This is a genomic window from Pseudotabrizicola alkalilacus, assembly GCF_003443995.1.
Lineage (GTDB): Bacteria > Pseudomonadota > Alphaproteobacteria > Rhodobacterales > Rhodobacteraceae > Pseudotabrizicola > Pseudotabrizicola alkalilacus.
This window is the reverse complement of sequence record NZ_QWEY01000002.1, coordinates 1-56,180: the sequence shown is the minus strand read 5'-3', so window position 1 is coordinate 56,180 and position 56,180 is coordinate 1. Positions and strand designations below refer to the sequence as shown.

Annotated in this window: 54 protein-coding genes and 1 pseudogene (1 of these 55 running past the window's edge); 25 read left to right on the top strand and 30 right to left on the bottom strand. The window is 62.4% G+C overall.

What is annotated here, in order from left to right:
* Positions 1-447, bottom strand: the start of a protein-coding gene (locus D1012_RS04220) for an ABC transporter substrate-binding protein (RefSeq protein ID WP_118150114.1). 528 nt of this gene lie to the left of the window's left edge; the window shows 447 of its 975 coding nt (coding positions 1-447); the start codon lies at positions 445-447; its stop codon lies off the left edge, out of view.
* A gap of 187 nt (positions 448-634) precedes the next feature.
* On the opposite strand from D1012_RS04220, the gene D1012_RS04215 reads away from it, so the two are divergent.
* Both D1012_RS04215 and D1012_RS04210 read left to right on the top strand, forming a co-directional pair.
* The gene (locus D1012_RS04215) at positions 635-1,030 is read left to right on the top strand and encodes a c-type cytochrome (protein WP_118150545.1); all 396 of its coding nucleotides are present in this window, start codon (positions 635-637) and stop codon (positions 1,028-1,030) included.
* A gap of 209 nt (positions 1,031-1,239) precedes the next feature.
* Positions 1,240-3,006 (top strand): PQQ-dependent methanol/ethanol family dehydrogenase, encoded by a 1,767-nt coding sequence (locus D1012_RS04210; RefSeq protein ID WP_118150113.1) that lies wholly within the window; start codon positions 1,240-1,242, stop codon positions 3,004-3,006.
* Positions 3,007-3,293: 287 nt separating this feature from the next.
* On the opposite strand, the gene D1012_RS04205 is transcribed toward D1012_RS04210, so the two are convergent.
* From D1012_RS04205 to D1012_RS04185, 5 genes are all read right to left on the bottom strand, one after another.
* Entirely contained in the window at positions 3,294-4,082 is a 789-nt protein-coding gene (locus D1012_RS04205; protein ID WP_118150112.1) for an ABC transporter permease, read from the bottom strand.
* Positions 4,079-4,810: an ABC transporter ATP-binding protein gene (locus tag D1012_RS04200; protein WP_118150111.1), complete on the bottom strand. Its 732-nt coding sequence runs from the start codon at positions 4,808-4,810 to the stop codon at positions 4,079-4,081. The genes D1012_RS04205 and D1012_RS04200 overlap by 4 nt, the downstream gene beginning before the upstream one ends.
* Positions 4,807-5,235 carry a cupredoxin domain-containing protein gene (locus tag D1012_RS04195; protein ID WP_118150544.1) on the bottom strand — a complete coding sequence of 143 codons (429 nt, stop codon included), beginning with the start codon at positions 5,233-5,235 and terminating at the stop codon, positions 4,807-4,809. Before D1012_RS04195 ends, D1012_RS04200 begins: the two co-directional genes overlap by 4 nt.
* A gap of 65 nt (positions 5,236-5,300) precedes the next feature.
* The gene (locus D1012_RS04190; RefSeq protein WP_118150110.1) at positions 5,301-6,266 is read right to left on the bottom strand and encodes a YVTN family beta-propeller repeat protein; all 966 of its coding nucleotides are present in this window, start codon (positions 6,264-6,266) and stop codon (positions 5,301-5,303) included.
* A 1-nt stretch (position 6,267) separates the two neighbouring features.
* Positions 6,268-7,455: an ABC transporter substrate-binding protein gene (locus tag D1012_RS04185; protein WP_118150109.1), complete on the bottom strand. Its 1,188-nt coding sequence runs from the start codon at positions 7,453-7,455 to the stop codon at positions 6,268-6,270.
* Positions 7,456-7,666: 211 nt separating this feature from the next.
* On the opposite strand from D1012_RS04185, the gene pedF reads away from it, so the two are divergent.
* The gene (gene pedF / locus D1012_RS04180; RefSeq protein ID WP_233517030.1) at positions 7,667-8,290 is read left to right on the top strand and encodes a cytochrome c-550 PedF; all 624 of its coding nucleotides are present in this window, start codon (positions 7,667-7,669) and stop codon (positions 8,288-8,290) included.
* Between the two features lie 2 nt (positions 8,291-8,292).
* Positions 8,293-9,216: a substrate-binding periplasmic protein gene (locus tag D1012_RS04175; protein ID WP_118150107.1), complete on the top strand. Its 924-nt coding sequence runs from the start codon at positions 8,293-8,295 to the stop codon at positions 9,214-9,216.
* A 7-nt stretch (positions 9,217-9,223) separates the two neighbouring features.
* Here the strand turns inward: D1012_RS04175 and D1012_RS04170 are convergent, their stop codons facing one another.
* Positions 9,224-10,087, bottom strand: a complete 864-nt coding sequence (locus D1012_RS04170) for an FAD:protein FMN transferase (protein WP_118150106.1) — start codon at positions 10,085-10,087, stop codon at positions 9,224-9,226.
* A complete protein-coding gene (locus D1012_RS04165; RefSeq protein ID WP_118150543.1) occupies positions 10,084-12,150 on the bottom strand; it encodes a 4Fe-4S binding protein in 2,067 nt (688 codons plus the stop codon). The genes D1012_RS04170 and D1012_RS04165 overlap by 4 nt, the downstream gene beginning before the upstream one ends.
* An 87-nt stretch (positions 12,151-12,237) precedes the next feature.
* Between D1012_RS04165 and D1012_RS04160 the strand changes: the two genes are divergently transcribed.
* On the top strand, positions 12,238-13,002 hold the full coding sequence (locus D1012_RS04160; protein WP_118150105.1) for an ABC transporter permease: 765 nt from the start codon (positions 12,238-12,240) through the stop codon (positions 13,000-13,002).
* Between the two features lie 536 nt (positions 13,003-13,538).
* Here the strand turns inward: D1012_RS04160 and D1012_RS04155 are convergent.
* From D1012_RS04155 to D1012_RS04130, 6 genes are all read right to left on the bottom strand, one after another.
* Positions 13,539-14,051 (bottom strand): DUF2478 domain-containing protein, encoded by a 513-nt coding sequence (locus tag D1012_RS04155; RefSeq protein WP_118150104.1) that lies wholly within the window; start codon positions 14,049-14,051, stop codon positions 13,539-13,541.
* Between the two features lie 61 nt (positions 14,052-14,112).
* Positions 14,113-16,572, bottom strand: coding sequence for an arsenate reductase (azurin) large subunit (locus D1012_RS04150; RefSeq protein WP_118150103.1), 2,460 nt, complete (start codon positions 16,570-16,572; stop codon positions 14,113-14,115).
* 10 nt (positions 16,573-16,582) lie between these two features.
* Positions 16,583-17,110, bottom strand: a complete 528-nt coding sequence (locus tag D1012_RS04145; protein WP_118150102.1) for an arsenate reductase (azurin) small subunit — start codon at positions 17,108-17,110, stop codon at positions 16,583-16,585.
* A 150-nt stretch (positions 17,111-17,260) separates the two neighbouring features.
* On the bottom strand, positions 17,261-18,466 hold the full coding sequence (locus tag D1012_RS04140) for a sigma-54-dependent transcriptional regulator (protein ID WP_118150542.1): 1,206 nt from the start codon (positions 18,464-18,466) through the stop codon (positions 17,261-17,263).
* A complete protein-coding gene (locus tag D1012_RS04135) occupies positions 18,459-19,886 on the bottom strand; it encodes an ATP-binding protein (RefSeq protein ID WP_118150101.1) in 1,428 nt (475 codons plus the stop codon). The genes D1012_RS04140 and D1012_RS04135 overlap by 8 nt, the downstream gene beginning before the upstream one ends.
* Entirely contained in the window at positions 19,883-20,731 is an 849-nt protein-coding gene (locus tag D1012_RS04130; protein WP_118150100.1) for a PhnD/SsuA/transferrin family substrate-binding protein, read from the bottom strand. The genes D1012_RS04135 and D1012_RS04130 overlap by 4 nt, the downstream gene beginning before the upstream one ends.
* A 144-nt stretch (positions 20,732-20,875) precedes the next feature.
* Here D1012_RS04130 and D1012_RS04125 point away from each other — a divergent pair, with 144 nt between their 5' ends.
* The 3 genes from D1012_RS04125 to arsH are packed head-to-tail and all read left to right on the top strand — an operon-like array spanning position 20,876 to position 22,925.
* A complete protein-coding gene (locus D1012_RS04125) occupies positions 20,876-21,196 on the top strand; it encodes an ArsR/SmtB family transcription factor (protein WP_118150099.1) in 321 nt (106 codons plus the stop codon).
* The gene (arsB, locus tag D1012_RS04120) at positions 21,193-22,212 is read left to right on the top strand and encodes an ACR3 family arsenite efflux transporter (RefSeq protein ID WP_118150098.1); all 1,020 of its coding nucleotides are present in this window, start codon (positions 21,193-21,195) and stop codon (positions 22,210-22,212) included. The genes D1012_RS04125 and arsB overlap by 4 nt, the downstream gene beginning before the upstream one ends.
* Positions 22,209-22,925, top strand: coding sequence for an arsenical resistance protein ArsH (gene arsH / locus D1012_RS04115; RefSeq protein ID WP_118150097.1), 717 nt, complete (start codon positions 22,209-22,211; stop codon positions 22,923-22,925). The genes arsB and arsH overlap by 4 nt, the downstream gene beginning before the upstream one ends.
* A 57-nt stretch (positions 22,926-22,982) precedes the next feature.
* On the opposite strand, the pseudogene D1012_RS04110 reads toward arsH, so the two are convergent.
* Together D1012_RS04110 and D1012_RS04105 are read right to left on the bottom strand one after the other, a co-directional pair.
* Positions 22,983-23,226, bottom strand: a pseudogene (locus D1012_RS04110) (transposase); the annotation flags it as partial.
* Positions 23,227-23,451: 225 nt separating this feature from the next.
* The gene (locus D1012_RS04105) at positions 23,452-24,825 is read right to left on the bottom strand and encodes an aminotransferase-like domain-containing protein (RefSeq protein WP_118150541.1); all 1,374 of its coding nucleotides are present in this window, start codon (positions 24,823-24,825) and stop codon (positions 23,452-23,454) included.
* A 259-nt stretch (positions 24,826-25,084) separates the two neighbouring features.
* On the opposite strand from D1012_RS04105, the gene D1012_RS04100 reads away from it, so the two are divergent.
* The 9 genes from D1012_RS04100 to D1012_RS22915 all read left to right on the top strand — a co-directional run bounded on the left by D1012_RS04100 (position 25,085) and on the right by D1012_RS22915 (position 31,890).
* Complete coding sequence (locus D1012_RS04100; protein WP_118150096.1) at positions 25,085-25,567, top strand: MSMEG_0572/Sll0783 family nitrogen starvation response protein; 483 nt, start codon at positions 25,085-25,087, stop codon at positions 25,565-25,567.
* Between the two features lie 54 nt (positions 25,568-25,621).
* Positions 25,622-26,593 carry a Nit6803 family nitrilase gene (locus D1012_RS04095; RefSeq protein ID WP_118150540.1) on the top strand — a complete coding sequence of 324 codons (972 nt, stop codon included), beginning with the start codon at positions 25,622-25,624 and terminating at the stop codon, positions 26,591-26,593.
* Complete coding sequence (locus tag D1012_RS04090; RefSeq protein WP_118150095.1) at positions 26,586-27,689, top strand: MSMEG_0568 family radical SAM protein; 1,104 nt, start codon at positions 26,586-26,588, stop codon at positions 27,687-27,689. The genes D1012_RS04095 and D1012_RS04090 overlap by 8 nt, the downstream gene beginning before the upstream one ends.
* A complete protein-coding gene (locus D1012_RS04085; protein WP_118150094.1) occupies positions 27,686-28,240 on the top strand; it encodes an MSMEG_0567/Sll0786 family nitrogen starvation N-acetyltransferase in 555 nt (184 codons plus the stop codon). The genes D1012_RS04090 and D1012_RS04085 overlap by 4 nt, the downstream gene beginning before the upstream one ends.
* Entirely contained in the window at positions 28,237-29,223 is a 987-nt protein-coding gene (locus D1012_RS04080; RefSeq protein ID WP_118150093.1) for a sll0787 family AIR synthase-like protein, read from the top strand. The genes D1012_RS04085 and D1012_RS04080 overlap by 4 nt, the downstream gene beginning before the upstream one ends.
* The gene (locus D1012_RS04075; RefSeq protein ID WP_118150092.1) at positions 29,216-29,497 is read left to right on the top strand and encodes an MSMEG_0570 family nitrogen starvation response protein; all 282 of its coding nucleotides are present in this window, start codon (positions 29,216-29,218) and stop codon (positions 29,495-29,497) included. Before D1012_RS04080 ends, D1012_RS04075 begins: the two co-directional genes overlap by 8 nt.
* Before the next feature lie 11 nt (positions 29,498-29,508).
* Positions 29,509-30,777, top strand: a complete 1,269-nt coding sequence (locus tag D1012_RS04070; protein WP_233517015.1) for an MSMEG_0569 family flavin-dependent oxidoreductase — start codon at positions 29,509-29,511, stop codon at positions 30,775-30,777.
* Entirely contained in the window at positions 30,774-31,580 is an 807-nt protein-coding gene (locus tag D1012_RS04065; RefSeq protein ID WP_118150090.1) for a Pnap_2097 family protein, read from the top strand. The genes D1012_RS04070 and D1012_RS04065 overlap by 4 nt, the downstream gene beginning before the upstream one ends.
* A gap of 151 nt (positions 31,581-31,731) precedes the next feature.
* Positions 31,732-31,890 carry a DUF983 domain-containing protein gene (locus D1012_RS22915; protein WP_233517014.1) on the top strand — a complete coding sequence of 53 codons (159 nt, stop codon included), beginning with the start codon at positions 31,732-31,734 and terminating at the stop codon, positions 31,888-31,890.
* A gap of 176 nt (positions 31,891-32,066) precedes the next feature.
* Here the strand turns inward: D1012_RS22915 and D1012_RS04055 are convergent, their stop codons facing one another.
* Positions 32,067-33,062, bottom strand: coding sequence for a tripartite tricarboxylate transporter substrate binding protein (locus D1012_RS04055; RefSeq protein WP_118150089.1), 996 nt, complete (start codon positions 33,060-33,062; stop codon positions 32,067-32,069).
* Between the two features lie 233 nt (positions 33,063-33,295).
* Here D1012_RS04055 and D1012_RS04050 point away from each other — a divergent pair, with 233 nt between their 5' ends.
* From D1012_RS04050 to D1012_RS04035, 4 genes are all read left to right on the top strand, one after another.
* Positions 33,296-34,018: an alpha/beta fold hydrolase gene (locus tag D1012_RS04050; protein ID WP_118150088.1), complete on the top strand. Its 723-nt coding sequence runs from the start codon at positions 33,296-33,298 to the stop codon at positions 34,016-34,018.
* The gene (locus tag D1012_RS04045) at positions 34,018-34,719 is read left to right on the top strand and encodes a substrate-binding domain-containing protein (protein WP_118150087.1); all 702 of its coding nucleotides are present in this window, start codon (positions 34,018-34,020) and stop codon (positions 34,717-34,719) included. Before D1012_RS04050 ends, D1012_RS04045 begins: the two co-directional genes overlap by 1 nt.
* 40 nt (positions 34,720-34,759) lie before the next feature.
* Positions 34,760-35,962, top strand: a complete 1,203-nt coding sequence (gene pcaF, locus D1012_RS04040; RefSeq protein ID WP_118150086.1) for a 3-oxoadipyl-CoA thiolase — start codon at positions 34,760-34,762, stop codon at positions 35,960-35,962.
* Between the two features lie 83 nt (positions 35,963-36,045).
* Positions 36,046-36,939, top strand: coding sequence for a LysR substrate-binding domain-containing protein (locus D1012_RS04035; RefSeq protein WP_118150085.1), 894 nt, complete (start codon positions 36,046-36,048; stop codon positions 36,937-36,939).
* Between the two features lie 30 nt (positions 36,940-36,969).
* On the opposite strand, the gene D1012_RS04030 is transcribed toward D1012_RS04035, so the two are convergent.
* From D1012_RS04030 to D1012_RS04000, 7 genes are all read right to left on the bottom strand, one after another.
* Complete coding sequence (locus D1012_RS04030) at positions 36,970-39,036, bottom strand: acetate--CoA ligase family protein (RefSeq protein WP_118150084.1); 2,067 nt, start codon at positions 39,034-39,036, stop codon at positions 36,970-36,972.
* 7 nt (positions 39,037-39,043) lie between these two features.
* Entirely contained in the window at positions 39,044-39,844 is an 801-nt protein-coding gene (locus D1012_RS04025; RefSeq protein ID WP_118150083.1) for an enoyl-CoA hydratase/isomerase family protein, read from the bottom strand.
* Positions 39,845-39,896: 52 nt separating this feature from the next.
* Positions 39,897-41,258: an MmgE/PrpD family protein gene (locus tag D1012_RS04020; protein WP_118150082.1), complete on the bottom strand. Its 1,362-nt coding sequence runs from the start codon at positions 41,256-41,258 to the stop codon at positions 39,897-39,899.
* Positions 41,255-42,481: a CaiB/BaiF CoA transferase family protein gene (locus D1012_RS04015; protein WP_118150081.1), complete on the bottom strand. Its 1,227-nt coding sequence runs from the start codon at positions 42,479-42,481 to the stop codon at positions 41,255-41,257. Before D1012_RS04015 ends, D1012_RS04020 begins: the two co-directional genes overlap by 4 nt.
* 63 nt (positions 42,482-42,544) lie before the next feature.
* Complete coding sequence (locus D1012_RS04010) at positions 42,545-43,540, bottom strand: Bug family tripartite tricarboxylate transporter substrate binding protein (RefSeq protein WP_118150080.1); 996 nt, start codon at positions 43,538-43,540, stop codon at positions 42,545-42,547.
* 119 nt (positions 43,541-43,659) lie between these two features.
* On the bottom strand, positions 43,660-45,156 hold the full coding sequence (locus D1012_RS04005) for a tripartite tricarboxylate transporter permease (RefSeq protein WP_118150079.1): 1,497 nt from the start codon (positions 45,154-45,156) through the stop codon (positions 43,660-43,662).
* 10 nt (positions 45,157-45,166) lie between these two features.
* On the bottom strand, positions 45,167-45,670 hold the full coding sequence (locus D1012_RS04000; RefSeq protein ID WP_118150078.1) for a tripartite tricarboxylate transporter TctB family protein: 504 nt from the start codon (positions 45,668-45,670) through the stop codon (positions 45,167-45,169).
* Positions 45,671-45,927: 257 nt separating this feature from the next.
* On the opposite strand from D1012_RS04000, the gene D1012_RS03995 reads away from it, so the two are divergent.
* From D1012_RS03995 to D1012_RS03985, 3 genes are read left to right on the top strand one after another with little or no spacing between them, the layout of a single operon-like run.
* A complete protein-coding gene (locus D1012_RS03995; RefSeq protein WP_118150077.1) occupies positions 45,928-47,079 on the top strand; it encodes an acyl-CoA dehydrogenase family protein in 1,152 nt (383 codons plus the stop codon).
* Positions 47,079-47,867 carry an alpha/beta fold hydrolase gene (locus D1012_RS03990; RefSeq protein ID WP_158569193.1) on the top strand — a complete coding sequence of 263 codons (789 nt, stop codon included), beginning with the start codon at positions 47,079-47,081 and terminating at the stop codon, positions 47,865-47,867. The genes D1012_RS03995 and D1012_RS03990 overlap by 1 nt, the downstream gene beginning before the upstream one ends.
* Positions 47,864-48,919, top strand: coding sequence for an AbrB family transcriptional regulator (locus D1012_RS03985; protein ID WP_118150075.1), 1,056 nt, complete (start codon positions 47,864-47,866; stop codon positions 48,917-48,919). The genes D1012_RS03990 and D1012_RS03985 overlap by 4 nt, the downstream gene beginning before the upstream one ends.
* Positions 48,920-49,056: 137 nt before the next feature.
* Here D1012_RS03985 and D1012_RS03980 read toward each other — a convergent pair whose 3' ends face one another.
* From D1012_RS03980 to D1012_RS03965, 4 genes are all read right to left on the bottom strand, one after another.
* Positions 49,057-50,142: an ABC transporter ATP-binding protein gene (locus tag D1012_RS03980; protein ID WP_118150074.1), complete on the bottom strand. Its 1,086-nt coding sequence runs from the start codon at positions 50,140-50,142 to the stop codon at positions 49,057-49,059.
* A 5-nt stretch (positions 50,143-50,147) separates the two neighbouring features.
* Positions 50,148-51,074 carry a carbohydrate ABC transporter permease gene (locus tag D1012_RS03975; RefSeq protein ID WP_118150073.1) on the bottom strand — a complete coding sequence of 309 codons (927 nt, stop codon included), beginning with the start codon at positions 51,072-51,074 and terminating at the stop codon, positions 50,148-50,150.
* A complete protein-coding gene (locus tag D1012_RS03970; RefSeq protein ID WP_118150072.1) occupies positions 51,067-51,960 on the bottom strand; it encodes a carbohydrate ABC transporter permease in 894 nt (297 codons plus the stop codon). The genes D1012_RS03975 and D1012_RS03970 overlap by 8 nt, the downstream gene beginning before the upstream one ends.
* A gap of 72 nt (positions 51,961-52,032) precedes the next feature.
* Complete coding sequence (locus tag D1012_RS03965) at positions 52,033-53,268, bottom strand: ABC transporter substrate-binding protein (RefSeq protein ID WP_233517013.1); 1,236 nt, start codon at positions 53,266-53,268, stop codon at positions 52,033-52,035.
* A gap of 325 nt (positions 53,269-53,593) precedes the next feature.
* Here D1012_RS03965 and D1012_RS03960 point away from each other — a divergent pair, with 325 nt between their 5' ends.
* Positions 53,594-55,240 (top strand): glycoside hydrolase family 3 protein, encoded by a 1,647-nt coding sequence (locus tag D1012_RS03960; RefSeq protein WP_118150070.1) that lies wholly within the window; start codon positions 53,594-53,596, stop codon positions 55,238-55,240.
* A gap of 58 nt (positions 55,241-55,298) precedes the next feature.
* On the opposite strand, the gene D1012_RS03955 is transcribed toward D1012_RS03960, so the two are convergent.
* Positions 55,299-56,003, bottom strand: a complete 705-nt coding sequence (locus tag D1012_RS03955; RefSeq protein WP_118150069.1) for an alpha/beta fold hydrolase — start codon at positions 56,001-56,003, stop codon at positions 55,299-55,301.
* Positions 56,000-56,180, bottom strand: a 181-nt coding sequence (locus D1012_RS03950) for a hypothetical protein (RefSeq protein ID WP_147335625.1), incomplete at its 5' end; no start/stop codon positions are given. The genes D1012_RS03950 and D1012_RS03955, both read right to left, overlap by 4 nt.

The window sequence follows — 56,180 nt, the reverse complement described above, 5'->3', positions numbered from 1 at the left end:
TTGCTGCGCATAGGCGCGCAGGATCAGCCAGCTTTTGTCGATCGGTCCGCCTGCGATCCCGATCTTGGCACCCTTGAGACCGGCCAGTCCGGTCACCGGGCTGTCTTTGGGCACATGCAAGGCACCGACGGCACGGGAATAGGGGATAAAGACAAAGTCGTCGCCCGCAGCCCGCTGCCGTGCCACCCAAAGCCAGTCGGACACGATCACATCGGCCTCACCGGCCTGAAACGCCAGCTGAGCTGCAGGGCCAGCGGCCACATCCTGCACCACCATGGTAAAACCATGGGCCTTGTCCAGACCATGGCGTTGAATGGTGGTCAGTTCCCAGTTCACCGTGCCGCTGACCTGCGTGGCGATGCTCAACTGCGCGTCGTCTGCAAGGGCCATGGATGCCGCAAGGGCAAAGCCTGCAATCGACAGGCCAAGCGTAGATACGATGGACATGATGACTCCTCCCGAGTTGAAACAACCCTAGCAGCGACGGACGAATGCGACATTCGACCAAAGGCGCAGTCGGGCCGAAACCGGCTACGACCAAAGCACACCCAGGGTCTTGATGCAGGTCAAAGCAGGCGAAGTGGCCCAGGCGCATGCCAAGACGGTCAGCCCCAAGTTCCCTCAGGAGACACTCATGACCTTTCGCACATTGCTGCCTTTCCTTGCCCTGCTTGGCACTGCCCAGATCGGCCTTGCAGAAACCCCGGCCTTTCAGCGCGTCAAGCTGGAGGCGGGCGAAAAGCTATTCGCGGCAGATTGCCGCCGCTGTCACAGCACGGATGCCGATCGCGACAGCTATGGTCCTGTTCTGGAGGGCATAATCGGACGCAAAGCCGGATCGGTGACGGGCTATGACTATTCCGACGCCCTGATGGCTGCCGGAATCACCTGGACCGAACCGGCGCTGATTGCCTGGATGACCGACAATCAGGGCTTGATCCCCGGCACCAAGATGCGTCACGTCGGCATCACCGATCCCATCGAGGCCGAGTTCATCCTGAGCTATCTGCGGTCTGTCCAACCCAAGTAATCCGTTGGTTTATCCTGCAACAGGGCGGCGCTGGAGGGAGCGCCGCCCTTTGTCATGCGCCGCACATCAGGCTCTGGCCACGAGGCCTACGACCAATGTTCAATTTTCACGCGGTCGTGAAACAGCCCAAGATATCCCATGACCAGGGCTTCCCGCAGGAGGGGGCGAGTCGCTGCGGTCTTGTCGGACTCACCTTTGGGAGGAAACAGATGAACCGCTTTATAGTGGCAATTACGGCCGCGCTGGTCGCCGCAGCGCCCGCAAGCGCGCAGGTGACGGAAGCGCAGCTTGCGAATGATGCCGCCACCACGAATGATGTGCTTACCAACGGCATGGGGCGCGACCTGCAACGCTTCAGCCCGCTTGCCACACTGAACAAAGACAATGTGAAAAACCTGGTTCCGGCCTGGGCCTTCAGTCTGGGCGGCGAAAAGCAGCGCGGGCAGGAAACCCAGCCGCTGGTGCATGACGGGATCATGTTTATCACCGGCTCTTATTCCCGGATGTATGCCATCGACGTCAAGACCGGCCGCGAGCTCTGGCAATACGACGCCCGCCTGCCCGAAGGCATCCTGCCCTGCTGCGACGTGGTCAACCGCGGGGCGGCGATCTATGGCGACAACGTCTACTTCGGCACGCTCGACGCGCGGATCGTGGCGCTGAATGCCAAGACCGGCGACGTGGTCTGGAACAAGAAGATCGCCGAATACAAGGAAGGCTATTCCTATACGGCCGCCCCGCTGATTGTGAACGGGCTGGTGATTACCGGCAATTCGGGCGGCGAGTTCGGGGTGGTGGGCGAGGTTCAGGCGCGTGACGCGCTGACCGGCGAAACCGTCTGGACCCGCCCGGTGATCGAAGGTCACATGGGCACGCTGAACGGCAAGGAAAGCACCATGACCGGCACGCTGAACGCGACCTGGCCGGGTGACATGTGGAAAACCGGGGGCGGTGCGACCTGGCTGGGTGGCAGCTATGACATCGACACCAACACCCTCGTGTTCGGGGCCGGAAACCCTGCGCCGTGGAACAGCCATCTGCGCAATGCAGGCACCCCGGTCGAGGGCAACGCGGGCGACAACCTCTACGCCGCCAGCCGCATCGGGATCGACCCCGCCACGGGTGACATCAAGTGGCACTTCCAGACCACGCCGCGCGAAGGCTGGGACTTTGATGGCGTGAACGAGGTGGTTTCGTTCGTTGACAAGGACGGCAACAAGAAGTTCGCCACCGCCGACCGCAACGGGTTCTTCTATGTGCTGAACCGCGAAGATGGCGCGTTCGTCAACGCCTGGCCCTTTGTGAAAGACATCACCTGGGCCTCCGGCATTGATGAAACCGGTCGCCCGATCTTTATCGAAGAGGGCCGACCCGGCGATCCGTCAAAGGCGGCGGATGGGGCAAAGGGGGAAATGGTGTTCTCTTCGCCGTCCTTCCTGGGGGGCAAGAACTGGATGCCGATGGCCTTCAGCCAGAACACCGGGCTGTTCTATGTGCCGTCCAACGAATGGGGCATGGATATCTGGAACGAGCCGGTGACCTACAAGAAAGGCGCGGCCTATCTTGGGTCGGGCTTCACCATCAAGCCGAACTATGATGACCACATTGGTTCACTGAAGGCCATTGATCCGGTCACCGGCGAATGGAAATGGGAATACAAGAACGACGCCCCGCTCTGGGCCGGGGTCATGACCACCGCGGGCGGGTTGGTGTTTACCGGCACACCGGAAGGCGAGTTCCTGGCGCTGGACGATGAGACGGGTGAAGTGTTGTGGTCGTTCCAGACCGGTTCGGGCATCGTCGGCCAGCCGATCACCTGGGAACAGGATGGCGAGCAATTTGTCTCGGTCATTTCCGGCTGGGGCGGCGCGGTGCCGCTCTGGGGCGGCGAGGTGGCCAAAAAGGTCAACTACCTCAATCAGGGCGGCATGCTCTGGACCTTCCGTCTGCCCAAACAGCTTGCCGCTGCAAACTGACCCCCTCCGGTCAGGGCAACAGCAAGGCGCGTCACCCGAAAGGGTGGCGCGTTTTGCGTTTCCCCCTGTGTTACAGGATACATAATATCATTATATCAATAACTTAACATATCATAATTAACCTTTGGTTAGGGTTTGCGATTGCCTCCCACCCCTGCCCCATGTGTCTTTTGCCCCCGGAAGAAGACAGTAGGAGCTGTTTCAGGATGTCAAAATGCCCGCCGCGACTGCCCCTCATCTTGGAAAGAATACTCAGATCCCGCAGCTGGCCCAAGGTGACCGGCGGGTTATCCCTTGCGGTTCTGCACGCCCCGCGCCGGGTCATAGCCCCGGAGCGCGGCCGCAGAGAACACAGCCAGAGCGACGGTAACCCAGAGGGCCGCCATCAGGTTGGCCTGACCATACAGTGCGAAGCGGATCAGCTCGACCGCGTGGGTAAACGGATTGAGGGTGCACAGATCGCGCAGCCGGGGGCTTGCTTCGGCCATTCTCCAGAGCGGATAGAGGGCGGAGGACAGAAAGAACATCGGGAAGATCACGAAATTCATCACGCCCGCAAAGTTCTCAAGCTGCCGGATGAAGGAAGACAACATCAACCCAAGTGCCCCCAGCATGAGACCCGACAGCAAAAGCGCCGGGATCACCACGAGGTAGCCGACCAGCGGCAACCGTATCCCCCAGACAGCGGCCACCGCCAGAAATGCCGCACATTGCAGGATACTGACCAGAGTGCCCGCCAGCAGTTTGGAGAACAACAGCCACCAGCGCGGCAGCGGCGCGGTCAGCAACAGGCGCATCGACCCCATCTCGCGGTCATAGACCAGCGACAGCGAGGATTGCATGCCGTTGAACAACAGGATCATGCCGCACAGGCCGGGGATGATGTAGATCTCGTAGGTGATATAGGTCTGATAGGGTGGGGTGATCGACAGGCCCAGAGCGGCGCGGAAGCCTGCGGCAAACACAAACAGCCAGACCAGCGGCCTGACCAGTGCGGCCACGAAACGGCTGCGCTGGCCGACAAAGCGCAGCGCCTCGCGGTGCAGGATGGCGCTTAGGGCGACAAGCCAGGTCACTCTGCCCCCTCCCCCGTCTGGCCGCTGGTCAGGCGCAGGAAGGTGTCACGCAGGCTGGCCGGTCCGCGGAGCCCGGCGGCGGTGCCGCTGGCGATGAGCGCGCCCTGATGCAGCAGAATGACATGGTCGGTGTCGCGCACTTCATCTGTCAGGTGCGTCGCCCAGAGGATGCTCAGGCCCTGTTCGGCAAGCGCATGGACATGATCGGTGATGGCATGCCGCGACGCCGCGTCGAGGCCGACGGTGGGTTCGTCCAGCAACAGGCAATCGGGACGATGGATCAGGGCGCGGGCAATTTCCATTCTGCGGCGATGGCCGCCGTTCAGACTGCGCACCAGCTCGCCCGACCGCTCGGCCATGCCAAGCTGGGCCAGCGCCGTATCGGCGCGGCGGCTGGCTTCGGCCCCGGCAATCCCGTGCAGCGCCGCAAAATACAGAAGGTTGCGCCGCACGGTCAGGTCAAGATCGAGCGTGGGTTGCTGGAACACCACACCCATACGGGCAAGGGCCTGGCGTGGGTGGCGGGCAAAGTCGATGCCCGCCACGGTGATTTGCCCCCGGCGCGTGGAAAACAGACCTGTCAGCAGGTTGAACAAGGTGGATTTTCCCGCCCCGTTGGGCCCAAGAAGCGCGCAGAACTGACCTTTCGGCACCGAGAATGACACATCGCGCAGCGCGACCTTGGCGCCATAGCTGTAGGACAGACCGGATACCGAAAGCCCGGTCACTCGATGGTGATCTCGACGCGCTGGCTGTCGCCGGTCGAGCCGGGGATAGACAGCGCGTAAGTGCCGGGTTTGATGGCGATGAAGGACAGCTCGATGGTGCCTTCGTCGTCGAATTCAAAGGAATCGATCCCGATCGGGCGGATTTCGATGTCGTTGATCACGACCTCATTGATCCAGACTGCGCGAAAGAACGCAGCGCCTTCCAATGCCAGTTCGGCACTGCCGTCGGATTCGATCTCCAATATGTAGTAGGTGCCGGATTTCAGGCTCAGGGGGGCTTCGGATACCGGCTCGCCCGACATCAGCTTCAGGGAAGGCAGGGTGACGCGGTTGCTTCGTTCCAGCAGCCCGGCGGTCTGGGCGTGCAGGGCAACGGGCGCGGCGACGGAAAACGCCAGCAGGGCGGCAAGAAACACAGGTTTCATGGACTGTCCTTTCATTGCGATTTGGCCTTTCATTGCGATTTGGCCTTTCATTGCGATTTGGCCTTTCATTGTGATTTGGTGGGACGCATGGCGGCGCCCCAGGGGAAGCGGCCGACCTTGATGGATTTGACCGGCGTCTCAGACGCGACGTCAATCACCGTCACATCGCCGGAGACGCCGTTGGTGGTGAAAAGCTGGCTGTTGTCGGGAGAAAAGGCCATGTGCCAGACACGGCGGCCGACGAGGATGTAGGTTTCAACCTCATAGGTCGTCATGTTGACCACGGCGACGTGGTTGGAAGGCCCAAGCGCGACAAAGGCCTTGGTGCCTTCGGGGTTGAATTTGAAGCCGACGGGCTGGACAAGATCTGAACTGACGCCGGTGATCTCAAAGCGGACTTTGCCGACCTCGGTCTGGTCGGCCACGTTGAAGACGGTGATCGTGCCGCCGATCTCGGACGAGACCCAGAGTTTTGCACCATCTGCCGTGAACTCGGCGTGGCGGGGGCGGCTGTCGACCAGCGTATTGGCGAACAGGGTGTAGGTTGCGGTGTCGATCCAATGCGCCATGTTGGTGGTTTCCGAGGTGGTGATGGCGATCTTGCCATCGGGGGAAACCGCCATGCCTTCGGGTTCTATGCCGACGTTGATCTGCGCCACCACCTGCCGGGTCTGGGTATCGACCACGGTGGTCACCGCATCATCTTCGTTGGCGATGAACAGGTGCCGGTCGTCGGGGTGCAGAGCAAATTGCTCCGGGTCTTCGCCCGAGGGCAGGTCGTGCAGGATTTTCCCCGTCTCCGGGTCCATCACCTGCACGGTGTTGCTGTCCGAGGCGCATATATACAGGCGGCTGAAATCCTTTGAAAAGATCACGCCGCGCGGGCGTTCGCCGGTCGGATAGGTCCGCACCACCTCGAGCGTATCCACGTCGATCACCGAAACCGTGTCGTCCTTTTCATTGGTGATCCAGATCTCGCCGGCGTGAGCTGGCAGCGCAAGGATCATCAGCAGTATGGCAAGTCTTGTCATGTCATCTCCCGAATGCGGTGCATTTGCTCTCGGGCTGGTCGAGCCCGAGGCTGTCGGTTTCGTTGCGCTGGTGCAGGAAGCCTTCGACCGGGGCCATTGTCACCAGCGCACGGTCGTTGACCACGGCGACCGGCTGGCGCATCTGGCCGTTCCAGTTGCGAAAGGTCAGGGCGCGACCCTTGAAGCCATCCTGCTGAAAGTCCGCCGACAGGATGAAGCCGCGCAGGCTGGCCGGATCGGCGGTGTTCCGCCGCGTCACCGCCTCGCCCACCGCGCGGATCGCCAGCCATGCGGCGTAGTCGCGGGCGCGCATGTCGCGCTTTGCATGCGCCTCGAACCGGTTCTGCAGCTGGACCGCGCCCCAGGCCTCGATCACGCTGGCCCAGCCTTCGGCATGCAGGCCATGCGTGCCCGCGACCGGGCGGGGCAGCCAGGTGTTGTGCTGCACATAGCGGCCGAAATCGTCAGTCGGATCAGCAACCAGCAGCACATCGTGATCCGGGAGATCCTGAGTAAACCGCGGCAGCTCGGCCATGGTAGACTCGCGCAGGTCGGTGTCAAAGGTCCACGGCTTTTCGCCCGTGATGGTCAGGCCGAACTTGGCAGCGGAACGGCGCAGCGCATCGGCAAAGGCCTGATCGGCGGGCTTTGGTCCTGTGATCAGCGCAAGCTTGCGCCATTGCTTGGCCTGCAGCACCTGCATCAGCGCATCGGTGCGGGCCGCGTCTTCTGGAATGGTGTGCAGCACATTGGCGCGGCAGTCCTCTGACCGCAGGCGGGCATCACCGGCGCTGACGTTGAAGATCAGCTTGCCCGCCGCTTCGGGCAGATCGGCCACGGTCAGCACATCGGCAGCGGTCCCGTCCACCAGCACAAAGGGCGCAGCTGCGAAGGCGTCACGCGCGGCAGCGGCCAGATCGCCGCCGGGTGCGACCGAGACGACGGTCAGGGCATAGTCGTGGCCGAGAAAGCTGCCCGTGGTCTGGTTGTCCTTCAGCGCCACCTCGGCCCCCGCAAGACCAAGGTCTTCGGGCTGCGGGTCAAGGTTGGACAGCACCGGCGGCAGGTCCACCTCTTGCCGCAGATACAGCATTGGCACGTCGATCCTGGCCTGCTGGGCCAGCGCCATCGCAGAGGTGCCAAGCCAGAGGGCAGCACAAATTGCGGCCGGTATGGATGGTGCGGTCATGGTCAGTCTCTCCCTGAGCTGACCTTCGTGGGTAAGTCGGGGATCACCAATGAGACGATGGTCGCAAATGCCGCCTGCTTGCCACGAAAGTCCAATAGCCGCCGTTGGCGGGCATGGGTTAGCACCATCTCAGGACCGAGGGAGGACCACCGTTGTGACCAGAAAAATTCGCGGCATCACCGCTTTTGCATTGGCTTTTGGCGCAGCCACGATGGCCTTTGGGCATGGCGACGTGGCCCCTCAGCCCGTGAACACCGAAGCCCTGCCCGATGTGGGCGAAGAGTGGCTGATCGAAAACCCGTATCGTGCTGAAACTGCCGGGGATGAGGTGTGGTGGACCGCCGTCACCATCGGCGACAGCGCCTATAACCAGAACTGTGCGCGGTGCCACGGGCTGGGTGTGGTGTCGGGCGGGCTCGCCCCTGACCTGCGCTACCTTGAGGCTGCGGAATATGGCGACGAATGGTATGTCGAGCGGTTCATTCATGGCTACACGCAGGATGGCACCACCAAGATGCCCGGCTTTGGTGATGTGCTGGGACAGAAAGCGGCCTGGGCGATCCGGACCTATATCGAGACCCGGCCCGAAGATGGGGCGCTGGATGCACATGCCACCCGTCTGGGCGCCATCCGCAACGATCTGGCAGCGGGCGGCGGCGATCAAACCAAGCTGAAAGAGGAGCTGACGGCGATTGCGCTGGAGGTCAAGACCGCCTCGGGTGCGCCAGTTGCCGACTCTGCTGCCAAGCGCGCGGCTCTGGTGCTGGACGGAACGCCCGTGGGCGCCAAACATGCTGCCGATGCCCTTACCATCGGGCTTTCGGCCACACATTGACCATGCGATCCGTTGCCATTGCATTGGGTCTGGGGGTTGTGGTTCTGGCCGCAGCCCCCGCTTTCGCGCGCTGCGAAAACGTGACGCCGGGGCAGCGCCCGCAAAACACCCCACGCCAGTTTGTTGGCCAGACGCTTGATGATATCATCGCGCGCGGCACGCTGAACATTGCGGTCTATGAAGATTTCGCCCCCTACAGCTGGCTAGAGGGTGCCACGCCCAAAGGTGTGGATATCGAAGTGGGCCGCATTCTGGCCGAAGGGCTGGGCGTGGAGCCGGTGTTCCGCTTTGTGCAGGCAGGTGAGAACCTGCAGGCCGACCTGATGAATCAGGTCTGGCGCGGCACGGTGCAGCAGGAGCCGGTGTCGAATGTCATGCTGCGCGTGCCCTATAACAGCGAATTCACCTGTCTGGTCGAGCAGGTGGTGTTCACCGGCCAATATGCGAAAGAACAGATCGCGATTGCCTATTCCCAAGCGACCTATCCTGATGCCGTTGCATCAGATACCGACCGGCATGACGGCGGGCCGGTGCCTGCGTTTTTCCGCTTTGACACCGTGGCCGTCGAAAACGACTCGATTGCCGATTTTTATCTGACCGCGTTTCCGGGCGGGCAGATCGGCCCGAACATGCGCCGCTTCAGGGCTATGGCGCAGGGAATGGACGCGCTGGCGGCAGGCGAGGTGATGGCCGCGATGGGACCGCTTGCGCAGCTTGAATTCGGCGCAAGCGAAGGGATTGCCGTGCATCGCCCGCCGCTGATCAACTTTGGCCTGTCAAGCTGGACGGTCGGGATTGCAGTGCATCACAGCCACCGCGATCTGGCTTATGCGCTGGATGATGCGGTGGTGGCAGCCCTTGACGATGGCCGGATGGCAGCGGCCTTTGCCAAATACGGGCTGACGTTCACGCCCCCCGACCGGTAAGGGCGGGTTACAGCGTTTCCAGATTTCCCGCAGCATCCACAAGCGCCACGCGCCTGATGTCGGGACGTGCGGCCGTGACGCTCGCAATCTGTGACCGGCTCAGGAACACCAGCGCGGTTGAGAGGCCATCGGCCACGGCGGCACTGTCAGCCTGAACGGCGACTGTGGCCCAAAGCGGCGGCAAGCCGCGCGGGTGCTGGATATGCGGCCGGCCCGCGATCAGCGTGGCCATGGGCGACGAGACGGCAAGCGCGCCTCCAGTCAGGTGCCAGTCGGCCAGCAGACCCGCCTGTGGGTCACTGATGCCCAGCCGGAACGGGCCGCCGAGCGCGGCGTATTCGCCGATATTGATCAGGGCGTGATCGAACCCGTGCCGGGCGAGATGGGCGCGGACGAGATCGGTGGCAAAGCCTTGTGCGATGCCGTTGAACGTCAAAGCCTGACCGGGCATCAGGGTGATCCGGCTGCCGGTCTGAACCTTGTCCCAGCCCAGAAGGGCAGGATCGGCGAGTTGGCCGCTCTGCCACCCCTGCCAAAGCGGTTGCACGCTGGGATCAAAGGCGCCGCCCGTCTGGCGGTGCAGCGTGCCGGACAGGTCTACCACCTGGCGGAACCAGTCCGACGGGGTGATGGCGCCCGTCCGGTTCAGCCGCGTGAGTTCGGAGGGGCGATACAGGCTGAAGGTGGCCTCGACCCGCCCCAGCAGGGAGCGCAGGCCATCAAGCGCCGCTTGCGCATGGTCGGTGCGGCCCGACAGGCGCAGAGAGGCATCGGCCCCAAGGGCCCCGCCTTGCCAGAGGGTTTCTGCCGGTGCCATCTGCGGCACTGCCATGGCGGCGGCGGTGATCGACAGAAAGCGGCGGCGGTTCATGCGGCTTTCTCCTTGTGCAGCGGGCGGCCCTTGGCGGCAAGGATCAGCGGCACGCAGCGGGTGGTGTCATTGTGGATCGCCACGCAATCAAGGCACTGGAAACATTCGGAGTAATCGACTGCTCCGGACGGTTTGATCGCACCATAGCTGCACCGGACGCGACACAACTGGCACGGGGTGCCACAGTCAGTCCGGCGGGCGATCCAGTTCCGGCCCCGCAGCATCCCGCCGACGGCCATGAGCGCGCCCAGCGGGCAGACATAGCGGCAAAAGCCCTTGAAGGTGAACAAGCCCAGCACCAGCCAGAAACCGGCATAGGCGACGAACACCGGCTCGCGAACAAAAAAGGTGGTGATGGCGGTCTTGAAGGGTTCGATTTCTGCCGCGGTGTCGATCTGGTCGGGCGCGATGAAGACGGTGGCGACCAATCCGGCAAGCAGCCCATATTTCACCAGTTTCAGGCGGGCGTCCCAGAGCGCGCCGGGCTCGACCTTTGGCAGGCGCAAAAACCGGCCAAGGTGGTGGGAAAATTCCTGCAGCGCGCCAAAGGGGCAGAGCCAGCCGCAGAACAGCCCCCGCCCCCACAGAACAAAGCCGGCAATCGCAAAGGCCCAGACCAGCAGCGACACCGGATCATAGAGCAGATAGGCAAAGCTGCCGCCGTCAATCACCGTCCGCAGAATGGCCAAAGGCGTGACAATCGACAGTTGCGCCTGTGCCCACCAGCCGATGAAGACAGTCACCAAGGCCAGAATACTCAGCCGGATCACGGTGAAGCGCCGGTGACCGGCCAGCCGGTTCATCCCCGGCCCCAACGCCAGCAGCAGTGCCGGAAGGGCGATGGCCAGCAGGATCAGGTCTGTTGCGCGGTTGCGCACTGCCTCGGCCCAGGGGGGCAGCGGGGTGGCGACGGCTGCCCGGGCAAAGAAGCGTTCGGGCGTGCTGTGGGTCAGGGTGAATGCGACAATGCCGATTTCGGGTTGAAACATGCCATGCGCCCGCGTCGCCTTGACCTCGAAAACCCAGTCACGCGCCGGATCAAAGCCAAGCCTGCGGTCGGTGCGCAGGATCATCGCTGTGCCTTCCGGCACGCCAGAAAGGGTGGAAAACACCAGATCAGCATCGCGCAGGGCAAGGGGCAGGCCGTCCTGACTGGCCCCCAGCAGATCCGGCGCGGTGTTGCGCACGAAACCGTCGCTGACCAGACCATGCCGCCCGGCGTCGATGACCAGCAAGGGTTCGTCAAAACCCGAAACCGACAGGAAGCGCTGAAGATCGGCAAAGGCATCATCGGGCAGGACCGCGCGGGCAATGGATGCAGGCCCGACATCCACCAGCCACAGATCGAGGTAGATGCCCTCCGGATCGGCCTTTGCCTCAGGGTCGTCCTCCGCCCAGAGGGTGCCGGAAAAGGCGGCGTCAACTTCGGCATTGGTGACGCGCAGGTTGCGGGCAATGCCCTGATCGACAAGATCTGTCCAAGTCAGGGGCTCGTCGTGGTCGGGGTCCGGGTGTGCCGGGGGCGTGGATTTGATCCCCTGCATCTTCTCGCGCGCCACCTGCAGCGTGGCGGCCAGGATCGACTCATGCGCAATGCGCACCGATGCCGTCGCCTTGACCACGCCATCGAGGTAAACCAGCCCTCCCCCGCCACCTTCGGTGCCGTAACTGGTGCCCACCACCATCGGCGTGTGGATCGAATGGCCACGATACTGTTCCATGAACTTGCGGAACGGCGCTTCGCCCAGACCGGAAACAAAGATCGGTTCATTGTGCGCGATCAGACGCACGTCAATGAACCTGCCCTCAAGATCCAGCATCACCAGCATGTTGATCGGCGCGCCGGAAAAGCCGGGCAACGGGGCCATGAGGGCGGTTTCGAACACATAGCCTGCCTCGGCCCCACCCGAGTTGCGCAGGCTCCACACGCCCTTGTCGCCGACGGACTCCCCCAGAGCGTAGGGCGGGATGATGAACGGCTCCACCTGGTCACGGGTCAGCGGCCCGGCCATCACACCAAGGCTTTGGACAAGCCAGAACAAAAGGGCGAAGATGACACGCATGGCCAAACCTATGCCCGCCGGGCCGGACGATGCCATTGGACCAAGGTCGCAGCGTTTCGGGGCAAAAGCTGGCGTAAACTGCCCCCTATGACCGATCGCAACGCCGTGCCCGACCAAGTGATCTATGCCCTGTCGTTGACAGGGTTTGTGCTGTTCTGGTGGGCCTTGTCCTGGGCAAAGGCAGACCCCCGCATTCTGCCCGCCCCGTCAGAGGTGCTGACGGTGATGTGGGCCGAAGCGCAATCGGGGCGACTGTGGCAGCACATGTCGGCCACGCTGGTCCGGGTCGGGCTGGCCTTTGGTCTGGCGATGCTGTTCGGCACGGTTCTGGGGGTGATGCTTGGGCGGATGCCACGCGCCGACCGTTGGCTTGACCCTTGGGTGACGATTTTCCTGAACCTGCCGGCGCTGGTCGTCATCGTGCTGTGCTATCTGTGGATCGGGTTGAACGAGGTTGCGGCCATCGCGGCGGTCACGATCAACAAGACAGCGATGGTTCTGGTGACGATGCGCGAGGGCGCGCGCACCCTGCGCCCGGATATGGCCGAAATGGCATTGGTCTTCCGGATGTCTCCGCTAGCGCAGCTGCGTCATATCGTGGCCCCGCAACTGGCGCCGTTCCTTGCCACCAGCGCGCGATTGGGGTTGGCGATTATCTGGAAAATCGTGTTGGTGGTGGAATTTCTGGGCCGGTCATCGGGTGTCGGGTTTCAGATACATCTGAAGTTTCAGATGTTCGAGATTCCGGCGGTGCTGGCCTATGCCTTGAGCTTTGTAGCCGTCATGCTCGCAATAGATGCGCTGTTCATCCACCCATTGGAGCAGCGCGCAAACCGCTGGCGACAGCGTTGAAAGGCCGCTGAACTGGTTGCAGAGCCGGAACAAATTGCCTTCGTTTCAGGCTTCGCTGGCCGGCCTTGCGCTTTCGTGTCCAGAAGGACTCTGTTGCTCAAATACGGTGAGAGATTCATCTCATGAATCCAGCGTGTCAGCTTGACTGCATGATCAGACCAACACCCCCCGCCTTGGCGCGCCCAGCACCAACCGAGGACCAGATCCTGCCCGCGTCATGCCTTGAGCGCGTCGGGTCTGAACAATCAGGGACAATGCGGGCATGTCAAGATTTCCCGTTATTTCAAAAGACTATTTACAAAGAATTATTGACAGCCTGACAGAAAGCACAGGCGGCATTCGCACCCTTCGGACGGTTACCATGACGTGACGTTCTCGGCCCACGGGGGCCGTCACGATCTGCCATTTTCCGCGCAGAGGAAACCTCAAAGCGGCTCTTTGGCTTGAGTGCGGCACCGGCTTTTCGCGATTTGGGGCGGGTGTTGCCCAGCCGGTCGGCCGCGACGTGAAAGGCCGGCACGTACTCTTGGCACAAATCAAACAATTTCCTGAGAGAACGCTGCCTTGCACCAATCGGCGACGATCACGGGTTCTGCCGATAGGGGAGCTACATATTCCCCCGCGAAAGCAAGAAAGGCGGCCAGGTTTAACCCGTTCACGCCTATCAGCACGGGCAGGCCCATTTCCAACGCCTCGGCGATGACCGGCACAAGGCCGCGGCCTTCAGCTTCGCGCTTGCCAAATTTGTTGACGATCAGGACGTCCGCCCCGGCCAGGCGTTGCTGGACGGCAACCACAGTCTGTTCCAGCGCGCCGGAATCCAGTATGCAGCCCCGCGCCAGAGCGCCGCGATCTTCGCTGATGCGGACCGTGGGGCCATCGGGCAGCACCACAAGGTCCATGTCGCATTTGCGCCGGTCCGGGCGTTCAATGTTGGACTGCACGGTTCCGGCCAGCCTGACACCATCCGCAGCAAGCAGCGCGGCGACTTCGGCGATCAGGGCGTCGGTGCGGCCACGTCCCTGAAGGGTCACATAGGCAAGTTTCATGCGCAGCACCTGTTTGGCAAAAGGTGCCGCCCGGAACAGATCCGGGCGGCGCGGTGTCAGATCAAAGCTCGACTTCCCACGATTTGTAGGACACTGCCGCCGATGCCGGAGTCGCATCCGAAATCTTGCGGATGTTTGCCCATGTGTGTTTGTAGTTCGGCAGGATCAGCTCGTTCACGCCCGCGTTCACGATATTGCCCTGCGCCCCGTTCGGTGCGCCGAAGATCATGAAGGTCTCGTTGGGTCTGGCTGACGGTTCAGGATAGACCAGGGCCTGCGTGGCCCCAACGTCGTTGTGCACCTCGACCATATCGCCCGCTTTAAGGCCAAGTTCGGCCATGTCGTCGGGGTTGATCTGGATGAAGGGCACGGGGAAGCGGTCCATCACGAACTCATTGCCCTGATCCAGGAACCAGTTCTGCCAGTTCATGTTGGCGCGCCCGTTGTTGATCAGGAAGCGGTGGCTCGCCTGCTGCTGGGCCTTGCCCGCCGCCTGCCAGCCGCGCCATTCACCCATGCAGAACAAGGCTTTGCCATCCTCGCGTCCGTGACGGGTGAATACGCCATCCTCATACAGGCGGTTGGTGCCTGTCAGCTTGCCATCCGCAAAGCCGGTGACCGGCTCCAGCACGCCATTGTTGCCCATCGCGCGCAGGCGGTCATAGGTGACTTCGGGGTTGCCCTTGTTGTAGCCATCCATGAAGGCGTCTTCTTCAGTGGCCCAGTCATAGCCCTTGAACTGATCGGCGTATTCGGTGCGGCCTTCTTCGCGCAGCACCCGTTCCAGCGCCTGCGCCAAACCGGCGGCAATCATGCAGTCGGGTTTGGCCGATCCGGGGGCGTCCATGTATTTTTCGGTCAGCCGCAGCCGGCGTTCGCCGTTCATCGAGGTCAGGTTCATTTCACCCGACTCGACCGCTGGCAGGATCACATGCGCGGCCTGCCCGATCTGGCTGTGAATGATATCCACATCCACCACGAACAGCCCGCCTGCATTGATGGCACCGACGATGGCATCAATCATTTCTTCACGCGTTGCCCCGGCGCGGGCGTCCATGGCTTCTTTCACCATGTTGGACCGGCGGTTGTAGACGCGCTTGAACTCGCTGGCGTTCAGCGTGGTCTTGAAGTGGTCGTTGGCCCAGATGTGATGCACCTTGCCACCGCCCGCGATGATCATCTGGTCGATGTAAGGCGCGGGGCGCCCCACATGGGCGTCGGACGGGCGGTAGTAGCCTTCCTGATGCCCGCCCAGTCGGCAGACGCCACCGCCCTCACGCCCGACGTTGCCGGTCGCAAGGCCAATGTTCAGCAGGCTGCCAATCGCACGATAGTTGTCATTGCCCCAGATGATGCCTTTTTCGTAGCCCGTCACGCATTTGCGGCGGCTGCCATCGTCTTTGGGCTTGGCGATCCATTCGGCGGCCTGAATGATCTGCGCCTCAGTCAGGCCGGTGGCTGCGGCGCCTTCGGCGAGGCTCATTTTACAGGCGGCACGCGCAGCCTCATATGACCCGAGTGCTGCGGGATAGGCGCTGTCTGCTGCCACGGCCACATCGCCCTGAAAGGTTGACGCAGCGATAAAGTCGGCATCCGCCCAGCCTTGGTCAGCGATATAAGTGAACAACGTGTTGTGCAGCGCCACGTCTGATCCGGTGGTGATCGGCAGGTGCAGCACGTTTTCCGCCCCCGCCACTTGCTCGCAAGAGTCCACCGTCACGGTACGGCGTGGGTCGGAGATCACCACGCGCGCCCCGTTCTGCATACCCTTGACCATGTGGTTCAGGAACAGGTTGGTCTGGCATTCCATCGGGTTGGTGCCAACCAGAAAGATCGTGTCGGTCACCTCATAATCGGCGTAGTTATAGTTCAGCTCGTCCACGCCCATGTCGCGGCTGGAATGCACTTCAGACATGTAAGCGGGCCGGTTGTGGATGCGGCAGTGCTTCACCTTCATCGATTCAAAGTACAGCTTGCCGGTGCCCCAGGTGTTTTCATACCCCCCCGCCGAACCGCCATGGTCAAACATCGAGACGTAAAGATCGTTTTCGTTATCCTTGTCGATCACCTTTGCGGTGACGCGCGCCACCAGATCCAGCGCGTCATCCCAGGACGTCGGCTGCCAGGTGCCATAGCGCCAGACCAGCGGTTCAGTCAGCCGTTGCCGTTGCGTGCCAGTCACATCAGACCGACGGTTTTCCGCCATCCGCGCGCCCCGGATCGAACCGAGCCCGGAGTTCACATCGCAATTCACATCGGGCTTGATGACCAGATGCACATCCTTGCCGTCCTGCTTGACGACATTGTACATCGACGGCGCATACCACGCCTCGGTGTCGGTGGCCTGCTGCTTGGACAGGTCTTCGCCGATCCAGTTTCTGTCGGTCGTGCCTTGGGTTTTGAGCGGCCAAGTGTAGGCTGTATAGCCACAGCCGACGATGCAGTAATGGCAAGTGACGTTGTGTTCTTTCGCGCCTGCGGGAATGATCGGCAGACGGTCGATGTTGCGCTTGTAAGCCATGATCGCCCCCTTACCCTTCCAACACGTTGGACAGACGGCCATAAATCAGCTCGTCCGCGCCCATCGCATAGATGTCGCCCTTGTCGTCCACGCGCAGCGTGAATTGCGGCAGGTTCTGCGTGGCGTGTCCCCAGACCTGCTGGCCGCCTTTTTCACAGTCAAACCTGCTGAAATGGCCGGGGCAGTTCAGGGTTTTGTCTGCGGCATGGTAGGACATGTAATAGCCCTTGTGCGGGCACAGCACCGAATAGGCGACGATATCGCCATCCGGGCCAGCCCCGCCTTCGACCGGGCTGCCGATTTTCAGCAAGATGCCGGGGCTGTCGGCATCGGGGTAGCCGATATCCATCGGCTCGTTCACCACCAGATCCGCGATATTGCCCAGCCGGTTCGACGGATAATCCACCATCGCCCGCGCCTGCTGCGCCTGTGCCTGCCCCGCAGGCAACACTGTCGCTGCCGCCGCCCCTGCCACGCCGAGAACACCCCCGCGCAGGAACTGACGGCGGCCGACATCGACCAACCGATTGCATTTCATGGTAGCTGAACCTCCCGTGGCTGCCTTTCCGCAAGGATAGAGGAGAGGCGGAGGCCAAAGCCACGGCGCAACGGGCGGCGCTGCGCTGCGGCAAGCCGTTCTGATTGCGCACAAATTTCAGGCGTTCGGATTTCCGAACATGCAAAGGGGTCAGAGCTCCAGCTTTTGCATCTTTTCCCACAGGGTCGTGCGCGACACCCGCAGCAGCTTTGCCGCCTCGCCGACCTGCCCCCCGGTGCGGTCCAGTGCAGCCACAATCTGCGCCCGTTCCGCCGCATCGCGCACCTCGGCCAGCGAGCGCATTGCCTCTTCGACAGCGCGTTCGGGGAACAGGTCCGAGGTCAGCACCATATCCCCCGTCGCCGCTTCTGTCGCGCGGATCAGACGCGCGCGCACCTCTCGTCCGTTGCCCGGCCAGTCATGCGCCCGGATCGCTTCTTCTGCAGTGGCCGCAATACTGGTCAGCGGCTCTGCCCGTCGCGCGTTGAATGCGGGGAACAGCTGCGCCGCCAGCCAGACCGCATCATCCGGGCGGTCCGCCAGCGGTGGCACCACGATTTCGTGGGCGCGCAGCAGTGATAACAGATCCGACCGCAGGCTTTGCCCATCCCCGGCCCCGTGCGGCCCGAGGGTGGCGACCAGTCGGAATCGGGGGGCCGCCAGTGCCGCCATCAGCGCATCCTGTGCTTCCGCGTCCAGCCGGTCGATCCCGATGATGACCAGCGAGCCTTCGTCAGCCTTGTCCACTGCAGTATGCACGGCATCTTCCCCGACCGTATCGCGCAGGGCGTTGCAGACCACCATCGGCGCCGCCTTGCGATCCGACAGATCATGCACCCGCCGTGCCAGCCGCAGTTTGCCAAGGCCCGGAGCACCCCGGATCAGCAAAGCCGTCTCGCGGATTGCCGCGTCTGCAACCTGCCGGTCCACGGTCTGCGCGGCGGTGCTGATGCCGGTTTCGGGCGGCATCTCCTGATCCGCGCGCGGCCGCATGACCGTGGCAAGGCGCTGCAGGAACTTCGTGATCTCAAACGGTTTGGTGATGTAATCCGCCGCCCCCGACCGGATCAGGCGCACGGCCTGATTGATCCCGCCCTCACCGGTGATGAACAGAAATGGCGGCGGGTGGCCGGTGCGGGTCAGGGTGTCGTACAGCTCTTCTCCCGACCCGTCGGGCAGACGGATATCGCAGATCACGGCATCCAGCACTTTGCGCGGGGTGCGGATGGCGGGCAAGGCGCGGGCGATGCCACGGTGCCATTGCACCTCGGCCCCCTCCAGCGTCAGGCGCTGGACCAGAGACGCGCCCATGATCTCGTCATCTTCGACCAGCACAATGCGGCGGCCTTCAAGCATGGTTGCCACCATGGACCGGCAGATCGACCCGGATCACCGTCTGTTCCCCCATCCGGTCATGATGCACTGTGCCGCCCAGACCGGCCACAATGTCATGCACCAGCCGCAGCCCCACGCCGCCGCCCGGTGGCAATGGCCCTGAGGCCAGAAGTCGTGCCAGATCAGCGTCAGTCATCGCGGCACCGGTGTTGGTGACCGTGATCGACAGGCCATCGCCGCCGTTGGCGACGGTCAGGCCAACCCGCCCGTTCAGCCCCGCCGCCGCCCCGGCGTTCAGCAGAAGGTTAAGGGCCACCTGCCGGACCGGAGCCGCAGGTTGCCAGGCGAGTGCTGTCGCACCCGCATGCACCTGCCAGTCCAGCGTCTGAGAGTGGCTGAGCGCCTCAGGCTCGAACAAGAGTCGCAGATCGTCAAAATCCTCGGGCCGCAGCGGTTGGCCTGCCCGGTTCAACCGGTTCTGGTCCAGAATGGCGCGCGTCACATCGCGCAGATGGCCAAGGCCGCGCTGCATCAACTCGGCCGACTGGCGCACAACATCGGGCCGGTCCGCATAGGTGTGGATGGTGTCAGCGGCATTCAACAGGCCGCCCAGCGGGTTGTTCACCTCATGCGCCAACGACGACGACAATCGCCCAAGGCTGACAAAGCGTTCACGATCCGCCAGCCTGCGTTCAGCTTCGGCGCGTTCCCCGACGGCGGTGGTCATGTGGTTATAAGTTGCGATCAATTGCGCCAACCCAGGATCACCGTGCGGGATCTCTGTTTCAGGGATCGGGCGCGGCGCGCCGCCCGACGCATCCATCGCCTGCACCAGTGCGCCCACCGGCCGCAGGATGCGGGCGACGGCCAGCCAGCCCCCGAAAGCCAGAACCGTCGTCGCCAAAGCGTTGCCGACCAACAGCCAAAGTGCCACACGACGGCGTTCGGCCAGAAGGTCGGTCACATCCAGCTCGGTCACGATGCCACCGATGGTACGGCCCTGATACAGCAACGGCGCCGCGACCCGCAGAACCGGATCGCCGGTCATCCGGACCGCTTGCGGCGCGACTGCATCCCGTTCGAAATCCGTGGCATCGGCCCCCACCGGCACACGGCGCGGATCGGTCGCCGCCAGAACATGGCCCCGCTCATCCGCCACCAGGGTCAACAACAGCCGCTGGCCTTCGCTGCCCGCCCTTGCACGGTCGAGGATGTCATAGACCTCCCAGACATCCTGCCGCAGAACCGACGGCCCAAGGGCCACCGACAGGCCTTCGACATGCAGCCTTGCCGTCTCGGACAAGCGCGCATCCTGCACCCTGCCAAGGGTCGAAAGCACACTCTGACTGGCCATCACCCCCATAAGGATCATCAGCGCTGCCGTGATCAGCGGCACGCGCACCGTAACAGGAAGGTTCCGGAACCGTGGCAGCGATGTCATCCGCCCCCCAGAACCGCCATGCGCAAGGCGATGCCATCAAACAGCGATGGCCCGGCCGCCTGGACACTGTCAAGATACAAGAGCCGCAGCACCGCTTGCCCCTGACTGGTCTGGTCAAGACCCTGAAGCGCTGCGGCGCAGGCGGCGACCCCGGCCTCTTCCATACGGTCGCGGCGCGCGACAAAGGGGGGAAATCCCAGCATCTCGGACCGCGAGATCACGCGTGTCCGGGCGGTCAGATCAGGTTCAACACTGTTCAGAACCTCCCACACATAGCCGTCAACACTGCCCGACCGGGTCAGCCCGCCGGCAACGGCCCGGACGACATTGCGGTGGCCATAGGTGAAAATCGCCCGCGAGAAGAACCGGTCCGGTGTCTCCCCCATCCGCGCCAGGTCCGACGCGGTGACAAGATAGCCAGAGTTGCTATCGGGATCGGAAAAGGCATGCGCGCCGCCGCGCAGGTTGCCAAGGCTTGTGGCCGGATCATCTGCCGCTGCAATCAGGTAAGACTGATACAGCGGCTCGCCCCGCCACACCGGCACCCCGATCAGCGATAAATCTGCCCGGTGCTGCAAAAACGGATAGCCGCAGGTCCAGGCCGCATCGACCGACCCGTCCAGCAATGCCCCACTGATTTCCTGATAGGTGCGCCGCTGAACCAGTTCGATATCCTGACCCATTGCGGCCATCAGTGCGGCCCGAAGCGATGAGATCACGGCGGCATCATTGTCCAGAAACACCGGGGTCAGCGCAAAGCGAAAGGGTGCGGCGGTCTGCGCGCGCACCATCGGTGCGGCGCAAGCAGCAACCCCCGTCAACATCGCCTCCCGTCGCGTCAGCATGTCATTCCCCCTGCTTTCGGAAAGTGCAGACCTCCCCTTGGTCAATACCCTGGCCCCTGGTGCAGATTGGCGCTTGCAGAGGCTGGCGTCAAATCGTAAATCGACGATAGTCGAACAAATCTTCTTTCATGATACGGGGCCACGATGTCTGCTGATGAAGCTCTTGCCACCCTCGCCAAGGCTTTGGCCCATCCGGCACGGATCCGCATTCTGCGTCTTCTGCTGGCCACGCCCGGCTGCATCGGCGGTGACATCGTCGGCGCAGTCGGCCTTGCGCAATCCACCGTGTCCGAGCATTTGCGCATTCTGAAAACCGCAGGTGTGATCACTGGCGAAATTGACGGCCCGCGCGTGTGCTATGCCTTGAACCCGGAGGCGCTGTCGCTGTTGGCCGATTTTGTCGCATCTCTGAAATCCCCAGAGACTGATGCCTGCTGCATCCCAAAGCCGAAAGCCCCATCATGAGCCTGTTTGAGCGTTACCTCACCCTCTGGGTCGCCCTGTGCATCATCGCCGGGCTGGTGCTTGGCAGCCTGATGCCGGGTGTCTTTGCCACTTTGGCAAGTCTGGAATACGCCTCGGTCAACCTGATCGTCGCGGTGCTGATCTGGGCCATGGTCTATCCGATGATGGTGGCCGTCGATCTGGGCTCACTCAAATCGGTCGGCCAGCGGCCAAAGGGGCTGATCATCACCGTTGTCATCAACTGGCTGATCAAGCCCTTCACCATGGCTGCTTTGGGCGTGCTGTTCTTCCAGCATGTCTTTGCCGGGCTGATCGACGGCACCAGGGCCCCGGAATACATCGCCGGGCTGATCCTGCTGGGCGCCGCCCCCTGCACCGCCATGGTCTTTGTCTGGTCACAGATGACAAAGGGCGATCCGAATTACACGCTGGTACAGGTCAGCCTGAACGATCTGATCATGGTTGTGGCCTTTGCCCCGATTGTCGCCTTCCTGCTTGGTGTCACCGATATTGCAGTGCCGTGGGAAACGTTGATCCTGTCCACCGTGCTGTATGTCGTGATCCCGCTGCTGGCGGGGCTGGTCACCCGCGCCGCCCTGCTGCGTCAGGGGGGCGAGGTCGCCGTAACCGCCTTTACCGCCCGGATCAAACCCGCATCCATGCTGGGCCTGCTGCTGACCGTCGTGCTGCTGTTCGGTTTTCAGGGGCCGGTCATTCTGGCGCAACCCGGCCTGATCGCGCTTCTGGCGGTGCCGATCATCATCCAGTCCTATGGCATCTTTGCCCTCGGCTACGGGGCCGCCTATCTGTGGAAGCTGCCGCATAAAATCGCCGCCCCCTGCGCGCTGATCGGCACCTCCAATTTCTTCGAACTCGCGGTCGCGGTCGCCATCGGCCTGTTCGGCCTCAACTCCGGGGCAGCGCTTGTCACCGTCGTCGGCGTTCTGGTCGAAGTGCCGGTGATGCTGTCGCTCGTCGCCTTCGCCAACCGCACCCGCCACAGGTTCCCCTCATGACCGACACGCCCAATATCCCCGATGCGCTGCTGCCCGGCATCGACCACGCCGCCCTGCGCGCGCCCGCGCGAAAGACCCACGCGCCGCGCATCCTGATCCTGTATGGCTCGCTGCGCCCGCGCAGCTTCAGCAGGTTGTCGGGCGAAGAGGCCGGGCGCATCCTCACCCGTCTGGGGGCCGAGGTGCGGTTCTTTGACCCCTCCGGCCTGCCGCTGGTGGATGACGGCGTGGACGCCACGCACCCCAAGGTGCGCGAATTGCGCGAGTCGGTGACGTGGTCCGAGGGCATGGTCTGGTCCTCGCCCGAACGTCACGGCGCAATGACCGGCCTGATGAAAACGCAAGTGGACTGGATTCCGCTGTCCGATGGCGCGGTTCGCCCGACGCAGGGCAAGACGCTGGCGGTGATGCAGGTTTCGGGCGGATCGCAAAGCTTCAACGCGGTGAATCAGATGCGGATTCTGGGGCGCTGGATGCGGATGATCACCATCCCTAACCAATCCTCGATTCCCAAGGCGTTTCAGGAATTTGACGAGGCAGGCAGCATGCGCCCCTCACCGCTCTACGACCGGATCGTGGATGTGATGGAAGAACTGATGAAATTCACCCTGCTGACCCGCGACACATCTGCCTATCTGACCGACCGATATTCAGAACGCAAGGAAACCGCAGAGGCGCTGATGAAACGGGTGAATCTGTCAGCGGCAACCTGACAGGTCGGGACGAGGAAAATTGTTAAAAATCCCTTAGGGTCAGGACACGTTCTCGCGTCATAGCCAGAACATGACGGTTGCGGCGAGGGCGACGGCCGAAAGGAAGACCTTGGGGCACCTGACGTAGCGGGTGGCGACCCTGCGCCAGTCTTTCAAGACCGAACATGATCTCGATCCTGTTGCGGCGCTTGTCGTGCTTGATGGGTTTCCCGCGCGACTTCCGACCTGGGATGCATGGTTTTATCCCCTTGTCTTTCAACGCTTCCCTGAACCAGTCGGCGTCATAACCCCGGTCGGCCATCTGAGCGTCGGTCAGCCAGAAAAGGTTGCTCATGATCCAGTCTCCTTGCGGAGCTTGAAGCAGGCCGCGTCCGCAAGATCAATGGGTCCTGACCCTAGCTGCCTCGATGAGCGCTTATCCACCTTAGCAGGATGGTGCAAAGGCGATGTTACAGCATTTTGTCCAGAACGACCGTTGCGATAGCGACGCCTTGCCGAGCAACTCCGGACAAACCACCCGCTTTCGTCAGCCGAGCCAGGTTTCGCCATTCAAACCGTTGGCGAGGAGTGACAGACCGTTGCGCAGCCCTTCGCGGGTGATTGATCCGCCAAGGCAGATGCGCACGTGCTCATTAGGCGCGCCAAGAACGGTAAAGGCGTCCGAGGGCATCAGACCGATCCCATGCCCGTTCATCCGCCCCATCAACTCGGCACGGCTGACGCCGGCGGGCAACTTGAGCCAGATATTAAAGGCGTGCCTGTCAGCATCAAACTGAAAGCCATGCAGCACCTTCTCTGCCATATCCTGCCGGGCCGCGCTCTCGGCACGGATAAAGCGGCAGATGCGGTCGGCGGTGCCATCCTCGATCCAACGTGTCACAAGGGCCATCGACAAAGGCGAGGCCATGACATTGGCGACCCGCAACGACTGTGCCAACTGGTAAGAGGAACGACTGTCAGGCGCGATGGTAAAGGCAAGGCGCAAGCCGGCCCCGATGCATTTTGCAAGCCCGCCAATATGCCATGTCAAGGCAGGGACCAGCGTTGCAAACGGCGCGGGGGCATTTGGCTGCACAAATCCATAGGCATCATCCTCGATCAGAGGCAGGCGGTGGCGCTGAAGTATGTCGGCAATTTCCATGCGCCGCGCGGCTGGTATCGTTAGCGTAGTCGGGTTGTGTAGCGTGGGATTCAGATAGAGCGCCTTTGGCTGGTGCTTGAGAATTGCAGCCGACAGCGCATCGGGCAAAATGCCGGAGGCATCAACGGGCAGACCAATCAAGGTCAGACCCGCCCGCGCCGCGATGGACCGCAAACCGGGATAGGTGATCGCCTCGCACAGAATGGTATCGCCGGGCGAGGCGAGAATGGTGAGTACGGCCACCATGGTCGCATGCGCGCCGGGGGTAACCACAATGCGGTCCAGATTGGGAACCATGCCCCGCATCGACAGCCACGACAGCGCCGCTGCACGGTCCATTTCGGATCCTATGGTCGATTGATACCGCAAGAGCGGCACCAGATTGACAGCTACGGTTTCCAGGCCTGCGCGCATCGCGGCCAGCAGCGCCGGATCGTTCGGTTCCGGAGGCAGGTTCATCGACAGATCCTGCTCACGCGCACGCCGCGGATCAGCGGTCGGGCCAGTGGCAACGGGCCGGGCGCGGACAAACGTGCCGCGACCAACATGGCTTTCGACCAGACCACGCGCCTGGGCTTCGGTATAGGCGCGGCTGATCGTGGTGAAATCCAGCCCAAGAACTTCGGCAAGACGTCTCTGCGGCGGCAGCCTGTCGCCGGATGACAAAACACCGCTGTTCGCGTCGCGCTCAATCGCGTCGGCGATTTCCAGATAACGCGGCTTGCCATTGGTGCCGAGGGTGGGGACCCAGGTTTTCATGCTGTGCTCCGGCAGTTTCACATTGTCTGTCTTTGTATGCATCATCGCCGGAGTGTCAAATAGCAAGGCGATTCTGCCAGCCTGCGCCACTTCCGATCATCAACTGCCAGTTCCCTATCCAGAAGCGATCAATTTCAGCCCATGAATTCAGCGATTTTCGCAATCCCAATCTTTATTGTATGTATAATTGATTCAGATATTGATCGCATAAATGATCCCTGCACCCTGTTCTTATCCCAACGGAGAACAGGAGAGGCAGATGCCCACAGTCACCAAAGCAGCCCACAAGCCCGGCGATTACTTCGTCGATTATGAAAGCAAAGTATTCGAGGATGTGAAGGCCGAGCCGGGAGAAAAGGCGCTTGTGACCTTTCACACCATGGCATTTGAGGGCTCGATCGGGCTGGTCAACATCCTGAACGCCATCCGCCTGAACAAAAAGGGGTATGAAACCTCGATCCTGCTCTATGGCCCCGGCGTCTTGCTGGGGGTGCAGCGCGGTTTCCCCAAGATTGGCGACGAGGCGTTTCCGGGACACCAGAACTTCAACAAGAATCTCGAACGATTCATGGCCGAGGGTGGCAAGGTCTATGCCTGCCGGTTCGCGCTGCAGGCGCTGTACGGCGCGGGCGAGCCGTCGCTGATCCCCGGAATCACCCCGATCATGCCGCAGGACGTGCTGGACTGTGTGTTGCTGCACAAGAAAGCCAATGCCGTGATCATCGACACCTGGACGGTGTGAGCCCGTGCGGCCCGCCCCGCTGGGCGGGCCAATCTTTGCCAAATGGAGAACACCATGCCCCCCAAGCCCGTCATCCGCGCCGCTGCGGTGCAGATCGCACCCGACCTGACCTCGCGCGCGGGCACCATGGAAAAGGTGCTGAACACGATTGCCGATGCGGCAGGCAAGGGCGCGGAATTTATCGTCTTTCCCGAAACCTTTGTGCCCTATTACCCCTATTTCAGTTTCGTGCTGCCCCCGGTGCAGCAGGGGCCGGAGCATCTGCGGCTGTATGAGGAGGCGGTGGCGGTGCCATCGGCCGAGACCCGCGCGGTGGCCGAAGCGGCGCGCAAGCGGGGCGTGGTGGTGGTGCTGGGGGTTAACGAGCGCGACCATGGCTCGCTCTACAACACCCAGCTGATTTTCGATGCCGACGGGTCGCTGGCACTGAAACGGCGCAAGATCACCCCGACCTATCACGAGCGGATGGTCTGGGGTCAGGGCGATGGTGCCGGGCTGAAGGTGGTGGACACGGCGGTGGGACGCGTGGGGGCGCTGGCCTGTTGGGAGCATTACAACCCCCTCGCCCGTTATGCGCTGATGGCACAGCATGAGGAAATCCATGCGGCGCATTTTCCGGGCAGCCTTGTCGGGCCAATCTTTGGCGAACAGATCGAAGTGACAATGCGGCATCACGCGCTGGAGGCGGGGTGTTTCGTGGTCAACGCGACCGGCTGGCTGTCGGAAGAGCAGATCGCCAGCATCCACCCGGACCCCAAGCTGCAAAAGGGTCTGCGCGATGGCTGCATGACCTGCATCATCACGCCCGAGGGGCGGCATGCAGTGCCGCCGCTGACCAGCGGTGAGGGTATTCTGATCGCCGATCTGGACATGAAGCTGATCACCAAGCGCAAGCGGATGATGGACAGCGTGGGGCATTATGCGCGGCCCGAGTTGTTGCGGCTGCTGCACGATACACGCCCTGCCCTGCCGCGGGAGGACTGGGCCAATGAACCGATGGACATTGAGGAGCCGACAGATGCTTGACGCGGATCTGATCAACGAATTGCAGACCAAGGGCGCGCGGCTGGTGGACCCTTCGGCCGGGCACGAAAGCCGCAGAGGCGGTGCCGGACCATCGGACCACAAGGCGGTGACGCTGGCGGGGCAGACGGTGATGGTGCCGGTGCATACTGCGCCGGCGTTTCAAAGCCCCTATGTGATTGATGCGCCGGAGGGCACCCAGGGCGAGGCGCGCGTCTTGCGCAATGGGGCCGAAGTCGGGCGCATCCGCTTTCCCGGCCGACCCCGGTTCTATGATCTGAGCACGGCGGAGGGCATTCCCTATTCCAAGATCGCGGTGCTGCATGGCCGCGATGTGCTGGCGACCACGGTGCTGCAGACCTGCATCCGCTACGAGTCCCGCAAGAAAACCTGTCAGTTCTGTTCCATCGGGCAAAGCCTTGCTGCCGGGCGGACCATTGCCCACAAGACCCCGGCGCAACTGGCCGAGGTGGCAAAGGCGGCGGTGGAGTTGGACGGGATCAGGCATATGGTGCTGACCACCGGCACGCCAAAAGGCAGCGACCGGGGCGCACAGGTGCTGGCCGACTCTGCCCGCGCGATCAAGGCAGCGGTGGATCTGCCGATACAGGCGCAATGCGAACCACCCGAGGATGACATCTGGCATCAGCGCATGTTCGATGCAGGGGTAGATACGCTGGGAATGCATCTGGAGGCGGTGACGCCAGAGGTGCGGGCGCGGATCATGCCGGGCAAAGCATCGGTGCCACTGGAGAAATATTTCAGCAGCTTTGAGGCGGCGGTAAAGGTGTTCGGGCGCGGGCAGGTTTCCACCTATATCCTTGCGGGTCTGGGCGACACGGCAGAGGCCATTCTGGCGATGTCAGAAAAGCTGGTGACGATGGGGGTTTACCCGTTTGTCGTGCCCTTTGTGCCAATTTCGGGCACGCCACTGGAAAGCCACCCGGCGCCGACCTCAGCCTTTATGGCCTCGATCCTGCAACCCCTGTCGCAGATGACGGTGACAGGCGGGATGCAGGCCAGCGATATCAAGGCCGGGTGCGGCAAATGCGGGGCCTGCTCGGCGCTGTCCACCTATGAAAAGCTGAGGGTGGCATGACACATCTGACGCCTCAGGCCGACTTTCTGCAAAGCTACCTGATCTGCGCGGCAGGGGAGCCGCGGATGCAGGCGGGGGCGGCCGCCTTGCGCGAACGGGTGTTCGTGCAGGAACAAGCCGTGTTTGCGGGCCATGACCGTGACGCGATTGACGAGATCGCCCTGCCACTGGTCGCCATTGCCGAAGACGCGGCAGGCGGGCCACGGGTGGTGGGGACGGTTCGGATACATGAGGCGGCCCCCGGCATCTGGTGGGGCTCACGGCTGGCGGTTGCGCCGGAATGGCGGCGGGTTGGCAAGCTGGGGTCAGAGCTGATCCGGCTGGCGGTCGGCACGGCGCGGGCGCGCGGGGCGGTGGAATTTCACGCCCATGTGCAGCGGCAGAATGTAGTGCTGTTCCGCCGTCTGCATTGGGCGGTGGAGGCAGAGGTTGACCTGCATGGCCGCCCGCATGCGCATATGCTGGCAAGTCTTGCGCATTACACCCCCATCGAAGACCCCGCCGCCGGGTGGCGGATCACTGCCCCCGGCCCGGTGGAGGGCGGCGCATGACCGTCGATGCGATTGCTGCTGAACTGGCGGCGCATCCCTCGATTCTGGGCAAGCTGGATATTGCCGGGGCGACCCGCGCGCTGGGGCTGAGCGGGAACAGCACCGGCCGGCCCGGCGATGATGCCGCAGCCTTGCCCCGGCCCGAAGGTGGCTGGGATCTGTTTGCCGCCGAGGCGTTCATTCCGGCCTTTGTTGCCGATGATCCGTGGTTTGCAGGCTGGTGCGGCGTGATGGTGAACCTGTCGGATATTGCCGCAATGGGCGGGCAGGCCACTGCGATCACCGATATGATCTGGGCCCCCGATGCGGCCAGTGCGGCGCCGGTGCTGGAGGGGTTGTTCGCCGCGTCAAAGGCCTACGGGGTGCCAATTGTCGGCGGGCACACCAACTTGCGCGCGCCATCACTGAACCTGTCGGTCGCGGTGACCGGGCGGGCGCGGGCGCTGATCTCCAGCTTTGCCGCGCGGCCGGATGACATGCTGATTGCGGTGGTTGATCTGCGTGGCGCGTGGCGGCCCCGGTTTGACAACTGGTTCGCCGCTACTGATGCGCCGGCAAGCCGATTACGCGGTGATCTGGCCTTGCTGCCGGAACTGGCCGAGTCGGGGTTGGTACGGGCGGGCAAGGATATCAGTCAGGGCGGAATTGCCGGGACCAGTCTGATGCTGGGCGAATGCTCTGGCTGCGGGTTCGAAATTGATCTGGACCGGCTGCCGATGCCGCCCGGTGTGGATATGGCGCGCTGGATGCGGGCCTTTCCCAGCTTTGGCTTTTTGCTGTCGGTACATCTGTCGGATGCGAAAGAGGTCTGCGCCCGCTTTGCCGACCGTGCGCTGGAAGCGGCGGTGATCGGTCGCGCGACGGCGGGATCTGCGATTGATCTGGTGCAGGGCGACGCGCGGGCGACGTTCTGGGACTGGCAGCAGCGGCCCTATCTGGCGCTGGGACCGGGCCAGCCGGTGCGGGAGGTGCATCATGCCTGAGGTGATTTTTCACATCCGCTGGCCGGACGGGGTGGAAGAGCAGTACTATTCGCCCTCGACCATCATCCGCCAGCATCTGATCGCAGGGGAAAGCTACCCGCTCGATGAGTTTGTCGCGCGTGCCCGTGCCGGACTGATCGAAGCCTCGGACCGGGTGGCGCTCAAATACGGGTTCGCCTGCTCCAGTGCGATGGATCAGCTGGCCCGGATCGAGGCCACGGCCCGCCGCTATCATCAGGATGACGCACCCGTCACCTGCCTGTCCCTTCAATGAAAGTCCTGCCCATGTCTGTTCATGACACAGCCGTTCCGCATATTCCTGTCGTCATCATCGGTGGCGGTCAGGCCGGTCTATCCGTCAGCTGGTATCTGAGCCGGGACGGGATGGATCACATCATCTTTGAACGGCACAAGCGGTTTCAGTCGTGGCGGGAGAACCGCTGGGACAGCTTCTGTCTGGTGACGCCGAACTGGCAATGCCGCCTGCCGGGCTATCCGTATGAGGGCGGTGACCCGGACGGGTTCATGCTGCGTGATGAGATTGTGGAGTATCTCGACGGGTTCAACGCCAGCTTTGATCCGCCTGTGCGCGAGGGTGTTTCAGTGACGCGAGTGGCCCCGCTGGCGGATGGCTGCTACCGGGTGGAAACAACGGCGGGTGTCTGGACCTGCGGGCAGGTGGTGGTGGCGACGGGGGGCTATGACCAGCCGATTGTGCCGCCCTATGCGAGCGCCATCGCGCCGGAGGTGGTACAGATGCATTCGGTCGATTACCGCCGCCCGGCGCAACTGCCCGAGGGTGGCACGCTGATCGTCGGCACCGGGCAATCGGGCGTGCAGATCATGGAGGATTTTCACCGGGCCGGGCGCGATGTGCATCTGGCGGTGGGGCCAGCGCCGCGCAGCCCGCGCAAGTACCGGGGCCGCGATGCGACGGACTGGCTGCATGACATGGGGCATTACGCGATCACGATTGACCGCCACCCCGATCCGGTCAAGGCGCTGACACAGACCAACCACTATATGTCGGGCCGGGATGGCGGCAAGGAGATCGACCTGCGGCGCTTTGCGGTGGAGGGGGTGCGGCTCTATGGCTCGATGGCCGGGGCAGAGGGCACCCAGTTGCGGTTCCTGCCCGATCTGGAAAAGAACCTCGATGACGCTGATCGCAGCTATTGCGGCATCCGCGATCAGATTGACAGCTGGATCACCGCGCAGGGGATTGAGGCTCCGGTTGAGCCACCGTTTCAGAAAGTGTGGCGACCCGAGGTTGAGGTGACGCAGATCGACTGTGCGGCGCTTGGGATCACCTCGATCATCTGGGCCATCGGGTTCCGGCCCGACTATGGCTGGCTGGAGGTGGATTGCTTTGACCCCGATGGCCGCCCGCTGTACCGGCGCGGGGTGACGCAGGTGCCGGGTGTGTATTTCATCGGCTTGGGCTGGCTGAACACCTGGGGCTCGGGGCGGTTTCTGGGGATTGACGAGGATGCGCGCTATCTCGCGGAACAGATCGCGGCACAGGCCCTGATCGGAGCGCAGGCGGCGGAATGAAGCACGAAACCTTTGCGCGCGGCGACACATTGGAGCAGCGCCGTCTGGGAATGGCGGAATGCGGCTGGCGCGGGCTGTCCGAGGGCTGGTTGCTGCGTCACCTGGGCGATGTGCATTGGCGGCAGATCGCAGATGCGATGGGGCAGCAGGCCGCGGTATTTCACGACACAAGCGGCGCGCCGGTCTATGCGGCGTTCTGCGCGATCTCGGAACGGATTGTACGGCCCGAACGGGCGCGGCCGGGTGCGGTCCTGACCATTGCCTCGCGCTTGCGGCGGTTGTCGCCGACGCGGCTGATCTCGTTTCACAGCCTTGATATCGACGGCGGATCCTTTGCCGATGTCACCCTGATCACCGCGTTCATACGCCATGGGGAAACGGGCGGGAATGCCCAGATCCGCCGGGCGCAGCCGCTGGGTCAACTCGATCTGCCGATGATGGAGGCCGGGGCGGATGACGGTTTTGTCGAAGTGGCGGCGCGGCTGTATCGCGAAAAGGTGGTAGATACCCCTGCCCCGATGGTAGATGTGACCCCCTGCCCGATAACCGAATTCAACGCCGCGGGGCTGCTCTATTGCGCGAATTATCCGGCATTGGCAGATCGGGCGGAATGGGCGCTGTGGCCTGCGCAGGCACAAGGGCTGCTGACCATGCGCAAGATTGTCTATCTGGGCAATGTTGATGCGGGGGCGCCGGTCACGGCACGGCTGTGGCGCGACCCGCAAAGGCCGACCCGGCACAACGTGTCGCTTGCCTCGCAGGGGCGGGTGATTGCCCGGATCATCACCGAGAAGTTGTGTTGATTGGTCGCATCTCCTCCGATTGACTGGATTCATCGATTGAATACATTCCGATCAATCACAGAAGACCGCTGATGCAGAACGATCAGCGCCAGTGAAAGCCGCCATGCTGAATGGCCTGCGGCACCGGTGCCCGAATTGCGGTGAGGGCAGGTTGTTCACATCTTACCTGAAGGTCGCCCCCGCCTGCGAGGTGTGCGGCCTGAGTTTTGCCGCGCAAAAGCCGGATAACGGTCCGGCCTATTTCACCATTCTGCTGATGTGCCACATCGCCGGTTTTCTGCTGCATTTCATGATTGTCTACAGCGATTAAGGGCCAATGGCGACGGCGCTTTTGATCACTGCCGTAGTTCTGACCGCCAGCCTGCTGCTATTGCCCCGGATCAAGGGGCTCATGATTGGCTGGCAATGGGCCGACCGGCTGCACGGGTTCTGAAACGCAAAACGCCCGCGCAGACCGCGCGGGCGCCCATCGCTTGTTCCGGTCTCTTACTGCGAAATGCCGACGGCTTGCAGCCCGACGCGCGCCACCTCGACAACGTTTTCGACAAAGGCCGCATATTCCGCCGGGCCGACCGTCAGGCCCTTGATACCTGCAGCGTTCTGAAATGTCTGAAACTCCGGTTTCTGCATCGCCTCGAACAGACCCTCTGCGATCTTTTGCTGGATGTCCGCAGGAATGTCCTTGGGGCCAAAGATGCCGCGCACATTGGCCCAGCTTGTATTCGCATCATAACCCAGTTCAGCAAAGGTCGGCACATCGGGCAGCGACGCCGACCGCTCTGCCGACAGGATGCCAAGCACGCGCAAACGCCCCGCTGCCACAAATTCCAGCACCGCATTCGGGTTCCCTGCGCCGATCTCGACATGCCCGCCCAGCACGTTTGTCACCGTCTCGGACGAGGCGTCAAAGCTGATCCAGTTCTGCTGGATGCCGGCCGATTCAAACACCAGATGCGAGGCAATGTTGGCAGCGGACCCAATCGGGCCAAAGCCGCCGATGGCAATCTGAGTGTCCTTGCCCCCGTAGGCGTCAACCACATCAGCAAAGGTCTTGAAGGGCGAGTCCTCTGACACATAAAGCAGGTAGGAATCTTCCTGCAGCAGCGCGATCCATGAGAAATCTTCGGGCGCAAAGGTTCCCGCGAGGTTGGTCTGCATTGCGGTGAAATGCGTCATGACGGAAACGCCGATTGTATGGCCATCCGGGGCGGCAGCGCGGATGGCCGCCATTTGGGTCGCGCCACCGCCACCGGGTTTGTTGACCACCACCACCGGTTGGCTGAACACCCCATGCGCCGCTGCTGCAAGGGTGCGGGCGAATACATCGGATGCCCCGCCAGGCGCGTTCAGCACCAGAAGTTCAATCGGCTTTGTCGGCCAGTCAGCGGCCGTCTGCGCCTGTGCGATGCCCGCACCGGCCAGGGTCATGCAGGCGATGCCAAGCGCGATTGCCAGCCTGCGGCCTGAAGTGAATAGTGTCATGTTGATCTCTCCCCGTTTTGAAATGGTGCTGAAGCCGGTACGCGGTATTGGTTCCGCCTGATCCAGACATTACGCTACCATTGTGCGATCACCACATGCAGATCACTTGGCCAATGACTGATCATTTGTTGGGCACGCCCGGCTATTCAAGACCAAGCTGCTGCCTTACCCTTCTGGTCATCACGCGCGCGGTGCGATCCCGGCACGCGGCCCCATTTTTCAGGAGATCACATATGTCCGACAGCGCAAACGTCCGCCCATTCGTTCTTGTCCATGGCGCCGGTCATGGTGGCTGGCTATGGGCCCGCGTCCGTGACCGGTTGACGGCCCAAGGGCACCGCGTCTTTACCCCGACACTGACGGGTCTTGGCGAGCGCTCGCATCTGCTGGACGCCTCGGTGACGCTGGAGACGCATATCACCGATGTGGTGAATGTCTTCGAATGGGAGGATCTGACCAACGCGGTTCTGGTCGGCCATTCCTACGCCGGCTGGGTGGTATCAGGCGCGATGGAGCAGCTGGAAAAGCGCGTCTCGGCACTGGTCTACCTCGATGCCTTCCTGCCCGATGACGGTCAGCGCGGCGTCGACTTCCTGAACGAAGCACAGACCGAAGCCTTTAACGCCGCCCGCGAAAAGGGCGAAATCTCGCGCCCCGGCCCGAACAGCACTGCCTTGCGCATTCAGCGCCCGGAAGATGCGGCATGGGTGGACAGCAAGATCACGCCGCAGCCCATCGGTGTGTCGCTGGACCCGGTAAAGTTGACCGGTGCGCGCGACCGCGTGGCGACCAAGCTGTATGTCCGCACACCGCTGTTCCCGCAGCCCCGGTTCGATGCGGCGCTGGCGCGGTGTCAGGCTGACCCCAGCTGGAAAACTGCGATCATGGAAAACTGCGGCCATGATCCGATGGTGGATGATCCGGACGCCGTGGTCGCCTTGCTGGAAGCGCTGTGATGGCCTTGCGTGTTCTGGGGCCAGAGGCATTCCGCCCGGCGCTGACTGCGCTGGCCGCCAGCTTTGCGCAACGGTCTGGGCACTCGGTTGACACAACCCTTGGCCCGGCCACCGGCCCCGCACCCGCGACAATCACCAGCCGTTTGGCGGCGGGAGAGGATCACGATGTGGTTCTGTTGCCTGCGGCCCTGACCGATCAGCAGATTGTCGCCGGGCGGCTCAGCCCCGAAGCGCGCGTCGACGTGATGCGCTCGATGGTGGCGCTGTGCGTGCGCGCCGGGGCACCCGTGCCCGATATCTCGACGCTCGGCTCCCTGCGTTCCGCCCTGCGAGCAGCCGGATCAATCGGCCTGTCGCAGGCAGGCAGCGGCAACTTTGTGCGCGATGTCTTGCTGGCGCGGCTGGACCTGTCCGGGCTTGCCTCCCGCTGCCAGACCATTACCGGCCAACCGGTCGGAGCTGCCGTGGCCGCGGGGGCGGTGGAGGTCGGCCTGCAACAATGGAGCGAGTTGTTGCAGGAAGACGGGATCACAGTGGCTGGCCCCCTGCCCGATGCCGCGCAGGGCAACACTGTGATTGCCGCCGCCACATTGGCTGGGCGCGAGGTGACCGACCTGCAACGTGCGTTTCTGACCTTTCTGCAATCAGACGCCGCCGCAGCCATTCTGCGGACCGCCGGGCTCCAGCCGGTGTCCGCCTGACCCTCCCCATTTCTGCTTGTGACACCCGAAAGGACCGCCCATGACCGAGGTTTTCATCTGTGACTATATCCGCACGCCGATTGGTCGCTTTGGCGGTGCGCTCTCTAGCGTGCGAGCCGATGATCTGGGGGCGGTGCCGTTGCGCGCAGTGATGGCACGGCACGATCTGGACTGGGCGGCGGTGGATGAGGTGATCTATGGCTGCGCCAATCAGGCGGGCGAAGACAACCGCAATGTCGCGCGCATGTCGCTGCTGCTGGCCGGGTTGCCCGAGACTGTGCCCGGCACCACGATGAACCGGCTCTGCGGCTCGGGCATGGATGCGGTGATCGCCGGGGCCCGTGCAATCAAGGCGGGCGAGGCCGGTCTGATCATCGCCGGCGGGGTGGAAAGCATGAGCCGCGCGCCATTTGTGATGCCAAAGGCGGAGTCGGCCTTTTCCCGCAGCATGGAGGTGCATGACACCACCATCGGCTGGCGGTTCATCAACCCGGCGATGACGGCGCAATATGGCGTCGATTCGATGCCAGAGACGGCGGAGAACGTGGCCGAAGATTTCAACATCTCCCGTGCCGATCAGGATAGCTTTGCGCTGCGGTCGCAGCAAAAGGCCGGGGCCGCAATCGCGAATGGTCGCCTCGGGCGCGAGATCACGCCGGTATCCATTCCGCAGCGCAAGGGCGACCCCCGGCTGGTCAGCACTGATGAACACCCCCGCCCCGACACCACGCTGGAGACGCTGCAAAAACTGCCCGCGCCGTTCCGCAAGGGCGGATCAGTTACCGCTGGCAATGCATCCGGCGTCAACGACGGGGCTGCCGCGCTGATCCTTGCCTCTGCCGCAGCGGCAGCACGGCATGGGCTGACCCCGATTGCGCGCATTCTGGGCGGCGCCACCGCCGGGGTTGCCCCGCGCATCATGGGCTTTGGCCCCGCGCCTGCATCGAAAAGGCTGATGGCGCGGCTTGGGCTGACACAGGCCGATTTCGACGTGATCGAACTGAACGAGGCTTTTGCCAGTCAGGACCTGGCCACATTGCGCGATCTGGGCATCGCAGATGACGACGCGCGGGTGAACCCGAACGGAGGGGCGATTGCACTGGGTCATCCGCTGGGCATGTCTGGCGCGCGCATCACCGGGTCGGCGGCGCTGCAACTGCAACTGACCGGCGGCAAACGCGCGCTTGCCTGCATGTGCATCGGCGTAGGTCAGGGTATCGCCATCGCGCTGGAGCGGATGTGACACTGGCCTGATTTTTATCCTTTTCCTCTGGAGGAGAGGGGAATAGGGTTTTCTTGCCGGATCGGAGGAGACATCGGCCCCCCATGCAGACAGCATTTCCGCCCCTGAACCCCTTGCGTACGTTTGAGGTGGCTGCACGCCTGTGCAGCCTGACACTTGCTGCCGAAGAGCTAAACGTTTCACAGGTGGCTGTAAGCCGTCAGGTCAAGGTGCTGGAAGAATATCTGGGCGTGATCCTGTTCCGCCGCCTGCATCGCGGGATCGAGCTGACAGATGAGGGGCGGCTTTTGTACGAGGGCGTCAGCCGGGCCTTCAACGATATTGCAAACGCCACTCGGCTGGTGTCGCGGCGAGGGCGGCGGGATATTCTGGCGATTCAGTCCTATACCACCTTTTCGCAACGCTGGCTGATCCCGCGGCTCACGCATTTTCACGATGCGCACCCGAGGATCGAGATCCGGCTCAGTTCCTCGATCATGCCGGTCGATTTCGAGACCCAGAACCTTGATGCCGCCATCCGCGCGGGAAAAGGCGATTGGGATGGGCTGCATTGTGAAAAGCTGGTCGATATCGAGCTGATCCCGATCTGCTCGCCCGCGTTTCAGCGCCAACATAACCTGCGCCACCCTGACGACCTGCGCCGGGTGCGGTTGTTGCATTCTATGGCGCGGCCGACCGATTGGCAGGCCTGGATCAAGCGGGCGGGGGCCAATGTCGACCCGACGCCGGGCATCCGGTTTGAAAGCTCTGCGCTGGCATATGAAGCTGCTGCGATGGACAGCGGGGTAGCACTGGCTGTCAAGGTCTTTGTGAAACGCCAGTTGCAGACGGAAAGCCTGATCGCGCCGTTTGATACGGTCTGCTTCAGCGGTGAAGGCTACTTCCTGACATGGCCAAAGACGGTGCCACCTTCACCGCCGCTGACCAAGTTCCTTGACTGGATGCGCGAAACGATGCGCAGCGAGGCAGAAGTTTAGGCCGCCCGTATCGTCGGGCGGCCCTGACTTTTAGCGCAGGACGATCAGGCTGTCCCCCGCGCGCGCGCCCTGACCTTGCGGCAGCACGAACACCGGGTTGATCTCGGCCTCTTCCAGCCGGTCGCCCAAAGTTTCCACCATATCGGCAAAAGACAGAACGGTATCCACCAGCGCGTCGATATCGGCGACCGGCTTGCCCCGGAAGCCCTTGAGCAACGCGCCTGCCTTGACCTCGTCGATCATGCTGCGCGCCTCGGCGCGGCTGATGGGCAAGAGCCGGATGGCCACGTCCTGATACAGCTCGGTCGTCACGCCCCCTGCTCCCAGCAGCAGGTAGTTGCCCAATTGCGGGTCGCGGTTGAAGCCCAGGATCATCTCGACCCCGCCTTTGACCATTTCCTGCACCAGAAACCCATCAACCTTGGCCGTGGTCGCCGCGCGCACCTTTTCCAGCATCTGCGCGCAGGTGGTGCCGACATCGGCAGGGGCCACGTTCAGCGCGACGCCGCCAACTTCGGATTTGTGCAGGATCTCGTTGGACAGGATCTTGATCACCACCGGACCGTCAAAGCCCTGTGCCGCTGTTGCTGCCTCTTCCGCAGTGGCGGCCACGACCTCACGGGTGACCGGCACACCGAACCGGGCAAACAGCGCCTTGGCATCTGCCTCGTTCAGCGATCCGGCGGGAATGTCGGAACAGTCGACGGCCTTTGCGCTGCGGGCCTCCGACACCTGCAGCGGTGCCACCGGCACCAATGCGGCCAGCGCCGAGGCACAGCTTTCGGGGGCGGCAAAGGCCGGGATGCCGCTGGAATTCAGATGGCGCACAATATGAGGCGCATCGGGGCTGACATAGGCCAGTATGGGTTTGTCGGTCAGGCTGAGAGACTCAAGCACCGGCTGAGCCACCAGATCAGGCTGAGCGATGGAGGACGATCCGACGACCACCGCAATGGCATCATAGGACGGGCTTTCCGCAAGAATTCGCAGGATCGACCGGAACAGATCGGGGCGCAGGCCCGCCAGCGTCACGTCAATCGGGTTGCGGTCCAGCGCGGCCTCTTTCAGCTCCAGCCCCAGAAGTTTGGCCGAGGTTTCCACATCGGGTGGCGGCATGTCGAGGCCCATCAGGCCCACATTGTCGGCCACCACAGTTGCGGCGCCCCCGGTCGAGGTAACAATCGCCACCCGCTTGCCCGCCATCACCCGGCCTTGCGCCAAAGCTGCGGGAATGTCGATCAGATCGGCAAAGGTCTGGGCGCGGATCACACCAAGCTGGGCGAACAGCGCGTCATAAACCTCATCCGCCCCCGCCAAGGCGCCAGTGTGCGACACCGCTGAGCGCGCCCCGGATTCCGACCGGCCCACCTTGTAGGCCACGATGCTCTTGCCTGCCGCAATCACCTTGACGGCAGCCTTGCGGAACGCGGCCACGTTGCGGATGGTTTCCAGATAGAGTGCGACCACCTGCGTCGCGTCATCCTCCGCCAGCGCGTCAAGGAAATCCGACACTTCCAGATCGGCCTCGTTCCCGGTCGCCACCAGCTTGGAAAACCCGATGCCCCGCGCCACGGCGCGCGACAAAAGCGAGCCAAGGATGCCACCGCTTTGCGACAGCAGCGCCACTTTCCCCACGGGGAAATCTGTCATCTCCATCGCGCCGCTGGCGGTCAGCGGGATGCGGTCTGTCAAGTTGACCAGCCCGATGGTATTGGGGCCAAGGATGCGCATATCGCCCGCCGCCTCGTGCAGCGCCGCTTGCAACGCGCGGCCCTCGTCCCCGGACTCGCCAAAGCCCGAGGCAAGAACCACCGCCGCCTTTGTGCCTTTGGCGGACAGATCGCGGACCGCTTCGATCACCCGGTTGGCACCGATCAGCACCAGTGCCAGATCCGGCACGTCGGGCAGATCAGCGGCAGAGGCATAGCTTTTCAGCCCGGCAATCTCATTATAGCGCGGGTTGATCGGGTAGATCGCGCCCTTATAGCCCTGCCCTTGCAGAAAGGCGATCGGTCGGCCGGTCAACTTTGCCGGGTCATTCGAAGCCCCGACGACAGCCACGCTTTTCGGGTTCAGGATGGCGGAAATCACACTCATATCAGGCTCACTTCGATGTCTTGTTCAGGAAATCTTCGACCGATGTGCGATGCTCGGCAGTGGTGTAGCAGACCGCTTGTGCCTGACGGCCCATGGCAAAGATCTCTTCGTCGCTGCGCTCGAAGGTCTTGTCGAGAATCTCTTTCGACAAGGCAATCGCAGTGGGTGATCCAAAGCTGAGTTCCTCGGCCCAGGTCTGCGCCGTGGCCTGCAATTCGTCAGCGCTGACGACGCGATCCACCAGACCAATCGTCAGGGCCTCGGTGGTTTCGACCACACGGGCCGAGAAGATCAGCTCTTTGGCGCGGGTCAAGCCGACGCGGCGCGGCAGAAAGTACATGCCGCCCCCATCCGAGACGAGGCCGCGTTTGATAAAGCTCATCGACAGTTTGGCCCCCTCGGCGGCGATGATGAAATCGCAGGCCAGCGCCATATCAAGGCCCAGGCCAAAGGCGGCGCCGTTGACCGCCGCGATCACCGGTTTGGTCACACCATGGATCGCGGCCACACCCCTGTGTGTGCTGCGCTGACGTTTCCAGCCGTTGAACGCGACCTCACCCGCCGGGGCATCCAACCGCCCGCGCATGCCGCCGATATCCCCGCCCGAGCAAAAGCCCTTGCCGGCACCGGTCAGGATGATGGCGCGCACTTCGGGATCGCGGTCGGCCTCAGAGAACGCCTCGATCAGCTCGGCACGCATCTTGTCATTGATTGCGTTGCGCACATCGGGGCGGTTGAGTGTGATGGTGGCGATGCCGTTGGTGTAGGCGATGGTGATGAATTCGGGAAGGTTAGCGGCGGTGTTCATCTGATGGGTTCCGATCGTGTCTGGTGCTGTTGGCACGGTGGTTCTTTGGGGGTCACGCGGCAGCCGGGGCTGCGATAAGGGCATCTGGCAGGGTGTCGCCGTCGAGAATGATGCGGGCGAGCCGGTCGGCTTCGCCCGTGGCCAGCACCGGGCCGGCCAGTTCGTGGAATTTGACGATCAGCTCATCGGTGCTGGCCGGATCGTCGGGGTCGCCGTGGCGGGTGGGCTGGAAATGGTCGATCTGCCGTCCGTCTTTCAGGCGCAGTTGCAGCCGCGCCATGCGACGGCGCGGATACTCGGCGGCAAGATCTTCGGCGCGGGAAATCGTGATCATCGGCATGAGCGCGCGGATGCGCGGGTCGGCGAGTGCCTGCGGCTCGGTTGCCGCCAGCCGCACGGAGCCAAGGATCATCTGGGCGGCAAGACAATATTGCAGGCTGAACCGCGCCTCTTGCGCCGATTGCGGGTCGGGGCGGTCGCAGATGGTCTTGGTGGGGCCATAACCTTCGACATGGATCGCGGCGATCTGGTCGGGGGTCAGCGCGTGTTGCGCCATCATCGCGGCCAGACCGTCCAGTGCCGGGAAGATATGGCCGCAGCAGCCGTGCAGCTTGACCGTCATCCGAGTGATCGGTGTCCAGTCACCCGCGCCGTAAAAGGCGGCATCCCAATTCCCCGCTCCCGCCCCGGTCGCCAGCGCATAGCCCAGCGGGCCGTGGAGGCTGTCCAGCGCGCCGGTGGCCCCTGCGGCGGCGGTATAGGCGGCCAGCAGGCCCGCATCGGCGGCATGGCCGGGGTGCATGGTCTTGACCATGCTCTGGCCTTGCAGGTTTTGCTGATGGCCACCGGCAAAACTGGTGGAGATTGCGATGGCATGTGCGATCCGGTCACGGTCCAGCCCCAGCAGCATCGCCCCCGCGACGGCAGCCCCGATGGTGCCGACCGTGGCAGTGATGTGCCAGAACTCGTAATGCCCCGGTTGCAGTGCAGAGGCCAGACGGCACCCCGCCTCGTACCCGCCGATCACAGCCCGGTCAAAGGCTTCGCGGGACAGCCCCCTGTCGTGCGCGACGGCCAAAGCGGCAGCGATGGTGGGCGATCCGGGGTGATAGCCGCCGTCGCGATAGATGTCGTCGAATTCAACCGTGTGGCTGGCGGTGCCGTTCAGGAACGCTGCGCGCCGGGGGCTGGTGCGGTCGCCGCCCACATAACAAATCGCCTGCCCGCCGCCTGGTCCGGTGCCCAGATCGGCAGCCGCCATCAGTGTGGCAGGCGCGCGCACCGTGCCGGGCAAGGTGGTGGCGAACCAGTCCAGCGCGGCCTTGCGCACGGCAGTATCCACAGCCTGATCAATCGGCTTGGTGTACCAGTCGGCGGCCAGCCCGGCGAGACGGATGAGCGGGTTGTCGGTCACTCTGCCGCCTCCGTCCGAGCGGCCCGAGCTTGACGTGCGACACCCGATTGCAGCATTGCCTCGATCTCGGCCTCGGTCATCCCGATCTCACGCAACAGTTCTGTGGTCTGCGCCCCCACGGCTTGCGGGGCAAATGCGGTGCCGGTGTCAGAGTCCGACATGCGGAAGGCGGAAGACAGGATTTGCAGCCCGTCCACATGCCCTGCCGGATCGCTGACCCGCTGAATCTGGCCGCGTGCTGCGGTTTGCTGGTCCGACAGCGCCTCTTCCATCCGGCGCACGCGGGCGGCGGGAATACGGCGTTCATTCAGGAACTGTTCCCAGTAATCTGCCGTCATGGTCGCAAAAATCTCGGTCAGCGCTTCGCGTTCCTCGGCGGCCATATCGATACGGTCGAAATTGTTGGTCTTGACCAGGTCTTCGCGGCCCAGAGCAATCCACAACCGGCGCTGCTGGCGCAAGTTGGATGCCGCAACCATCAGCGGCGCATCTGATGCCTGATACATGCCTATGGTGGCAAAGGCATAGCTGTTCCCCCTGGCCTTCGGGTGTTTGCCCGAGTGCAGGAAATCGGTCACATGCGAGGTCTGCAGCGTCAGCGCCACCTCCAGCATCGAAACGTCAATATGTTGGCCCTTGCCGCCATTCTGGCTGCGCTGAAACAGAGCGGTGGCAATGGCAAAGGCGGCGGTCATGCCGGTGGAATAGTCGATCACCGGCGCGCCGCATTTCAGCGGATTGCCATCTCCGGTGCCGGTCACATCCATGATACCGGAATAGGACTGGATGACATTGTCATAGCCGGTGGCGCTGCGTTTCGGCCCGGTGCCACCAAAGGCGGAGATCGAGCAATAGATCAGTCCCGGATTGATCGCGGCCAGATCGGCATAGCCCAGACCCAGCGCCTCGAACGCGCCGGAGCGGTAGTTTTCGACAAAGACATCGGCAGTGGCTGCCAGCCGTTTCAGCGCCTCGCGTCCCGACGGAGTTTTCAGGTCCAGCGCCAGGGCCTTTTTGCCTGCCGATTGCGACAAGAAAGCAGCGCCCATTTCCTGACGCACCAGATCCCGGTCAGCGCCCTGAAACCGGGCCTGATCCGGATCGTTCGGGCTTTCGATCTTGATCACCTCGGCCCCGAGCAGAGCCAACTGATAACTTGCGAAAGGACCCGCCAGGACATGGGTGGTGTCGATCACTCTGAGGCCGGAGAATGCAGATGTCATGGCGGAGTCCTGGTGCTTTCGAAGGGTGTTACCCGCCGCAGACCATGCGGCGGGATCGGTGGGTTACTGAGACAGCAGATTGGCGGCTTTCAACTGCGCCTCTGCAATCGTCAGGATGCGCTCCACAAAGGCGGTGTATTCGGCCGGCCCATGGGTGCCATCCTCAACGCCCGCGCTACGGGCATAGGTCTGGTAGGTGTCAGCTTCCATCGCGGTGAAAATCGCATCGGCAATCTGCTGTTGCAGCGCCGGGTCAATATCTTTGGGCCCAAAGACACCGCGAACCTGAAGCCAGCTGGTATCCACATTATAGCCCTGCTCGCCAAAGGTCTGCATATCCGGCACGCTGGACAGGCGGTCATCGCCCAGAACGCCAATGCCCTTGAGGCGATCCGCCTCGAAGAATTCGATCACCGGGCCAAGGTTGGCAACGCCGGCATCGACATGCCCCCCCATGACGGCCGCGATGATGTCAGGGGTCGATTCAAAGGCAACCCAGTTGAAGACAACGCCTGCCTCTTGCTCCAGCATGGTCATGCCCAGATGCTGCATCGACCCGACCGGACCAAAGCCTCCGATATTCACCTGACCCGGCTTGCTCCGCGCAAGTTCGACCAGATCGGTGATGCTGGTGACTGCAGAGTCTTTTTCTGAAAAGACCAGAATCGGATCGACCTGCATCAGGGCGATCCATGCAAAATCATCTGCGCTAAACACCCCATCGAGGTTGGTCAGAAACGCGGTAAAATGGCTGACCGTATTGACCCCCAGCGTCAAACCATCCGGCTTTGCCGCGCGGACTTTGGCCATCTGTGTCGCCCCGCCGCCGCCGGGAGCGTTTTCAACCACCAGCGTCTGGCCGATCATCGGCTCGAGCGAATGTGCAAGGGCTCGCACCATCACATCGGTGCCGCCGCCCGGCTTGGTATGCATCACAAAGCTGACCGGACCAGTCGGTTTCCAGCCGTCATCCGCCGCTACCGGCCCCGCAAATCCGAGACCCAGCGCAGCCACGCAGGCTGCCGCTGAAACTGTCGTCCTGAAGTTCCAGACTGTCATGTATCGTTCCTCCCTTTTGGATGCGACCAGACCGGCCACTCTCACCTTGTTCAGTGTCGGGTTTTGGAATGGCGGCGTGAACTGAGTGTTGATCAGGTCACGCCGCACGTTTCGTTTGGTCAGGCCGCGCGCCGCTTGCGGACAAAGCCTTGCAGCGCTCCGAATGCGGGCAGCAGAAAGGCCAACGCGGCCATTGCCAGCAGGATCCCGGTCAGCGGTGACGAGTAGAACACCGCCCAGTCGCCCTGTGTGGTGATCAATGCGCGGCGGAAGTTGATCTCCATCATCTCGCCCAGCACCAGAGCCAGAATGACCGGCGCCAGCGGAAAATCGAGCTTGCGCAGCACATAGCCAACCAGACCCGCCGCAACCATGACATAGACGGGGAACATCGAATTGCTGGAGGCATAGGCTCCGACAAAGCAGATGCCCGCCACAATGGCGGCAATCGCCGGGCGTGGAATGTCGGCCACCTTGGCCCAGACCCGCGCGCCGGCCAAACCCAGGAACATCATCACCGGCACCCCGACCCAGAGCGAGGCAAAGATGGTATACGGAATCTCGGGCGATTTGGTGAACAACAGCGGGCCGGGCTGAATGCCCTGCACCATCAGCGCCCCGATCATCACCGCCGCCGTGGCCGAGCCGGGGATGCCAAGCGCCAGCAACGGGGCCAGCGAGCCGGGCACCGCAGCGTTGTTCGCCGCCTCCGACGATGACAAGCCTTCCAGCGAGCCCTTGCCGAATTGTTCGGGGGTTTTCGACATCTTCTTGCTGATGGCATAGGATAGGAATGCTGCAATTGACGGTCCCGCCCCCGGAATGACGCCGATGACATAACCAATGAGCGAGCTGCGAGCGATCACCGTCTTGAGGCCGAACAGCGTCGACATGGGCACCGCCAACAGTTTCTTGATCGGTGCGCTTTTGGTTTTGGCCGCCGCGCCATCCTCGATCATCACCAGCACTTCGGTCAGCGCGTAAAGGCCGAGCAGGATCGGCACCAAGGGCAGACCCTCAAAGAAATCGGGGTTGCCGCCGGTGAAACGGGGCACGCCGGTCTGCACATCCAGCCCGACCGTCGCCAGCGCAAGGCCAATGAACATGGCAATCGCGCCCTTGACCGGCGAGCCGGTGGACAGACCCGATACAAGGCTGAGACCGACCAGCGCCAGCGCGAAATACTCGCCCGGACCGAACTTCAGCGCGAATTCTGACAATGGCACGGCGGTCGCTACCAGAAACAGCGTCGAGACAACGATGCCCATACCCGACGAGACGATCGAAACGGTCAGCGCCTCCCCTGCCCTGCCCGATTTGGTCAGCGGATAGCCGTCCCATGCGGTGGCGACCGCCGCAGCCGTGCCGGGGGAATTGATCAGGATGGCAGAAATCGCCCCGCCATATTCAGCAGCCACATAAAGCGCCACCAAACCGACGATGGAAACCACCGGGTCCATTCCATACGTAAAGGGGATCAACAGCGCGATGCCGAGGCTGGGGCCAAGACCGGGAATGGCCCCGATCAGATATCCGGCAAAGGCACCGAAAAACACCGCCGCCCAGACCATCGGATCGGCAAAGGAGGCAAAACCGAGCGCAAGATTCTCAAACATTCTGACCTCCTCAGGGCAGTTTGACGCCAAGCGCCAGGACAAAGACTGCGTAAATGAAGGCGGTGAGGGCGACAGGAACACCGACAAGGTGCATTGGTCGCCGTTCGCCACAGGCCAGCAGGATTGCCAATGAGAAGCCGCCAACGCAGACAATGGCCCCAATCCTGTCAAACAGGATCGCTTGACCCACCAGCAGCGCCATTGTCATCACCACAAACAGCGGACGCTGAATGACCAGACTGGCCCGCCTGCGGGTCACGACATGGCGGAAAATGATGATGCCCAGCAGCAGCAGCAGCGCCGCAATCGCGATCAACGCCAGCAGACCGGGAAACCCGCCTGCCCCGATGTCGGCCGCATTCAGCGGACGGCGCAAGGCATTGGCGTGTTGCAGATAGATCCAGAACACCCATAGCAAGATTCCGCTTCCCGCCAGATCGCAAAGCCACATCGCCAAGCGCAGTTCATTCAGTTCGAGCCGCGATGTGCGACCCCGCTCTTTACTTTCAGCCATGAAGTCCTCCTCCCACGTCTGGCCTACGAAAAGCCCCAGACGGTCCGGTGGCAGTTTCGGTGTTGCATGTCTTTCATTGAACTAACGAATAGTTGGGCAAGACCTGCACTCCTATCCGTCACGCCGTTTCCCGCAGTGTCTGGACGGTCTTGCTGCTCTGCGCCAACCGATACTCAGCCGCTGCCAAACTATCGGTCAGTTCATCCTGCACGGTCGACTGCCTAGGGTTGGGCATCCGCTGTTGAAAGGTTTGCCCCATGGATTTTGCGCTAACCGATGAACAGACCATGTTCCGCGACACGGTGCGCCGCTTCGCCCAGACCGAGTTGGCCCCGCACGCCGCGCGCCGCGCGGGTGAACAAGGATACCCCTGGGATGTGGCGGCACGGATGGCGGAACTGGGCCTATTGGGGATTACGCTGCCCGAGACAGATGGTGGGCTTGGCGGCACGCTGGTTGATGCGATCATCGCGATTCAGGAAGTGGCCGAAGCCTGCCCGCGCAGCGGCGATGTGATGCAGGCGGGCAACTTCGGGGCCGTGCGCACCTTTGCCGAATATGCCACCCCAGAGCAAAAGACCCGTTATCTGGGTCCGATCCTCGCCGGGCGCGCGGTGATCTCGCTCGGCATGACCGAACCCGAGGCCGGATCGGCGGTTACCGAACTTTCGACCAGTGCAACGGCGGATGGCGAGGACTTCATCATCAACGGCACCAAGATCTTTGGCACCCATAGCGCCGAAGCCGGGGTGTTTCTGGTTTATGTCCGTTTCGGACCGGGACTGGACGGCATCGGCTCGGTGCTGATCGAAAAGAGCACGCCAGGCTTAATCGTGGGCCAGCCCACCGCTTTCATGAATGGCGAGGACTGGGCGCAGCTTTACTTTGACAATCTGCGCATCCCGAAGGCAAACGTGCTGCTGGGACCCGGCGGATTTCGCAGGCAGATCATGGGATTCAATGTAGAACGACTTGGCAATGCCGCGCGAGCGGTCGCGGTGGGGCGCCATGCCTTCACCCTTGCCCGCGAACATGCGCTGATACGCAAGCAATTTGGGCGGGCACTATGCGAATTTCAGGGACTGCAATGGAAGTTCGCCGATATGACGCTGCGGCTGGAGAGTGCCCAATTGCTGCTGATGCGGGCGGCGGTGAACGCGGGTGGCGGCCTGCCCTCGGCACAGGAGACGGCAATTGCGAAACTCGCCTGCAACGAAGCCGGGTTTCATGCCGCCAATGAGGCGCTTCAGATCATGGGCGCACTCGGGTTCTCCGAGGACAGCACCGCACAATACTGCCTGCGCCGGACGCGTGGCTGGATGATCGCAGGCGGGTCGGTCGAGATACTAAAAAACCGCATCGCCGAAGGCATCTTTGGCCGCAGCTTTTCGCAGCGGACCGGAGCATGATGACAGCGCCGCCTCTTTCAGCGATGGTCGATCCCGACAACGGCCTGCCCGCCCTGTTGCTGATTCATGGCATGCTATCTAGCAGCCTGCACTGGCAGCCCAACACTGCGTTGTCACAGCATTTCCGGCTGGTCCGCGTTGATCTGCCGGGTCATGGCGCATCAGCGCCACCCCGGACGCCGGAGGAGGCGCAACCCGGGGCCATCGTGGCCCAATTTGAAAGCTTGCGCGAAACATTGGGCATTGCGGCCTGGCATGTATGCGGCGCAAGTTTCGGGGCCGGGCTTGCCTTGCGCTATGCGATCGACCATCCCGCCGCCTGCCAGCGCATCAGCTTTACCAACGGCAGTGCCGCCCTGCGGGACAGCTGGAGCGATGATGAGTTGCAGGCGCAGATCCGCCTTGCCGCCCACATCCGTGACAAGGGGGACGCCGCTGTGCTTGCCATGCCTTATCACCCCGCCCATGCCCGCCGCTTTCCGCCGGAATTTCGCGCAGCACTTGTCGCAGAAGCAGCACGGATCACTCCGGAAACCGTCGCGCTGTTTCAACAAGTGGCGCTGCCGTGCCTGACCCAGCGCCATCGGCTTGGTGCATTGCGCCGCCCCTGCCTGCTGATCAACGGCCTCTATGAACACCGGTTTCAGCCGTTGCGGAACTGGCTGTCAGAGGCGCATCCGGCGATTGGCATTGTGGACTTACCCGGCGGGCATTCGGTCAACATCGAATGCCCTGCAGCTTTTGATGCAGCCCTGACCGACTTTCTGCACGGGCTGAAACCTGAATGATCGGGTTCGCACAAAAGGCCGCCTACTTTGCAGCGCTTTATGCTGCATCGGCAGCGGCTGGTTGGGGGTTCATGGCCTTGGGCCTGCCTCTGCCCTGGATGCTCGGGCCTCTGCTGCTGGCTGCGGCCGTCTATATCAGCGGTCTGGGGCGGCTCAAAGTGCCGCTGCGCACGCGGCCCTTTGGCCAGATGACCGTCGCGGCACAGGTGGGCCTGACCTTTACACCCGCAGCTTTTGCGTCGTTGCTGGACCTCGCGCCGATGATCGTGGGGCTGGCGCTGGTCAGTGGGGTGCTCGCCAGTCTGGTGGCAGTCGCACTGGCACGATGCACCGATATGCGTCTGGCGCAGGCATTTGTCAGCACCTTTCCTACCAGCCCAGTCGAGGCTGCAGTCATTGCCGAACGCTTTGGGATAGCCACCGCCCCGGTTGTTCTGGCGCAGACCCTGCGGATTGCGATGATCGTCTTTCTGATACCGATCTCAATCTATCTGATCGACGGCATACCCGACCGCAGCGCCACCGGGATGCCCCAGGGCTTCAGCCTCGGCCATCTGACATTGGGGGCGCTTGCCATCGGGGGCGCGCTGCTGTTTCGCCTGCTTCGGCTGGCCAATCCCTTTTTCCTTGGCCCGTTGGCGGCGTCGGCAGCGGTCGCGGCCTTTGGCGTGACTTTGCCTTCTCTTCCGCCCCTGGTCATGGCTTTGGCCCAGATTGCGCTTGGCACATGGCTGGGCAGCACCTTTCGGCGCGAGTTGTTCACCTCTGGCAACGGGCACATTCTGGCCACGTCACTCGCCGCTCTGACACTTCTGATGCTCATTTCCGGTGCCGCCCTCACCATGGCTTATCTGGGAGGCTACGACTGGGAGGCGCTGGTGCTGGGCTCTGCCCCCGGTGGGGTGACAGAGATGGCATTGACCGCCAAGTTTCTCGGAACCGAGGTTGCGCTTGTCACCGCAATTCAACTGGTTCGCATCTTTCTGTTCATTCCGAACCTTCCATGGATCGTGCACCTGATCGCCCGGTCAGAGGCGCGCCGGAATGCCTGACAGTGCCAAAGGAACGCCCGACCATTTCACCTTCGTCGCGTTGGACGCCGCGGGCAAACCTGTTCCGGTAAAACCGGCGGAGCAGGACCGACCAAGATCACGGTCAGGTGCGGCGACACTGCATCGCCGCGCCCTTATTATACCCGAAGCTCATCGGACTTGTCGAAGATCGAGGCCAACTTGGGGTCAAGACCGACCCGCACAACATCGCCTGCCTCGATCCGGGCCTGCCCGTCCATCCGCAGCTTGAATGGCGTGCCGAAAAGCGTGCTCCAGACCAGGGTTTCTGCCCCCATCGGTTCGACAAGTTCGGCAATCAGATCGACCTGAACCGGGGCGCTGTTTGCGGCATCGCCGGTCGCGAGGTTTTCCGGGCGGATGCCGAACCAGACCGGGCCGGTGTGACCGTGGCGTTCAAAATCATAATGTTCCAGCGGGATCGCCAGATCGCCTGCCCGCGCAATTAGCGGCTCACGCGGATCAATCACCGCGTCAAGGAAGTTCATCGCGGGCGATCCGATGAAATCGGCGACATATTTATGGGCGGGGCGGTTGTAGATTTCCTTTGGCGCGGCCAGTTGCAGCACCACACCGCCCCGCATGATCGCAATGCGATCGGCCAGAGTCATCGCTTCCACCTGATCATGTGTCACATAGATCATGGTATTGCCAAGACGCTGGTGCAGACGCTTGATTTCGACCCGGAGTTCGGCGCGCAGTTTGGCATCAAGGTTGGACAGGGGCTCATCAAACAGGAACACATCGACATCGCGCACCAGAGCGCGGCCGATAGCGACCCGCTGACGCTGGCCTCCCGAAAGCGCAGCCGGTTTGCGGGACAAGAGCGGCTGGATCTGAAGCATATCGGACGCCTTGGCGACGCGGCGCTTGATTTCATCCTTTGGCACCTTGGCATTGCGCAGGCCAAAGGTCAGGTTCCCCTCCACCGTCATCTGCGGATAAAGCGCGTAAGACTGGAACACCATGCCGATGCCACGCTCGGACGGTTCGGCCCATGTCACGTTCTGACCATTGATGAAGATACTGCCATCGGTCGGTTCCAGCAGTCCGGCGATACAGTTCAGCAAGGTGGACTTACCGCAGCCGGACGAACCGAGCAGCACCAGGAATTCGCCCTTGCCGATGTCGAGATCCAGATCCTTGAGTACGGCAACAGGGCCATACTCAAGCCGGAGGTTCTTGATGGAGACGTTGGATTGCATGTTTATCAACCTTTCACCGCGCCAGCGGCGATCCCGCGCACGAAGAGCTTGCCAGAGATGAGATAGATGGTCAGAGGCACCAGCGCCGAAAGCAGGGTGGCCGCCATGTTGACGTTGTATTCCTTGACCCCCTGCACCGAGTTGACGATGTTGTTCAGCTGCACTGTCATGGGGTAGTTGGTGGGCCGGCTGAAGATCACCCCGAACAGGAAATCGTTCCAGATCGCGGTGGTTTGCAGGATGACAGCAACCACCAGAATGGGCAGCGCCATCGGCAGCATGATGCGGAAATAGATTGCCCAGAACCCTGCGCCATCGACGCGCGCAGCCTTGAACAACTCCTCGGGCACCGAGGAAAAGTAGTTGCGGAACAGCAGGGTCAGGATCGGCATGCCAAAGATGGTATGCACCAGCACCAGCCCGGACAGATCGCCGTAAATGCCGATTTCCCGCAGCAGGATCACCATCGGGTAGATCATCACCTGATAGGGGATAAAGGCCCCGATGATCAGGATGGTGAAGAACACATTGGCCCCCTTGAAGCGCCAGAGCGACAGGGCGTAGCCATTGACCGAGGCGATGGCGATGGAAAAGAACACCGACGGCACGGTGATCTTCACCGAGTTCCAGAAGCCGCGCGACAGGCCGTCACAGTTCAGCCCGGTGCAGACGGTGGACCATGCCTTGACCCATGGCTCAAACGTGATCTCGGTTGGCGGGGCAAAGATGTTGCCCAATGCGATTTCGGGCATCCCCTTGAGAGAGGTCACCATCATCACATAGAGCGGCAGCAGATAATACAGCGCCAGCACGGCCAGCAGGCTGTAGATGATAATATTGCGTTGCGAAAACCGCTTGCGGGGTCGGGGACCAGCCGCGTCGGCGGGCCAGATTCGGCGAGGTGTGGTGTGGGTGAAGGTTGCGTCAGCCATTTTTCTTGCCCCCGAATTCCAGATAGGCCCATGGGATGATCACAAAGATCACGGCGACCAGCATCATGGTCGAGGCGGCAAAGCCCTGCGCCAGATTTTGTGAGACGAACATGGCGTCGAATACGAACTTGGCAGGTACTTCGGACGCGATGCCGGGGCCGCCGCCGGTCTGGGCGATGATCAGATCATACAGCTTGATGATGCCTGCGGTGACCAACACAAGGGTTGTGACCAGAACCGGGCGCATCATCGGGATGACGATGAAGAGATAGGTTTTCCATGCGGGGATGCCATCAACCCGGCTGGCCTTCCACACGTCTTCGTCGATGCCGCGCAGACCGGCGAGCATCAGGCACATGACCAGCCCGCTGCCATGCCAGAGTCCGGCGATCAGCACGCCGTAGATGACAAGGTTGGGATCATAAAGCGGATCGAGGGTAAAGCTGGTGAAGCCAAGGCTGCGCACCGCCTTTTGCAGCCCGTATTCCGGGTCCAGAAGCCACTGCCAGACCAGTCCGGTGACGATGAAGCTGACCGCGTAGGGATAAAGAAAGATCGTGCGGAAGCCGTCTTCGAACCGGATACGCTGATCGAGGAGGGCGGCAAGCAGAAATCCCAGCACAAGGGAAAGCACCAGCATCAGGAAGCCGTAGATCGCCAGATTCTCGATGGAAACCAGCCAGCGGCGCGTGGACCAGAGCCGTTCGTACTGCTCAAAGCCCACCCATTCCGACCGGGGCAACATGCGGGAATTGGTGAAGGAAAAGATCACTGTCCAGAGCGTGAAGCCAAAGAAGACAACCACGGCTGTCAGCATCATTGGCACGGCGGCGATCTTGGCATTCAGGTTCTTCAATAGCCGTGACGGCCTTACGGTGTGGGCCATGGAATGTTTCCCTGTTCAAAAGGCTGGGAGAACGGGGCTGCAATATGCGGCCCCGCTTCGTGTCACACGGGTTCAGTCAGCGGTCGCGATGATTTTGGCGAACTCTTCTTGCGCTTCTTCGGGCGTGAAGCTGGTGTCGCTGAAGAATTCGACCACCAGATCAGTAACCCGCCCCAGCGTGTCCGGTGAGACGAGCGTATTGACGCTTTCGATCACATTGCCGGAACTGAGGATTTCAAGTCCGCGCTTCATGCAGGGCGAGACGCCGGAAATGTCCACGTCAGACCGGACCGGCAGCGCTCCCTTGGCACGATTGAACTCGACCTGCACTTCAGGTGAGAGCAACACATTGGCCAGCGCGTCCTGCGCCTCAACAGTGCCGGCATCAGAGCTGACGGGGAAGAAGAAGGCATCGCCGGTGGCGGTGATGTATTCATGCACGCCCAGACCGGGCAGGCAGGCGATGTCGGTGCCGATCACCTTGCCCGCCTGTTCGAATTCCCCCTGAACCCAGTCGCCCATGATCTGCCCTGCGGCAGCGCCGTCGGTGACCATGCGCGCAGCGAGGTTCCATTCCTGCACATTCGAGCCGACCATCATGTCGCGGGCATGAACCGCGGCGGCAAAGACTTCGGCAACCTCCGGTCCTGCGGCAAACTCGGCGTCATGATCGCGGTAAACCCGCAGATAGGTTTCCGGGCCACCCAGACCGACCATCAGCACGTTGAAGGTGACTTGTTGCTGCCAGGCCTGACGGCCCTGTGCCAGCGGCACGATCCCCAACTCGCGCAGTTTGGGCGCGGCGGCGACAAACTCTGGCCAGTTGGTGGGAACCGCGAGCCCATTGTCGAGAAAGACGCTGGTATTCAGCCACAGCCATTGCTGCGAATGGATGTTGGACGGCACGCAGTAGAGCTTGCTCTCAGAGGTGCAGCTGTCGAGCAGCGAGGGCGGGAAAATCACTTCACGCCAGCCACCTGCATCAGCCAATGCCGTCACATCGCGGATATAGCCTGCCTCAATCAACTCATTCATTGCGTTGGAATGCGTGAATTGTGTGGCCCCCATCGGGTCGCCGCCGGTGATACGGCTGGAAATCAGTGGACGGGCGACGCCGCCCGCCCCGGCGATGGCCCCGTCAATCCAGTTGTGGCCAGTCTTCTCAAACGCCTCCGCAATCACGCGGATTGCCGCAGCTTCGGCACCTGCGGTCCACCAATGCGTAACCTCCAGATCAGCAGCTTGGGCGGCGTGAAAAGGACCAGCGGCCATCGCCAGTCCCAGCAGCATCGGGCAAACTTTCTGCATGTCGTCTCTCCGTGTTGGACGGTCATTCGTATGTGATCTTGATCAATCATTGCTTGATGATTGATCGAAAGTGATCAGGTCAAACTTTCCAGTCAATGTAGTCAAGGTTAGGCCAGTAAGGACAAATTGTTTAATGATTTGAAATCATGCGATAAAAACTCACGTTAGCGCCAACATTTAGATAGTTCTCCTGGCATCTGCAATCATGTGTATGGATACACAACTGGGAATGTGATGCTCTGCGATGGATCATTGTACTGATTCCGCCCATTGGCGATTCACCGTCAGATCAATCCTTCGAACCTGCAGACGGGAAAGGGACAGAATGAGCTACGCCTTGTCAGATGATCAGCTTCGCGGCGCCCCGTTTCATCTGGATGCACAAGCCCTGAACTGGGTGAAGGAGACCTTTGCGCGGCTGGATGAGCCGGCAAAGCTGTGCCAGATCCTGATACCGATGTGCCGCGATCTTTCTGAGGATGCGACCCGGCAGCTGGCGCAGCGCGGCTTTGGCGGGGTTCACCGTTTTCCCAGCTTTTCCGAAGATGAACTGCGCGGATCGGCACAAATCCTGACCGAGGGTGCGCTTGTTCCACCGCTGCTGACGGCAGACCTCGAACTGTCGGAGAAGGCGAGCGTCAAGGCGGGAACCCTCTTTCCCAACCAGATGACCGTCGCGGCAACATCCGACCCGCAAAACGCCTTGCGGATGGGCGCGCTCGCCGCGCGGGAGGCGGGGTATCTGGGCTTCCATCTGTCATGGACGCCGGTTGCCGATCTGCCGCTGAACCCGCGGTCAAACGTGGTCAACACGCGCAGCTTTTCGGCCGATTGCGATAAGACGATCACCTTTATGTCGGCCTATATTGACGGGATGCACGCCAATGGCATGGCGGCCTGTGTCAAGCATTTTCCCGGCGACGGACTGGATGACCGCGACCAGCATTTTGTAACAACCACCAATCCCATGGAGATGCCCGCGTGGCACAACAGCTTTGGCCGGATCTTCAGAGCCGCGATTGCGCGCGATGTGCGGGTGATCATGGCGGGGCATATCCGACTACCTGCGCATGACCCATCCGGTCTGCCCGCCTCGCAGAGCGCGCCGCTGTTGCAGGGGCTTTTGCGCGACGGGTTGGGGTATAACGGGGCAATCGTGTCGGATGCGACTCTGATGAACGGGTTTCGGTCCCAAGGGCCGCGCAGCCAGATCGTGCCGCAATGTATCGAAGCTGGCTGCGATATCCTGCTGTTTCCGCTGAACATTGACGAGGATCTGGCGCATCTGGCGGCCGGGCTGAAAAGCGAATTGCTGAGCCCGCGGCGGCTGGATGAAGCGGTGCTGCGCATTCTGGCGCTGAAAGCGTCGCTGGGTCTGCATCGCGATGCGGGCCTGCCCGGACCGGAGCGGCGGGCAGAGTTGCTGGGGACAGACGAACACCGGAAATGGACGCAGGAGGTGGTTCAGGGGGCAGTGACTTTGCTGCGCGACCGACTGCAACTGTTACCGCTTGATCCTCGGCGGCACCGGCGCATACTGCTGGCAGAGGCAACCGGGCGGCGCAGCCCGTCTTCCCCCCTGCCCGATCTGGAGATCGCCGCGCTGCTGGAAGCAGAGGGATTTGTCATCACACGTTTGCAGCCCGGTGCCGCGATTGACGCGTCGGCGCATGATGTCGGCCTGTATCTGATGGCCGAAGAAGGGTTGTCGGGCAAAGAACATCTCGGCCCGCAATGGGAGCGGCTGCACGGCGCGTTTCCGGCCAGTATGGAGCGGTTGTGGCATTATCTGCCGACGGTCTATGTCTCGCTCGGCACACCGTTTTTACCCTGTCACATGCCGGATTGTCCGACCTTTGTGAACGCATATTCGCCCATAAAGCCGATGCAGCAAGCGGTGGTCGCGGCGCTCTGTGGGCGGATCGGTTTTGCCGGGATCAGTCCGGCAGATGTGACGGGTGGGATGGGCTGAGGACCATCCCCCCTCCCCGGTCCCGACGTTTGGCCCGCCGGAGCCGGGGGATTGTGCGTTAACTCAGTTGCCGGCGCATCAGCCAGTCATCAATCACCTGCGCAACCTCGGCTGGTTTTTCAAAGGTCAGCAGATGGCCGCCGCCAGGCACGATCTGCGATTCAGCATCGGGCAAGGCGCGGGCAATTTCGGCATGAACCGCTTCGGTTGACAGATGATCTTCAGAGCCAGTGATCAGAAGCGTCGGAAATGTGAACTGCGGCAGATAGGCCAGCGCATCGGGGCGGTGCAGCAGCGCAAGGTTCTGGCGGGCGTGAACCTCGGGCGGGCAGTCTTCAACCATCTGACGGATGGCGCTGAGCAGGCCGACGTTCTCGGCGCCCGCCTTTGACACCACCTTTGGCGCCCAATGGCGGGCGTAGGCCGCCATTCCGGCGTTTGCTTCGGCGATGCGGGCGTAGCGCTTTTCCGACTCGCCCGGCGCGGCGGGTTCGGCAGCGGTACTGCTGAGCACCATGGCACGGATACGACCGGGGGCCTGCCGTCCCATTTCCATCGCGACGCGGCCGCCCATCGAGTGCGCCATGATGACAAGATCGCCCTCGGTCGCGCCCAAGGCCCGCGCAGCCATCGCCGCAAGCGCTTCGTCACTGGCGGTATCAGCGACATGAACAGACTGAAATTGATGCGTCATGGCGGCAATCACGCCCTGCCAGGTGCGGTGATCAGACATGATGCCGGGAACGGCCACCAGGGTTGTCATTCGGAATATCTCCTTTGTGTCAGGTCGGTCTGACCCTTTGCCGCCATGTACATCGGCCCACCTTTGTGACGTGGAAACCCAAAGCCGGTGACCATGACAACATCAATATCACCTGCGCTTTCTGCGATGCCTTCTTTCAACAGCGCCTGACCTTCGGTCTGCATGATGCGCAGGATC

Excerpts from the sequence above, each read along its gene's own strand:
- D1012_RS04215 (WP_118150545.1), top strand. The coding sequence starts at position 635 with ATGACCTTTCGCACATTGCTGCCTTTCCTTGCCCTGCTTGGCACTGCC.
- D1012_RS04210 (WP_118150113.1), top strand. The coding sequence starts at position 1,240 with ATGAACCGCTTTATAGTGGCAATTACGGCCGCGCTGGTCGCCGCAGCG.
- D1012_RS04195 (WP_118150544.1), bottom strand. The coding sequence starts at position 5,235 with ATGAAACCTGTGTTTCTTGCCGCCCTGCTGGCGTTTTCCGTCGCCGCG.
- D1012_RS04190 (WP_118150110.1), bottom strand. The coding sequence starts at position 6,266 with ATGACAAGACTTGCCATACTGCTGATGATCCTTGCGCTGCCAGCTCAC.
- D1012_RS04185 (WP_118150109.1), bottom strand. The coding sequence starts at position 7,455 with ATGACCGCACCATCCATACCGGCCGCAATTTGTGCTGCCCTCTGGCTT.
- pedF (WP_233517030.1), top strand. The coding sequence starts at position 7,667 with ATGGCCTTTGGGCATGGCGACGTGGCCCCTCAGCCCGTGAACACCGAA.
- D1012_RS04175 (WP_118150107.1), top strand. The coding sequence starts at position 8,293 with ATGCGATCCGTTGCCATTGCATTGGGTCTGGGGGTTGTGGTTCTGGCC.
- D1012_RS04170 (WP_118150106.1), bottom strand. The coding sequence starts at position 10,087 with ATGAACCGCCGCCGCTTTCTGTCGATCACCGCCGCCGCCATGGCAGTG.
- D1012_RS04165 (WP_118150543.1), bottom strand. The coding sequence starts at position 12,150 with ATGCGTGTCATCTTCGCCCTTTTGTTCTGGCTTGTCCAAAGCCTTGGT.
- D1012_RS04160 (WP_118150105.1), top strand. The coding sequence starts at position 12,238 with ATGACCGATCGCAACGCCGTGCCCGACCAAGTGATCTATGCCCTGTCG.
- D1012_RS04155 (WP_118150104.1), bottom strand. The coding sequence starts at position 14,051 with ATGAAACTTGCCTATGTGACCCTTCAGGGACGTGGCCGCACCGACGCC.
- D1012_RS04150 (WP_118150103.1), bottom strand. The coding sequence starts at position 16,572 with ATGGCTTACAAGCGCAACATCGACCGTCTGCCGATCATTCCCGCAGGC.
- D1012_RS04145 (WP_118150102.1), bottom strand. The coding sequence starts at position 17,110 with ATGAAATGCAATCGGTTGGTCGATGTCGGCCGCCGTCAGTTCCTGCGC.
- D1012_RS04140 (WP_118150542.1), bottom strand. The coding sequence starts at position 18,466 with ATGCTTGAAGGCCGCCGCATTGTGCTGGTCGAAGATGACGAGATCATG.
- D1012_RS04135 (WP_118150101.1), bottom strand. The coding sequence starts at position 19,886 with ATGACATCGCTGCCACGGTTCCGGAACCTTCCTGTTACGGTGCGCGTG.
- D1012_RS04130 (WP_118150100.1), bottom strand. The coding sequence starts at position 20,731 with ATGCTGACGCGACGGGAGGCGATGTTGACGGGGGTTGCTGCTTGCGCC.
- D1012_RS04125 (WP_118150099.1), top strand. The coding sequence starts at position 20,876 with ATGTCTGCTGATGAAGCTCTTGCCACCCTCGCCAAGGCTTTGGCCCAT.
- arsB (WP_118150098.1), top strand. The coding sequence starts at position 21,193 with ATGAGCCTGTTTGAGCGTTACCTCACCCTCTGGGTCGCCCTGTGCATC.
- arsH (WP_118150097.1), top strand. The coding sequence starts at position 22,209 with ATGACCGACACGCCCAATATCCCCGATGCGCTGCTGCCCGGCATCGAC.
- D1012_RS04105 (WP_118150541.1), bottom strand. The coding sequence starts at position 24,825 with ATGAAAACCTGGGTCCCCACCCTCGGCACCAATGGCAAGCCGCGTTAT.
- D1012_RS04100 (WP_118150096.1), top strand. The coding sequence starts at position 25,085 with ATGCCCACAGTCACCAAAGCAGCCCACAAGCCCGGCGATTACTTCGTC.
- D1012_RS04095 (WP_118150540.1), top strand. The coding sequence starts at position 25,622 with ATGCCCCCCAAGCCCGTCATCCGCGCCGCTGCGGTGCAGATCGCACCC.
- D1012_RS04090 (WP_118150095.1), top strand. The coding sequence starts at position 26,586 with ATGCTTGACGCGGATCTGATCAACGAATTGCAGACCAAGGGCGCGCGG.
- D1012_RS04085 (WP_118150094.1), top strand. The coding sequence starts at position 27,686 with ATGACACATCTGACGCCTCAGGCCGACTTTCTGCAAAGCTACCTGATC.
- D1012_RS04080 (WP_118150093.1), top strand. The coding sequence starts at position 28,237 with ATGACCGTCGATGCGATTGCTGCTGAACTGGCGGCGCATCCCTCGATT.
- D1012_RS04075 (WP_118150092.1), top strand. The coding sequence starts at position 29,216 with ATGCCTGAGGTGATTTTTCACATCCGCTGGCCGGACGGGGTGGAAGAG.
- D1012_RS04070 (WP_233517015.1), top strand. The coding sequence starts at position 29,509 with ATGTCTGTTCATGACACAGCCGTTCCGCATATTCCTGTCGTCATCATC.
- D1012_RS04065 (WP_118150090.1), top strand. The coding sequence starts at position 30,774 with ATGAAGCACGAAACCTTTGCGCGCGGCGACACATTGGAGCAGCGCCGT.
- D1012_RS04055 (WP_118150089.1), bottom strand. The coding sequence starts at position 33,062 with ATGACACTATTCACTTCAGGCCGCAGGCTGGCAATCGCGCTTGGCATC.
- D1012_RS04050 (WP_118150088.1), top strand. The coding sequence starts at position 33,296 with ATGTCCGACAGCGCAAACGTCCGCCCATTCGTTCTTGTCCATGGCGCC.
- D1012_RS04045 (WP_118150087.1), top strand. The coding sequence starts at position 34,018 with ATGGCCTTGCGTGTTCTGGGGCCAGAGGCATTCCGCCCGGCGCTGACT.
- pcaF (WP_118150086.1), top strand. The coding sequence starts at position 34,760 with ATGACCGAGGTTTTCATCTGTGACTATATCCGCACGCCGATTGGTCGC.
- D1012_RS04035 (WP_118150085.1), top strand. The coding sequence starts at position 36,046 with ATGCAGACAGCATTTCCGCCCCTGAACCCCTTGCGTACGTTTGAGGTG.
- D1012_RS04030 (WP_118150084.1), bottom strand. The coding sequence starts at position 39,036 with ATGAGTGTGATTTCCGCCATCCTGAACCCGAAAAGCGTGGCTGTCGTC.
- D1012_RS04025 (WP_118150083.1), bottom strand. The coding sequence starts at position 39,844 with ATGAACACCGCCGCTAACCTTCCCGAATTCATCACCATCGCCTACACC.
- D1012_RS04015 (WP_118150081.1), bottom strand. The coding sequence starts at position 42,481 with ATGACATCTGCATTCTCCGGCCTCAGAGTGATCGACACCACCCATGTC.
- D1012_RS04010 (WP_118150080.1), bottom strand. The coding sequence starts at position 43,540 with ATGACAGTCTGGAACTTCAGGACGACAGTTTCAGCGGCAGCCTGCGTG.
- D1012_RS04005 (WP_118150079.1), bottom strand. The coding sequence starts at position 45,156 with ATGTTTGAGAATCTTGCGCTCGGTTTTGCCTCCTTTGCCGATCCGATG.
- D1012_RS04000 (WP_118150078.1), bottom strand. The coding sequence starts at position 45,670 with ATGGCTGAAAGTAAAGAGCGGGGTCGCACATCGCGGCTCGAACTGAAT.
- D1012_RS03995 (WP_118150077.1), top strand. The coding sequence starts at position 45,928 with ATGGATTTTGCGCTAACCGATGAACAGACCATGTTCCGCGACACGGTG.
- D1012_RS03990 (WP_158569193.1), top strand. The coding sequence starts at position 47,079 with ATGACAGCGCCGCCTCTTTCAGCGATGGTCGATCCCGACAACGGCCTG.
- D1012_RS03985 (WP_118150075.1), top strand. The coding sequence starts at position 47,864 with ATGATCGGGTTCGCACAAAAGGCCGCCTACTTTGCAGCGCTTTATGCT.
- D1012_RS03980 (WP_118150074.1), bottom strand. The coding sequence starts at position 50,142 with ATGCAATCCAACGTCTCCATCAAGAACCTCCGGCTTGAGTATGGCCCT.
- D1012_RS03975 (WP_118150073.1), bottom strand. The coding sequence starts at position 51,074 with ATGGCTGACGCAACCTTCACCCACACCACACCTCGCCGAATCTGGCCC.
- D1012_RS03970 (WP_118150072.1), bottom strand. The coding sequence starts at position 51,960 with ATGGCCCACACCGTAAGGCCGTCACGGCTATTGAAGAACCTGAATGCC.
- D1012_RS03965 (WP_233517013.1), bottom strand. The coding sequence starts at position 53,268 with ATGCAGAAAGTTTGCCCGATGCTGCTGGGACTGGCGATGGCCGCTGGT.
- D1012_RS03960 (WP_118150070.1), top strand. The coding sequence starts at position 53,594 with ATGAGCTACGCCTTGTCAGATGATCAGCTTCGCGGCGCCCCGTTTCAT.
- D1012_RS03955 (WP_118150069.1), bottom strand. The coding sequence starts at position 56,003 with ATGACAACCCTGGTGGCCGTTCCCGGCATCATGTCTGATCACCGCACC.